Consider the following 57671-nt stretch of genomic DNA (forward strand, 5'->3'; position numbering starts at 1 on the left):
ATCGGTCACCGCGTTTTTTTCACCCCAAAACGTTGACCCGCGAATTCGCGTCAGGTTTTTGCGATTCGTTTGACAACTAGATTTTGCCTGGTCAGCATCAGGACGTCTGCAAACTATGCCGGTGGCTTCACCGGCATAGCACGCTCCCCTTCCCGAAATGGCGACGCTGTCATGAATCAATCCGCCCGCAAAGTACGTCCGCGATTTGTGGTTCACCGTTCGCCGGTGCACGGCCGGGGCCTCTTTGCGAACAACACCATTGCCGCAGGCGAATTCGTCTGCGAATACAAGGGTACTCGAGTCAGTTGGAAAGACGTTTTGGACCAGCTGCCAAATGACCGCTCACAGCCAGGACACACGTTCTTCTTCGACGTCGAGGAAGGAATCGTCATTGACGGCAGCAAAGGCGGGAACGGCGCTCGCTGGTTGAATCACGCATGTTCGCCGAATTGCGAGGCGGAGCTGTCGAATAACCGTATCTTCATTTACGCGCTGCGCGATATATCGCCTGGCGAGGAACTCACGCTTGACTATGCGCTGGTTGTAGACGGACGCCACAGCCACAAGATTCGGGAGGAATTCCGTTGCCACTGTTCATCGCCCGAATGCAGGGGGACGATGTTGGAGAAGCGCAAAAAAGGCGTGCGAACCAGTGCCCGCAGCTCGACTCAAGCAGCCGTAAGCTAACGAGAGGATTGCGAAAATCCCCCGCAAAAGCACAGTGAAACCTGCTGATCATGAAGACCGGGGGCGCCAGTCTGCATGTGTAGGTGGTGCGTCTTCAGGCCAGCAGCTGAAGTTTTCCGAATACTCGCCGTTATAGATACCAGAGCAGAGTTTGTGCAAGCTGTGCTGGGATAGCGCGGCGTCGCCCCGCCCAAACCGCTAACAACAAAGCCAATTTTTCTATCCACGGAGTCCAACCTCCCGGACGGTCCTCATACAAGTTGCTGACGTTAAGATTATCGAACCGGACGTCGCACAGTTTCGGGAACTCTATCCCCGCTACAGCTCTGTCGTCCGAGCAGAACTTCCGTTCGTGGACACGCAAGCAGCGCGCGAGGCTGCTGACTCTCATCCCGACTATGATCCCGCCGAAGCTACCCGCCTCGCCCGGCACCCAGCAAAGGCCGCGGTAATGCCGGTCATTGAACGCACCGAGAATGGCGATACCATGATCGCAGGCTGGACGACATGGGAGATGCTTAACGGCAAAGCGATGACGATTCCGGTTCTTCTGGTCGGCTATTGATTAGCCGCTGCAGCCGCTCCAGTTCATGGAGCAGGATGTCCATCTTATCTCCCTGAAGCATACCTGCTTGCACGTAGTTCGTGACTGCCGACGTCAACCCGTCGACGTCGGCGCGGAGCGTGTCAGCAGTAGCATTTGGTCGACAGAGCGGACTACAGAACCGATACACAAGGTTGATAAGCAGTCGGGTCGCATGAATCTCCTCTCGGCTAATTGCGATGGAGGGCTGTCCCCGATGATGGGGCAGCGCTTCATGCGCCAACGCTCCGATTGTGTGTAAAACTCGAAAAACTTGTACGTCGACAGTTGACATTGTTGCGGACACAGGACCTCCGTTGATTGAGATTCGTGTAGCGCGCATTTTTATCCGTGGCGTGACGTGGCCTGACAAAGCAAGCGTCCACGCCGTGCCCGACGGCGAAAACATGGTGATGAGCCTCGACGGAACCAGTCGTCACGTCACAGTTCGGGAAGCTGCGCAACTTCAAGGATTGTCGGACACATTCGAACTCCCGGGCTCGTGGTCCCAGGCCATGCGTCAACTGGGCAATGCTGTGCCGGTACAACTTGCTGCCGTCGCCGGGCTCTGGATCGCGTCGGCTCTAGGGTAGGCACGGCGCCGCGAAGCGCCGACTGTCCCGATCTCGATACGAACTGACAGAGCTACCTAGGCAACAGATCCGTTACTGAATTGCTGCTGGTCGACTGGCTCGACTCGGAGAAAAGGTATTGCTCCAGGTTTCGCGGCCACCATCTTGATTTCCGGTGCCTGCTTCGCGTTCGGACCAGGTGCGTGCATTCCGTTGCTCAGCCACGCAAGGACCTCTGCCTTGTCCACGTCTGGGACCGACACGAGTACCCGGCATGGCTCTGATCGTGACGCGGCCAGCTGGCCACTCAACTCCACGCTCTTCTGCAAATCAGGGCTCTTAGCGGCGAGCATGCTCTTGGGCAATCCGACTGTTGTCCCTTTCCAGGCGGTGACAGTCTGCGCGTTGCCCGAGCCATCAGCTTTGTTGAGGTTAGCCGTGTCGGTAACCACGGGTACGCCTGCACTGTGCAACGACTGCTCGAGAGCTTTGGCCTGAGCAAGGTCTTGCTCCTTACCATGGCGCCAGCCGATATAAGCACCTGCGGCACCGGCAAGCACCGCCGCATTTCTGCACGCCACGTCAGACCCACCCACCGCCTTGCAGAGTACGAGGCCAGCAATGGCTCCGACACCTGCGCCGACCACCCCTTGGGTAGCTGCATTCGACGGTCCATTTCCATCTGGCGCCGCGCAGCCGACCAACGAGGCCACAATGGTCCCAACAAGGATAGATTTCCCGAAAAGAATACGATTCTTCATTTTGATTGGCCGAGATCTTTAAGCTGTTGTTCGAGTTGCTGGTTCATGCTTCGTACATAAGCCGCGTCGCCCTGCGACGACTGCTCCCGAACGGCCGGACGCACCACTTGGGCGCTCTGCCTCACCTGCATATTGACGGCCGTGGGTCCGGCAACAGGAATGTTCAATGCCTGCTGGGATACCGCCGCGCTCACCTGCCGGATTGCGTCTGAGCGTCCCGTTGCGGCCTGCTCTTGCAGGAACGCCAATGTGCGGTCACGATTGCCCGTATAGTGGACCGCAACGCTCAGGGCCGCCTTTGCCTCCGGCAAATGGCCGCTTTCTGCCAGACTGCTCGCAAGATTGGCCCATGCCGCAGTGCGACGCGGAACGCGGTTCAGCACATTCGAAATCGTATCTATCGCATCCTGCTGCTGCCCTGCCTCTTCGAACGCATAGCCGAGGTTATTCAGTAACTCGATATCGGCTGGGTCGGCGGCAGTCCCGCGACGAAACGCGTCTATCGCCCCGGCATAGTTGTTCGCCTGTAGAGCCGCCTTTCCTTCGATGTTGGCTGCCCGCGCAGCGGCGCGATCTCGGTGCACGGCGCCTTGCATTCCGCCTTGCCCCAGTTTGTCGGCACTAGCATCGACAGACGTCCAGTCGTTTTGCGCGGCAGCGCTCAGCACCGCAAGCACCGGTTGCGAAAGATTCACCTGTGCCGACGTCGAAGCAACCTGAGCCGTTTGCGGCACCGCCTGCTCCTGATTTGTGTTGGCCTGCTGAACTGCTGGCGGCGTTTGCGCCTCATTCGTCGTAGAGGCAGCTGCATCGGTTAGTTGAGCCGATTCAGAAGCCGCAGCGGGCTGTTGAGTCTGCTGCTGAGGTGTAGCATCGGCGACCTGGGTTGCGTTCTGAACCTGTGCGGCGGACGGTTGGCTCAACGCCTCGTTTTGCGTCGCAGCAGTCTGATCGACGGGTGACTCTACCGATGCGTACGGTCGCTCGCGACGCTCGTTCAGCTTCTCGTGCAACAGGGGCGTGACAACCGCCGAAAGCGCGATAACCGAGGCGAGTGGGAGAATCACAGCGTCTTTTGCCGTGCCCGCAAACCACGAGCGGTCGGGGCGTTTGCATGCTTCGACCATCTTCAGGCGCTCGCTCTCTTCCAGGTTGGACGTATTTGCGGTGTCGAGCTTGCGCTGGGCAAGGATCGCCTTTCGCAGCTTGAGCGAGTAAGAGAGAATAGCTTGGCGGCGAAGTGCACCGTAAAGCAATGAACCAGCGAGGCCGACCCACAACAGTGAACTTTCCGGCATGTTGCCGATGCCGCCGCTCGCGCAGCTGACAGCAACCACGGCCCCGATAGCTGCCGCAGCCGACGGTACGAAACCGATGCGCACCGCGTGCTTGCGTGAGTGATCTTCAGGGGCAGCGTCTGCCACGAGATTCTGGGTAGAAGTGCCGTCAGTCCACACGTTATAGGCTTGGCCTTGAAACTCGTACACAACGTGGCACACAGGAATCAGTACGCGAGACGACTGCTTGCGCGTAGTCGCCTTCCAATGCCAATCTTTCTGACGGTCGCCCTGTGCGTGGCGCATGACGCCTGCTTCAATGACGTTGTTGACCAGGGCTTCGCCCCGCCCCGTGTAAGCGTCATTCGGCCGAATTCCGTAAGCTTCCACCTCAAATCCGCTGGTGAACGAGGCGCTGTAGTCCACAACCTCCCCGCCCATACGGCAGCGCTCGACAAGTCGAGTGGTGAGATTCAATGCTGAATCATTCAAGCGCGCTCCGCCGTATGTGAGAACGCTGAAATCGCCTGTATCCGCACCATTCACGGGACGCCAGTCCGTTACCGTCTTGGTCCTCGCTACAGGCCGTGAATTGCCTTTACTGTCGCGCACATAGTCTGTGTAGTGCTCGGTACGGTCGTATCCAAAACTCGCAGTCCACTGAGCCTCGTAGCTACCCGCGAAAGCGTACGCCGGCACAAAGAACTGCTCGATCTTCGTGAAGGTTGCATGCTCAAGAAGATTGTCCGGGGTGTATTTGCCTTCAGCCAGATGCTGAAAAACGGCGTCTTCAAGTTGATTCCGACTGACCGTTAAGGTGACAACCTGGTCCGGCGCCGCGTCGACCTCTTCGTCGTCCGCACGCGGAATTTCCGTAACCGCCGCGCAATACACGCACTTCAATGCACGCGCGCCAGCTGAATATTCTAGACTGGCGCCACAACCGCTACAAACTAGCTTCAATTCCCCGCCTTCCATACTTTCCCCGCAATTGGTCTGTTTGTTCTTTCTGACGAAACAATGACTGAGCCCTTGTTCGACTCAATTCAAGCGTGTGAACGAAGCGCAATCAGGGCTGACGTGTGCGCCGCGACCTTTGCTTGTAACCAGTTCAGCTTCGACGCAATCTCAGCGGCATCGCCCTGTCCGGCGCTCGCCTGTAAGGCGGAAATGGCGGTAACCACGTGCGACGCTTCGCCCTTGGCATCGATCGCGCGCGCCGAAGGCGCATAGCGGAATTCCTCCACAATCTGCTTGCAACGGATCTTTAGTGCCTCATCGCTCATTACGAGTGCCACCTCGTTGAGCGCGCTGGTCCAGACGCGGTACCGATCATCCTTCTCCTGGGTGATCTGCACATCATCTACGACCTTGCGCGTGACGTTGGTCAACAAAATGCCAACAATCAGCGACGCCAGGGCGAGAACCAGCAATGCCAATGCGATGGTCGGGAGGTTTGAGAGGCCTGCCGCCAGCGCCGCCAGAGACAAGATGAGCGTGAACACCGTGGTTACGCCCATCGGGCCGACGCCAGCAAGGCGTGCCGCTTGCGTCTTCACCGCAGGCGCGAATGCACTCGGCAGGTAAATGAGTGAACCCAAGGACAAAGCAACGGCCAGGATACTTGCGATGGTCGCCGTCGATTGTTTATCTGCCGGCACGAGGAGGTAAAGAATAGCGAGCGACGCCAGCACCACCACGACCGCCGCTGCGGCAAGATGATTTCGAATATTCATGTTGATATCAGGAGGCGAGAATTTTTTGTTTTTCAGACTCGATCTCCGAGTCGCTAAGGATCCCAGCGGCCTTCAGTTCAGCGAGTTCCTTCAACAGACGGATCCGCTCCGCCGCACCGATTCCCGCAGAAGGCGCAGCGCCACTCGGCGCCGACGTAGCTGGCGGCGGCGACTGAGGGGCTGGGGGCGGCGAGACCGGCTGCTGAATATTTTGCGCCATCTGCGCGAAGCCTTGACCGATCGCCGGCGCCATACCGAATCCGGCACCCACGCCAATGCCCGCTCCCATTAGCGTTCCAGCGGAGCCCTCATTTCCGGCCGCTGTTTCCATCACATTGAAGCTTCGCTCCTGCTGATACGTGAAGCCGATGATGCCCATTTCAGCGCGCTTCGCCAGGGCCGCCTTCAGCGTCTTGACCGCAGGGTCGTCCTCTGGAACATTGATTGAATGGATGTTGAACTGCGCAAGTCCCACGCCGTATTCAGCCATCTCGGCCGACAGCGACGTCTTCAGCGCCTCAGACAACATATCGAGCTGAGTGTTGATCTCCAGGATCGACACGCCTGCCCGGGTAATCGCATTCGCAATTTCGGTCTTGATGCGAGTAATGAACACGCCGCGAAAGTAATCTGCCAGTGTATCCGCATCGAATCCGGGCAGCGTACCGACGAGCTTCAGCAGGAACTTCTTCGGTTCGGTGATGCGCACGCCATATTGGCCAAACGCACGAACAGGAACCATGACCCCATACTTTGGGTCCTGAAGCTGGATCGAATCGGGTGTACCCCAGCGCACATCGAGGTTGGTGACACGATTTACATACCAGACTTCTGCGGTGAACGGCGATTTCCCGCCGAACGGTATTCCGATAAGAGTCCGCAGTCCCGGCAAGTTTTCTGTACTGAGGGTATGACGGCCGGCGCCAAACGGCCCCTCGTATACACCACCTCGTACGAGGTAGGCTTCCTGCGACTCGTTGACAACCAGCTGCGTCCACGTGGACAGCTCTTCTGACGGAAACTTCCAGGCAAGCAGGTTGGGACTTCCACTCCACTTGACTAAATCAATGATGGCCATTTCTATTTTTGTTCGCGCTGATACAGCTAATTTACCTACTGACTCTCAGTTTCCGCAGGTCTTCAATCGCGCCCCGTCGGTATTCACGGATGCCAGTGCTTTTGTGGAGGCTATTAAAACTTGTAGCTCGCCTGTCTAACGGCACAAAACGTCAAGACTTTAGCGATTTTGGGGATTTTTTTGCCTCTGAAACATCCCAAAAACCGAAGTCATTTCGCTCAGTAGCGTCGAATTTTCAGCGCGGATTCACGCGAAGCGCAGCATCTATCTCGATGAAGTTTTGTCGCGCAAACGTTTCACATACGATTTCCTGTGGATTTCGGAAATACCTTCCGTTCAAGCTCCAGGCACTTCGTCGCCGAGATCTCCCAGTGCCGCGCTCCTCGGGGCGACTCAACGCTGGACCATCCAGTAACAGTCAGACGCGAAAGCGAAGCACGATGGGGCAAAGTTCTCTCGAGCAGACTCGAAGGCGGGCAACCACGTCCGAGTTGAGCATCTTCGCCAAGATCTTGGGACTCGTCAGACTGTTGCTCCGAACAGCAAGCGCGATCCGCATCTCACAGGCAGTCATTTCCCAATGTACATATATTCCTGCCGACACTCATTCGCGACTACCACGGCGACACAAGGAACTACCGGACCTTCTGGCATTCTCTCTTGCCATTGTCAACTCTTCCGGCGGACAGGCAATCCTTCAAGCTCCCTGTCGTAGAGTCTCATGCGCTCAGAAGCCTCCACCATTCTATTAAGTCCCTTCTTCTGTGTAGTCTTGCTCTCTTCTTTGTACGCCAGTACAGCTGCTCGCAGTATCCGTCGATGTCCCACTTGGGTGTAACGGACCCCATCCAGCTTGCCTTCATCAATAAGCGTATTCAGGTGCGTGCGGGAAACGCGAAGAATTTTCGCGGCTTCAGAAATGGTCATCGCATCGTGATCTGAATCGGGATTTTGTTTGCGGCCCAAAGGAGCCTCCACTTAAAAAGACCGAATGTCTCAAAACTCAAACATCCCGCAGTCGTCGAGAGCGATGGCGCCTCGCGATCGGCATGACCGTGCAAACGAACATGAGTAATCGCCCGCGCACATTCATGAGCCTGCAATTCTCGGATACATCGCTCTGAGGAGTTTCAGCATGATTTCCCAGACTCCTTCGCCCTTGCCGCACGAAACGGGACCAACGTCCTGACGCGGCGCACCCTTCAGGAGGACTCCGGCTGAAGCAACATTGGTTTCGAAAACGATATCAAACCGGGCCACAGGTTCGCCCCGCGCGTGTTCCGAACAGGCTATCCGCTCGACGAAAACCGTCATCAGCCGTTCAGGTTCCGCTGCGGGGTCAATCGGAAAATGAAATCGAGACGACGCCCTCAAATCTTCAATCAGGCAGAGCAGACACTTGCCCGCGTCGTTAAACGGCAGCGCCTCGTGAGCGCACCACGCCCGACTTCCTGCTCTGGTAGAAAGTACCGGCAGATCAATCGACCCGCCAAGATACTCGCCGACATGCGCCCGCGCTGCCCATATCACTAATTCGCGTTTGTCGGCCGCATTCATACTGCAGCCTCCAGTGTCAGCCAAATATTGATACAAGGCCGCGCGAGGACAGCGACGATCGCGCCAGACACTCGCTGATTCGAGATGAGTCTACGTATCTGTGCCACGTCGAGCTCGCGACCGTTTTCTGCTCGCGTCCCGCCGCAGATCATAGAGTGCATCTCTGAGACAACGTTTGAAGATTCGCCCTATTTCGAAAGACGAACTGGTCATCAAGTCGACGAATTCTCGTGGACGCATCTCCTTGATCTCGGCGATAGCTCCTCCCCGCCGCAACGCATTGTCCAACTCGCGCGAAAGCCATCGCAAGTTCACATCACGAGGGCTCATGCGTTTGCGTTTACGTTCAGCCGTCATCGTCACCTCATACCCAAGAACATGGTTCAGCGCGCAGTTGGTCGGTCGACTCAGACCATACGAATTTCCGGCATGTGGCGTCAGAGAAGATGCGCTCCCGAACATATTGAAGCATGAAACCTACTAGCCTCCCTCTGCATCCGCAGGTGGTGTCAAGCATCCGTCGCTTCGGGACGAATCCATGGTCCGCTCCGCCTCCGGGACCGGATTTCGCCAGTCCGGGCATAGCTGCTCCGTAATGTCAGACCAGCTTGATATCTCGCAGATGCTCCGCACGCGGTTCCATACGTACTCGGCATCCTTCCTAAAACCGGCCCGACCCAATAGCCAATACTGTCGGCCACTGGACGTCATTCCCAATCTTGTGCGCGAGTCAAACGAGACGATGGGCGTACCTACACGACCATCGTAGTAAATAGTGTCGAACCCAACGAAATAGCGATTCCCACCGCTAACTTAATGGTGCACAAATCTGCACATGCAGATTGTTATCGCAGGGGTAACGGTAGTCCCTGCTGAGGGGGACAGCGTTGCCGCCGTCGCCCGTGGTACCTGTTGCACTCCGGGCGGCTTGCCGCCCCGGGTGACGAGCCACTGCCCGCGCACCACACCTCTGTACGCTGCATGAACACTGCGCCAGGCGGCCACACGCGAATCTCCCGCTATCCTTGCAGGTAGCTCGAGGGCGTGGTGACTTCCCCGCACCGGAACACGGACAGCCGTGCCGGCGCGTGGCAGACGTTCAGTCAACTTCTGTCCGCGACGGGCGATGACACCCGCAGCGGCAGCATGCACACTCCAGCCCCGTCGCGCTGCGTATTTCACCGCACCGATGGTCGACGTATAGGCCGGGTCAATCAGGATCAGCTCGACTCCCGTACGGAAGCACTTCGCCTCGAGCAGTTGCCGGTATTTTGCGTAGAGTAGCCCCGAGAGCATCCGCGCGCCCTTCGGGCTGAGCTGCGTCATCGCTTTCTTCTTCGCCGTGAAGTCGAGATCCTCAGCGACGATGGGTTTCAGTTCGTCCTTCGCCCATGCCACGGCCTTCTTCAACGCGTCGGAGAGCACCGCCTCACGCTGGCCCGACGTGGCGTCTTCGCGAAGCAGCGCAAAGCGCCGGGTCGATTTCAGGTTGCCAGATGGGTCGGTCTCCGTGACCGCCAGATGATCGACGTTAAAGTCGATCCCGACGACACCGTACTGCGCGCCCAGCGTGACGCGGTGCGCCCGCGCGTGGTTGAACGAGACGAATGCCCGCCAGTGCCGTCCGTCCCAGTGCAGACGCCAGCTCAGGGCAGTATTCGCATCCAACGCCTCATCCAGCGCTGCACGGTCGTGGTTGAATGTCACGCCGTTGATGACGAGATACTTCCGCTCGCCCCTGTTACGCAGGCAATCGGGCACGCGGACCTTGAGCTGGTAATGACCGTCTGCCGTTTGCCGGAGCTGGCAAAGCTGATTACCGGCCGTTTCGTCCTTCGAACCGACAAAATACACCTGATGCGAGCGGCTCTCCTGCCAGGCACGCAGCCACGCGTCGCGGTCCCTGAAACCTGCCAGCGCGAGGTGATGCTGCTGGGCGAACAGCTTGCGTGTTCCGAAGCAGATACCCGGTGCGTTCGCGGCAAGCCGGCGCTCAATCCGGGCGAGCTTCGCCTGCAGGCGCGACAGCGCCACCCCATTGCGATGCACCGTGTGACGCAGCTTCGCCTCGCGCCGCGGATTCATACGCAGTCGGTCTGCGGCGATATCGACGAGCCTGGCGCGTCGCGCCTCGAGCTGGCGCTTTTGCCGGCGTATCCCCTTCAGCAGGTCCTTGCGCTCCGCGTCCAGTAGTTCCCGTGTGCCATCGAGCATCCCCTGCAGTCCAATCGCAATTGCGTTGAACATCCGGGCGGAGATGCCGTGCTCCCGGCAGAACGCCGTCTTGTGGGACTTCGCCTTGCCGCCCTGGGCGGCAATGCGCGCGTAGAGCTTGCGCTTCATCGAACCGTGCAGCGCGGCCATCTGGTCGAGCGTCTGCGCATCATGCGATGACAGGTTCAGGCGGGCCTGGGTGGTCGACTGCATCAGGCGGTCAGCGCTCGAAGATTCTTTCGGCTGCGTGAGCCGTACAGCCGGGAGGAAAAGACCGTCAGGATTTCGACCAGGTCTTCGGTGAGCTGCTGCTCACGGCTGACGTCGGGTACCGCATCAAGGACGACGACCTCGACGTGAAAGAATTCACATATCCGGAACAGCAACTCACTGCCGAAGCGCAGAAGGCGGTCTTTCATGACCAGCACGAGACGTGCTACGCGTCCACGAAGAATGTCAGACATGAGGCGCTCGAGCCCTTTCTTGCGGTAGTTCAGGCGGCTGCCCAGGTCGGTAACGACCTCGATACCGGTGAAACCTGCGTCAATGCAGTGGCGCTCGAGCCGGGCCGCCTGCGTCTTCAGCTGTTCGGCCTGGTCGTGCGAGGAAACACGGGCGTAGCAGACGGTCCTGCCTGCGACAGCTGGCTCAGCGCCCAGAGCGGCGCGTACCGTGTCACGCTGGTATCGCCGATGGCCACCGACAGTGCGGCCGAAGGGCACCAGCAAGCCCTGTCGATGCCAGCGTCGCAGCGTGCCTACCCCTACGTCCAGTTCTGCCGCCGTCTCGCCAATTGATAGAAGTCGCATCCGATATCCCCACGAAGATACCTCGTGTAGAACCCGTTTTTAAACGCGATGGTCAGGTTTGTGCGGACTCAACGCTTACTGCTGCAAACCCTCTACTTCCCGAATCGACCAGCACTCGAGCGCGCTCTCGGGGCATTCATCAACATCAGCACCTAAATAGATTGACATCACTTCCTCCGAGGATTCGCTGTTTCACCGCTAGAGTTCTATGACGAGCGAGGGGTTGAAACTGGCGTTCTCATATGGCACGTCCGGGTTGTCGTGGTTCTTGCCCGGGCGCCCTCGCGGATTGCAGATCACGCGACAATCACCTATGTGGTAATCGCTCGACGCGAGAATATGCCCGTGTACCCAAAAGTTCGCCTTGATCACCAGAAGTTCGACGTTCGAGGCGTGCGCGGCGGCGAGATAGTGCTCACGTTTTCCTTGAGGGATCGACAGCCCAGATGGAGTGTGATGCGTAACAACGACCGTTTTTCCTGGAAAGTTCTCGTCAAGACGCTCGCTCAGCCAACGGAGAGTCCGATGCTGATGCTCACGCGCGTCTTCAGGCCTAAAAACCCGACTCCACTCTTGCCTGATTCGCTTGTGCTTTATCATCGCTGCGCCGGCGGCACGCATGGCGTCGTCAAGCCGCAATGGATAGAAGCTGTAGTCTGTCCAAAGGGTCGCACCGAGGAATCTTACGTTTCCAAGAACGAGCTCATCGTCCTGCAAAAAACGCACTGATGTTCTCTGCGAACGCTCGCGGAGTTCCGTCAACAGTCGCTGATAGTTGTGCCCATGCAGTTCCTGATTTCCGGTGACATAAACGACAGGGACACGACAGTCGCCGTACAGGTCGATAGCTCTGCAAGCCTCGTGGATGTCGCCAGCAAGGACGAGTACATCTGTTTCACGCGTTACTTGAAGTGGACCAGCCAGATCCGCACGATGTGCAATCTCATGATGAAGGTCAGACGCAATCTGGATTTTCACTTTTCCATCCTCCATGCACGCTGTGGCGCGAACACTTGCACGGTCCGACTCTGCGTCCCGTTTTCACTTTTCTCGATGCAGTGCCTTAACGCGAGTCAAATCCATCCCTCGCCGCAAAGGCGCGGCGCGCACCATGAGTTGCACCTCCTCATCTGTGATCCCCCACAGCTGGCAGCAACGGACGGCGTTCGCGACGGATTCGATCTGCGTCTTGCTTGAGCAACGTGGCCAGACGACGCAAACGACGACGCCTCCTCGAGACATGCCCTGCGGCTGCATCCGCAAACGCGCGACGTATCAATATCCGCCAATAGAATTTGTGCTCTGCGCGAAGACCTCGTTTCGGTTCACGACCTTCTCGACGGCATCGCATGATCGTTTGTCGATATGTGATTTCCGTTAGCAAACGGGCAGACCGGTCGAACGCCAGCGATACAGCCAGGATTGTATGGCGCAGATTCTTTGTGAACGAGGGCTCACGCAGTTTGACCCTGCGCCTCTTCGAAGACCTTTGACGCGGCGACTTCATGCGGGGCCTCTTTGACGTCACAAGCGTGCGCCGGATGCCGCCATGCGGCTCGAGGTCCTGTTTAACCACCGACCTATCAATTGCATCGACGCTGAGAGGCGTGCGTTCGTCGCTGGCCGCCTGCGCAGGAATCTTTCGAATCACGTTTCCCCCGAACATCGCTCGCCTGGCCGAAGCCACGGTAAAACGTCCGAGCGCCTCTGTTAAGCACAAACCGGCAGACGCCGCATGCGTTGCAGCAGGTTTTCCTCGCGCTGGTTAAGATCCAGAAATGACATGTTCATGCATCGCCGGTTGCGTCGGGGTCCGCCCAAATGCCGGGAGCAAAGCCCGCTGAAAGATGGAGATCAATCGGCTCGGGGAAATGCCGAAGCAATCTTCGAGACAGGGCCCGGAATTTCCCCAGATCAACGTTGTCTGGCGCTGCCGCCAGATCGGTGAGTAGTTGACGCGCGCCTATTACTGAACGCGTGCGCTCGTAGGGAAGAGTCATCTACGCTCCTTTCTGGTACCGGAAGAAGTTCCTTGTAAAAGCCATGTATGCCCTGCGGTGTACGAACGTGAGCCGGAGTCCTCAATCAGTGGAACCGCTTACTTCATTTGGACTGCCGCTGTCGTTGAGGTCGTCATTCGCAAGCGGACGTGCGTTCCTCCAATCTGGCACGAGGTCGCGAGTGACATCGGTCCACACTTCGATTCCCCAAGCCTTGGACGCGATGCGCCAAACGTACTCGCCGTCCGAATCCCGCCCCGCCCGCCCGACCAGGTGATACTTGCTTCCACTAGCCGTCGTTCCGGTGCGTGTCACTGGGTCGAAGAGCCTGATCGGGGTACTCACGCGCCCATCGCAGCGAAGAACGTCGTACCCGACAAAATGCCGCTCGCCCTTATCTGACCGGCGGATTGACCACCGTTCAAGCAGAACCATTTCAGCACTGGATGTCACGTAAATGGACACGTTCCGTCTCCTGGAAAAGCCGAGTCTGCATACACGGGTCGACAACGGAAAGGCAGGCCGACTCCATGTTCGCCTAGACGGCCTCCGTCACTGCTGCTTGGTTCCGGCCAACTCTGGGGTCAATCCAGCTTCAGACGCCTCACGATGGCCTTACAAAGAAATTCTTCGTCCGTGGAGAGAATGACTATGGACGCAGCTTCAGATTCTGTACTCGCTCGGGTGGCATCAGACCTGACAGCATGTTTGTCTGCATGATGAGTGTCAGCTTCGACCTTCTTATCTGACTTACTATGCTTCATCCAGAGCCGCTCAGGCGTTGCGACGGCAACAATCTCTTCCGCAACCTGCGTGTTGAGCCCTCCAGCAAGAAATGTGACCCTGGACTTTGGATCAACCTCGCTGAGTATCTCAATGAGCTCGAAAACTGTCATGGCATCAGTTCCAAAACGAACCATCAACATAATTCGTATACCTAATTATTTATTCGTCGAACAACCGATTCGAATCTCGCGATCATCGTCCCGCAGCTCGGCACCTCAATCGTCACTTCTCTCTGCAGGAACCTCGAATTGCAGTCACGATACCAACGGTTTGCCAATTTCTGGTTTGCCCAGCGCGTCATTCCCCGATGTCGGTCAGATCGATATGGACCGCTGGCCGGCGCAGCGCTTTCATGCACTGCAGGAAAAAAACGAACGTGAATGCGCCACGCGAAATCTTGTTCGCGATCGAGCGCTCGGTTTCCTCGACCCCAAGTCCCTCCAGCAACACAGCCAGTTGTTTATAGCCAATCTGTCTGCGCACGAGCTCAGCCCGAAGCAAACGCTTTGCTTCACGGTTCCAGTCAATCATTGACAACACACCGGACGAAAAACGCGAGTATCGCTCGCACTTTCGTCACGGCCATCCTATAATCTCACATGTGAGATTATTACGCCACATAAAAGATTTATGTTTTTTCGTATAACCATTTAAGTGGCTTACGAAATTCGTTGTCTACACAGCACTGAAGCCATGCGCCTTCTGCGCGGCAATGAAACGTACTGGAGTAGGAGAAATGGGGCGCGGTCCAAAAAAGATGACGGAGGCACTCATCAAGGAGTGGCAGATTGAAGGACGGGGCCAAGGGCAGGGTGCTAACTACAAACCGTGGCTGGAAACGTTTGACCTCTCATCAATAGGGCGCGTCAGCCGGCCATACAGTCCAAAGTGCGAACGCAGCGTACATCTGTTGTCAGATGTCGAAACGAATACTTTCTATGCTCTCGAGTGGTCCCAGCGCGTCACCGGCATCCGGGAGGAGTTCCCGCTCGACCGCGGACTTACGCTCGAAATCGCCGCCGCCCTTGGTATCGCTCACCCGTATTACCCCGGGACTAAAGTCCCCACGGTTATGACGGTCGATTTCCTGGTCGATTTCCTTGATAACGACCAGAATCGCCTTGAGGCGTGGGACTGCAAACGGACAGAAGACTCTGAAGATCCACGTAAGATCGAGAAGCTGCAGATCACGCGGACGTACTTCGCCGGGATGGACATCCCGCATCGCCTCGTCTTCCACTCCGAACTACCGATGCAAAAAATCCGTAACATCGAGTGGATTCGCGGAGGCATGCTAAAGACTGGCGAGGACGAGCGGTACGCGGGTGCCCTACGCGAGCAATCGCTCATCATGTCTCACGACCTGGCCGGATCAACCAGAAACCAGCCACTTCAGGAGTACTGCCGGGGATTTGAGATTCGGCAGGGACTGAATCCGGGGGAAGGCCTTCGCGTTGCAAAACTGTTGATGTACGAGCGCGTCCTGATTTGTGACTTGAGCAACCCTAACCTAGCCAGCGCTCCCCTAGCGACCTTCCGCTGTACCTTCACGCCGGAAAACCTCCGAGCGATGGGAGGTCGATAATGGTGCTCCTGAAGAACGACCTGTACCACAACGAAGCGGGGACTCGCTATCGGCTACTTCACATCACGCCTGAAACTGATGAAGCCTGGGTCATCAATGTGACTGACGAGGCTACTTGGCCGAGGCAGTGTTCCTATGCCGCCCTGCTCGACGACATGGACAAGCAGAAATCGGCTCTGGTGACGAGCACTGGCCAACGGAGTGTGTCTGAATACACGGACGCGGCGAAAAAGAGGCGCAAGGAGGCGTTGAACATCATTAACCCGCTTCTTGCTAGTCCCGCGATATTTGACCCGAAACTGCGAGGCCCACTGGTTTCAGCGCGCGCTGAAGCGACAGGCGCGTCGAAGACGACAATTAACAAATACTTGCGTGATTACTGGCGCGGCGGCCAGACTCAGGACGCCCTGATACCCAGATTTCCTGACATTGGCCTCAACCAGCCCCAGGCTACCAACGCCCGGGGACGTCGTCCGTCTGACGATCGCTACGAAATCTATCAGATGAGCCGTAGCGTTGACGACAAGCACGTCATCGCTGCCGTCAAAGAACACTTTCTGGACGGTGAAGTCCCTACGCTCCAGCACGCGTTCCAGGAAATGCTGAAAGAGCACTATTCCTATCAAGATGGGAACGGCGAGAGCTACATCAAACCGTCCGGCGAACGCCCTTCCTATCGACAGTTCTACACAGTCGTCAAACGCTGTTTCTCACTCGAGACAATCTTACGTCGAAAGAAAGGGAACAAGGACTTCGAGCGGGATCACGACCAGCGGATTGGCAGCGCGCTCTATGAGGCAATCGGTGTCGGGTATATCTACGAAATCGATGCAACCATCGCCGACGTGTTCTTAGTCGCGCAGGCGGATCGGGGGAAAATTATCGGCAAGCCGACTATGTATCTCATCTACGACAGGTACAGCCGTCTTTGCGCTGGCTTCTATGTCGGTTTGGAGCATCCTGGCTGGGAAACTGCGGTACAGGCAATCCTGAGCCTGGCTGAGGACAAGGCTGCGCTTTGCCACAAGTACGGCGTCCCCTACGACCCTCTCGACTGGCCGGCGGACAGAATTTTCCCGCAAAAATTCCTCGGCGACTGCGGCGAAATGATTTCCCGTAACAGCAACCGTATATGCGACGGGATGGAGAGCACGATTTCGAACGCGCCACCACTCTCCCCACAAAACAAGGGGACGGTGGAATGCGGATTCAAACTGATTCACGCTTCGATAGCTCCTGCGACACCTGGATACGAACCACCTTCGAACGTGATGCGGCGTCGTGGGAAGCACTACGACAGTGATGCATGTCTTACGCTTGATGAGTTTACCGCAATCATCCTGCGCGCGATTATTTCTCATAACCGACGTGAGATGAAGAAATATGCGCTAGACCCGACGGCCGCCCTCCGCGGAGTCAGCCCAGTTCCACGCGAAATCTGGGAGGACAACGTCATCTACAGCGCAGGCGTCATTTCACGCTACAGCGAAGAGTATCTGCGCCTTCAGTTGCTTCCCCGCGACAAAGCGACTGTCACCGACCAAGGCATCTTGTTCAAGGGCTGCTTTTATTCATGCGCCGACTTGGAGAAGAAGGGATGGTTCGTGAGCGCGGCGAACCGAGGAAGATCTGACGTTGACGTTTCCTACGACCGCCGACTTGTTGATTCCATAGTCGTCCACGACCCGCAGGACGCCCGCAAGTCATATTCGTGCGGGCTGACCACTACAAGTGAATCTTATCGCGGTTACTCGTACGCGGAGGTGAAATACGTGCAGACGACTGTGAAGCGGATTCTGCAAGAGGGTGAAGACAATGCGCTTCAGGAAAAAATCAATCTCAAAAAATTCATCTCCGACATCGCACAACCCGCACATGCTGCGATGAAACAGGCAACGAAAGGAAAGTCGCGCTCCTCCCGTAAGGCGGACATCGCCGCTGACCGTGAGGCTGAGAAACGAGTTCGCAGACAAAGTGAGGCAACCAGCCCCTCATCTCCGCAACCGGTAATGGCTGTTTACAGCCTGCCAGATAATGTCGTCCCGATGCCAGACCGTTCTGCAACCGTAGCCGTGTTGCCCCCCCCAATGAAAACGGGCGAAACGCAAGTCAGACCGCTTTCAATTCAGGAAAAGCTACGACTGAAGAAACAGGAGATGCTCGGTGATATCACAAAATAATGCAGTTTCAACAGCCGTAACCGCAGTTTATACGGAACAGCGAATTCCCCGGTATCGCAACAATCCACTCATTGCGGCGTTGCCCCCGGCTCTCGACGACGACGCGCTCGGAGAGTATTTGCACGCGCTGCCCTCTTTCGAAAAGGAGCAACGCGAGTGGCCGCCGTTCGAGAGACTGCATCTTGTCGCGGAACTTTCATCGTTCATGTCCCCCCTTCAGCGCCATGTCGTGCTCGGGTGGGCCCTGGATACTATGCTCCGGCAAGGATATGTCGGCCGAACACCAAGAACTGCGGCGCATGTCCAGGTGTTTCAAAAGCTTTATGAAGCCCAGCAAGCTGGCAAGGCGTTCAGTCCGGTCGACGACCTTAAGCATGTTACGTCCCAAAACTCGAGTGCGCTGATCGGTGTATCCGGCCAAGGCAAAACTACGACTCTGAGACGCCTGATGAGACGTTACCCTCAGGCGATTCACCACCCTGACCTCGATATAACGCAGATAACCTATATTCATATTGAAACGCCGGCTGACGGGGCATCAATCAAGGGTCTTGCTCATTCGATTCTTCGAAAAATTGACCAGTTGGTTCCAGATGGCAACTACTACCAGAAATACGGTAAAGGCACCATGTCTGTTGAGACAATCCTGAACCATGTTGCCCGGGTAATGCATATGCATTGCGTCGGACTTCTCATCGTTGACGAAGTGCAAAATCTCAGGCATGGCGGCAAAAACATGCAAAAGCTAATGGCTGTCCTCGTGTCAGCCTCCAATGAGCTTGGTGTTCCAATCCTGTTCGTAGGTACAAATAGGGCCATCAAGGTACTCGGCCTCGATTTCAGCCAGGGTCGGCGCTCCGTAGGCAGCGGCTTCCCCGAGTGGGGCCACCTTTCTGCTAGCCATGACCTTAAGGAGCCCCTCGAGTGGGAAGACTTCATTACGACGCTATGGACATTTCAATGGCTGAAGAATCCTGTCGAGCTCACCCAGGCGCTCGCCGACCTGCTGTTTTACTATAGCCAGGGAATCATCGACATCGCAATCAAGCTCTTCGCCTGCTGCCAGTGGCAAGCAATCATTGATGGGAGCGAAACAATCACGGCTCAAACGTTTGAGTTCGTCTGGAATCGCGACTTCACCCGGGTTCAACCGATGATCGACGCATATCGCTCGGGCGATGCCACTCTGCTTGACCAGTACGGCGACATTGCGCCCGTCAAGTTTTCCAACCTGCTCGACGGCGCTCTGAACAAATTCGAGGGCCTACGCAACCAGAAGGCATCAGTAAGGCCCGGCCACCAGGACTTCGCTCCGGCCATTGCCTCCGCGCTGGTAAGTATTGGCGTGGACAAGGACCGTGCGTTGAACATCGCAGACGCTGTCGAGGCACAAGGAAAGGCAGATACCGTCCTTGATGGGGCCAAAGCTGCAATTGAGCTGATAAAACCGCACAAGAGTACAAGGCGCGCGAAGGCTAAAACTGCAAGCAGTGTCGCCCAGGAGCTCGCTCCGGATGACTATCGCAAAGCAATTAACGACTCAATCGTCAAAGGCAATACGATTTTCGAAAATCTACGCAGCATGGCCGCTGTCTGCAATCTGGATTCTTTGCTCGAACTGGAGTAGAAAATGTACTTTCCGCGACCCTACCCCGACGAACTGACAAGCAGTCTATTGATCCGGGCATCGCGCCATCTCGGTATTCGATACGACCAGGTGGTTAAGGAGCTTACAGGCAAAGGTAGGAGGCGAGTTCACTTCACCAATCCGTTTGCTCTGACGCAAATCGCGGATGCCACTGGCATTACGTACGACGACATTCTGGTGAACCACACGCTGTACCCGTACGTAACGGCGTTTATGACGAGGCAACGCCGCGAACTGATACGCGCAAGCTTGGTCGCAATCGTCCCACAAATTCGATCCGATTTTAACTGGCTTGCTGGAGCGCCTTGGGCCACTTTGGCATGTCGTCGCTTTTGTCCTCAATGCATGCGTGAGGACTTGCAGCAACATGGCGAATCGTACTGGCACAGATCACACGTACTGCCGGGCGTCTATACCTGCACCAACCACAGTTCGCTGCTTCTTGGAACAGCTATCCCCCTTGGTTGGTGCGAGCCCGTTCGCGCCAGAGCATGCCCTGCGGATAATCCGGGGATCGAGATAAGTCCTCCCCTATCAAGGCATCTTCTCGACGCAGTGGCTTTGTACTCAAAAGAAGCGCTAGAGGGAGAACTTGCGGCGAATCTTGAGGGAATTCACGCACACGTGGAAAAGGTCGAAGAGCTAGGACTTAAATCTTCCAAAGGTCGTATTACACGTTGTCTGTCGCGGCAACTTGAGGATTTTTACGGGAATCCTTACCTTAATTCTGTAGGGGTTTCCTGGCTGAATTTCAGGATGTCCGTGGAACAGTGCCCAGCGTTGATGGCCCGTCACAGCGAGGCAATCACCTTTACCACATTGCAGCATCTGCTGCTGCAGACATTCTTTGAACATTTCCCGGCCAGAACTTCTCATCGTTGAAACGACGCCGCGCGACCGAGCCCCGGACCGCAGCTTGAATATCCGCTCCGGAAGCAGGTCGTACATCAGCGACGCGGCGTAGTGTTCCCCCGCGTTCTTGCATCGATAGCGAGCGAATTTACGCGTGGATTCGGCCAACGTGAGAAGCTCAGTTACACTGATCTGCGCAGGTAGCCGTAGCTCTCCGGACATTGAATGTCAGCTCACTGCACCGTCCTCGGCGCAGATACGATACTGGCTGCAAAGGATGCAGTATCGGAGGATTTCCGTACAAACATCCCACCCAAGGCCTCAGCCGCTGCTCTCACACGCCGCGTCGCGAGAATGTTGATTTGCAAATGTTCAACGGTTAGTCCGGGAATGATGCTCGAAGCCATCTGCTTCATTGATCCATCGGTGATGAGTGAGCCAGCAGCTTCGAGGAACTTGACATCCTTACGACCGAGCTGTCGACGATAGCGATCAATTGCGGTTCCTGGTTGCTCGATTTTGTATTGCATGAACCACGTGTCTTCGCCATTTATAAAAACGAATCCTGCCCGACCAGTCTTTCTCATGGTATCGAGAGCGGACCAGAAGTCCGGGTCAGTGGCATCAGCAAGCCAGACAAACTGGGCGCTCCCTTTCTGAATTCTGGCCGTCACCACGGCACATCCGTCGACCTCAATGCCGCCCATCCTGAACAACGCCAGGCCTTTCAGCCTATCGACAACCTCTGTCTCGATTGACGTGACGAAAACTGGTGTCGCTGAGCGCAGCTTCGCCGCGTCTTCGGAGAACGGTGCATATGTGCTCGCTCGGTCAAGCGCGCCGAACGGGAGCGCCACATGTTCAACCGGGCGGCTCGATTTCTGATTTTCTAAAGTCATTTTGAGGAGATGAAAAACTTAGGGACACGTGCATTCACACCGATTCGGCAATCATACTCAGCGGCCCACTCTTTTGGCAACATAGTATTTAAGCCATGTAAATTCTTGCGCACTCGCATATCAACGCAGCCATTGGGTACATGCATTTTTACAAGCCTTTGTTTTTTCAAACAAAATCGCATTCAACGCCAGCTCACGATACGGCCCGTATAAATACTTGGATATTTTCTACGGACTCTTGAATTCGCCGTCGATTGCGATTAATCTGACGCCAGTTCGACGTTCGCGTCATATCATCAACCTGTTTTTTATTCAAATGCAAACGCAAAACTTATTATCAAAATGGAACAAAGTTGACGCCACCGACGACGACCACGAAACACCGAACCAGCGTGAACAGCTCATCAGTGCAATGGTCTCTTTCATGCGCGATTGTGGCTTTTCCAATGAGCATGTGAATGTGCTGAATGTAATCATCGTCGCGGAGTCAGCGCACCGTCCGATTCGGGGATTCTGGCAGACCTTTGAGTTTTCGATGGTCCTCGAGGCGCTCGACCGATACCTGCCTGGCTGGCGGGACCTGCCTCAGGAAATGGGGATGGCAATGCCATTGGATGAGTTCATCATCGAAATCCGTCGCCAGACATGGCTGAACGCATTCGACGAAGAAAACGCCGAACGCTTTTTCGCACTTGCCGCGGCCGAGCACCCGACCAGTGCTAAGGCCGCGTTCATGCAGATCCGCGCCGACCTCCTTCATATCGGCGCATTCGCGAGTTTGGAAAAGCTGAAAGCAGACGGCATTTCAGCCGGCGCTCGCGCCTACGAACGCTATCAATGCATCGATGCCGCCGATAACGGAAAAACGCATCTGACATCACTTGGCCAGACTGTTAAGGATTGTCGGGATGCAGCGCGGAAGGAGCGCGAGAAGCGCGAGATGAAGCACCACAGGAAAGGCGGAAGGCGCTAATTGTGAAGCGTGTTCACGGTACCTATACAACACGCTGCAGTGAAGCGAACACGAAACAACAACTACTTCAGGCCAATCACATGAATTCAATCCGTGTAACTATTGAGAACCAGGACTCGCAAGTTTGCACCGAGGACGACCTTAACCCTGACCTCGTCGAGGTGATGCAGCGTCACGCTGAGGAGCAACCTGCGCACGCTACTTACGTTGTCGAACTGGCCCCTCTCCTCGGAGTCGCTTCTGCCATCCAGGAAAAGTGTCTGGTCATCGTTCTACCGGAAACATCATCACAGGACATTCCGTACCTCTGCGCGCCAGTTGGCGCGGAGGTCCGTGCCATGTCAGATGGACAGTCGACCGCGTGCCTGATGCTTGCCGACGGCAACGTTGCCGTCTCCGAACGCGCCGTCAGTGCGGCCCATCCGCTCGAGTTCTCACGACTCGTGACGCTTTGGTTGTTCAAGGACAGGAGGATACTGCGCGAATACCCGTACACGCCCGAGACAGATGACGACCTCTGGGTGGCGACACAAATCGCGCAAAGCCACGAAAATCCGCTTGATGACGTTCCGCCCAATTCAAGTCATATCATCGAGCTGTTCGACAATTTTGTAATGCAGGATGCTCCTATCGAGCGCACTGCCGCATAAGGGCATAGCCTCACCAACAGCGCCTTTCAAATCTGTGCTTCTCAAGCGGAGGGTTCATACCTCCGCTTTACTCTTCGCTCTTCACCGGCTCGGCGTCGCCTGTGGACCGCCCATGCTGCGGACGTCTGCGAAACCGGCCAGTTCTCTCGCTCAATCACGTCCTCGTGCCCACGAGTCGTCGCTCGCTGCTGTTCGCGCGATCCGGCTCCCCGCCATTTTTGTCGGAGTTGCCACAGATCACAACATCCAGGCTGCGCTGTCTTTACCCGCCTTTCATCCCCGGCCTGAAGGCCGAGGTTTTCAGGACAAGCCGTGGATAAGACCAAAACACAACACTCAGTAACAGCAACCTTCCGTCTTGGAAAAATTTCTACAACAACGATTCCTACATCTGTATCTACCGGCCAAATCCTGCCGAACCTGGAAACATAAGCCGTTAAGCCAAAAACGTCATCTGTGATGTGTCTGTTTTTATAACAACCTGAATCCAAACGATAATTTAATGCCCGACCGAATTATTGAATAAATATTTATCACATCGATTCGGCTAATTATTTATATTTCAAAAAACCCTTGATTTATCAATACAGCGTGAATTATTATTTGCCTCGTCGGCGATATACGGCCTGTCATTTAAACTGATTTCGACTATGTCAAACACCCTTATCACTAATCACGAGCAGTTCGTCGAGGACTTCGTCTCCTACATGGGCGATTGCGGATATACCGCAAAAGAAGCGCGGTCACATTTCAACGTCGTCAGCGCCCTTGAGGCTTGCTACCGGCCTGAAACAGGCTTCTGGCAACAACTCGACACCGCCGCGGTGCAGGAAGCGCTGGACGCCTACATTCGTCGAATCGGTGAGGCCGTGCTGCCCCAAGGCGCCGAGTTCACGAAGGAAATCAATCAATATCTGTACATGAATCGGCACGACGAGCGAAACGCAGAAATGCTTGCGCAGGTGCCTCGTGCGACTCGCCCCGATAGCGCCGAAGCCGCAACCAGATGGATCTGCGTAGAATTTGAGAATCGTGGGTTATTGGATGAGCTGGAATATGCCGAGCGCGATGGCGACGGATGTGGGGAGGCCGCGCTGGTTCATCTTGCAATCCTTGAAGCGGCCGCAGAAGGCAGGAAGTCCCGTCGTCTGGGCGCCCGATTGGCGGAGCATTTTCGAAAAGTGCAGATGGCTATCCGGGCAGGTCACGAGGCGCCGGCTTTCCGCGATTGCGAATAGCCGCGCGCGACCACATTAAGCTGATAAGGCGATTGCTGTACATGACGATGCAATCGACCTTCAGGCAATACGATCTCACTTAACAAACTTGGTAAAGAAGCTAATGAATCGGCAACAGGTCACCCTTGACCGTTATGGATACCTAATTTCAGACTGGACAAAAATCCCTTCGCCGCCGGAGAATCGGTGTGATGTACATGGAGAAATCGGTCCAGAAAGCATCACGGACGGACAAGGGAAAGACACCGGCTATGAGTTCGCCATTCTCGTTCAGTCAACGACTCCTGCTCAAGACGACGACGTTAGCAAACTAGCGCTGTCTGACTCGCTGGAGGTTGAGCTTACGCTGGCGGCACCGGACAGTGAATATGGAGTCTTGCGAATTGCAGGTAACGGGACCCGCTTAAATCTTCTCTTCCATCGTAAAACCTACTCATTCGCGCACTTTGCCCAGAGCTGCCTCGCAGCAAACAAGCTCACTCTTAAGATTCGTCCCTTATACGGTATGTTTATTCCACACACCATCGATCTGAACGACGGAAACGTCTCACTCGCAAACAGTCTGGCCGACGCGGCTCGATATATTGAAGAGAGCTCTCCGGAAGCGCCCGTTGATTGCTTTGGCGCGGTACGGAATTTCGACTTCTACTGCCGTTTTCTCCCTGCCTTGACTCAGCCAGGCGGTGGCCATCTTCTGAATGCGCTTGACACGATAAGAGCACTTGAGCTCGCGTGGCTCGCACGAAAAGCCGCAAAAATGGCGGCAGCATAGATAAAAGCACGAATGCATCCATGCACGACGACATAACCGTTGTATGGACGCAAACGGACTGATATCCACGAACATCCCATCGTCAACCAACATCATTAGCTTTCTAACTACGCAGATATACATGAACAACGACATGCACCCTTTAGTCGCCCATCCAGTCATCATCGCCGAGAGCAAACGCCTCGCGACCGACATTGGCCATTTTCTGGATAAATGTGGCCTGAAGCGAGACCGCATTACTCCAATCAGCATCGCCTACGCACTTGAGGCGGCATACCAACCGTTGCCGTGCTTCTGGCGTGATTTAACCTACGGAGCAGTGCTGATAGCCGTGGAAGTTCATGCACCCGGTTTTCTCGGAACAATTCTCCAGCCGGACGGGCAAGCCAGTGATTTCGCACACACGATTGAACTGGAGCTTAAATTGCGAACAAGCGACGAATTGAACGCAGAGCTCTTGCTATCCCTTTCGGACAAGCGAAGACCGACAGCCCTAAGAGCAGCGTACCGTTGGCTACTACAAGAACTGACGACGCGAGGTGAGCACGAGGAAGCCGGGCATTTGAAAACGGATGGATTGGCAGGTGCAAAATCTGCGCTCGATCTCGTTGCGGCGCGCGATGGGCGCAAATTTGAAACGGACGGAATGCGGCGGGCAATGAATTTCTCCCATGCGACAGCATTGGCCGAAGTGTTCCTGGACGTATGCGACGAATAGTTCGTCAATCCACATGAAGCCGGACAAACGATGCCCGACAGGCCTCTGCGACGCTGGAGTTTCCAAGAAGGAACAAGGAGCGCTCCTCAAGTGCCGCCGAAGCCATGTGCTTTCCGGTCTCGTAAAGTCAAATCAGAGGAGTGCCTTCGCTCGCCCTCTTCTGTCAAGGTGCCGGTCGAATGAACGAAGCATGTGTGGCGAAAATACACGCTGGATACCTGTCCCGAATTTCTACGTAAAACAATTACTTATACTCGGGAACCTCTTTCTCCGAGGCGCGACGTATGCGACCCGAATGGCTTGAACATCTCCAGCAATTTAGCTGGAACACTCCTGCAACGCTGGCGCTGATGTCAGCGACAGTTGGCTCGGTTGTATCGCTCGTCTGGATCTCGGTAAGGGACGCCAGCGTGCGCAAGCGGCAGCGGCATGACACTGCGCTGGAAGTTGCGCTATCGCTGGAAAGCTATGCTCGAACATGCCGCACGATGATGCATAAGGCCGCATGGGCGACTTCGACGCCGGCTGGTGCTGTGAGCGGTGAGGCGAGCAATAGCGTCTCCATCCCCACTTTCGCGTATCCAGACAAGCTGCATTGGCAAGTCTTGAGCCGGAGCGTTGTCTCCGAGATGCGCGAGTTTCCTGCTACGGTCCACGCTGCCCGAGAGCATGTGGAGACCTTTCGGGCGTTTGGTGAGCCGGTTAACCTTTGCGAGCATGTTGAATACGAATGCGCCAAAGCAGCGAGCTCTGCATTAATGCTGGCTCGAATCACGCGCCGTCGACACAGGGCCGCAAAGTGGAAGCCGGGCGCTAAAGATTCTGCAATGGAACGCGAGCTGTCCGATTTCATCGCGACAGCCGAAGAAAAGCGCAAAGCATCACTAGAACGACGAACGGACTTCGCGACAGGCCCTCAAGCCAAAGCGCGGCCGTTTGAACAGTCACTAAGCGCCTAAAGCTTTGACCCAAACCTTTTGCTGCCAAAATCCTTTCATCTGCGGCCAAACGCAGCGCGACCAGCATCAAACATCGACCGCCTGCTGTTAGCGCTCATCCGGCCCAAGGTCGGACAGCATGTCCTCAGGCCGTACAAATCGTAGATTCGTCAGCCCAGTCGATAACACCACGACTCGTCTCGTCTCATATCTGACCGACGTGTAGGCGCTCCCCCGTTGCTCAGGTCGATATGGATACCATGACTGGTATTCACGCCCCCCATAATTGCCTAATTCGTGCGTCCAGGGATGAGGTGCCAGGTAGACTTCGCAAACCTCGTCGGCGTCGTCGGCGTCTGCCTGTTCGGCGAGGAACAACACGGTACTGTCTTCGTCCACATTACGCAGAGCGTTCAGTAGCTCCTGTACTTTCATTGGCCGCCCCCTCAGTTCGGTGCACCTCACCGATATTCGAGCCGAATTCCTGCATTCCCATCGAACCGGCGTTTGCCGCTGTAGGCATACCTACCTGCAGCCCCACAAATCTCACATATGGGATTATAGTAGCATATACAAGACTTGGTTTGATCACCCACCGAGTCGGTTTTTTCAGCTCAGCTGTCGACAGATCGGCTGGTCCCGGAGCGACAGCAAGCTGGAGCATGCGCGAGCGCGGCTTCAGGGGGCGTGAAGAGATTTCACGGCTTCCGGACAATCCTCAAGTGGGAAGGCGCCGACGTGGTCCAGGAATAAAACCCGGATCAATACTGTGTTTTGTTCAGGGGCACACACGCATGAGCATCAATCACAATAGTCTGCAACCGAGCACTTCCGAAGTTAGCGCAAAGGAGAACGACTCTCGCTCGCTCGTCGAAAAAGCGATGAGCGCCGCCGCATATCTTCTCAATAAGTTCGGCAATACCCCCGATTTCTATCGGGACGTCAGGACGCCCGTGGTCGAAAGGTGGATGAACGAAAGCTTTCCTGAGGTTGTTCAAAAGCTGCAGGCAGAAAATTCATACGAAGACTTCAGAAATCGGCTAGACGCGTACCTTGAAGTTTTGTTTTGTGCAGCATGCAGGGCCGAACAAATTCTTGAACATGGCTCATGCGACGCCTTGGAGGATGACTCTCTCGGCCACCGCATATTTTCCGGCTTAGCGTCACGCATTGCCACGAGCAATATTGAGGTAGCCGACGAGGAAGCGCTACTGGTGGCACTATTAATTGACCGATTCCGTTTGCCGGGCGAAGGCCACGATTACTCCGTGCGTTCAGTCGCCCGTCATACCGAAATCTGGAAACCTGAAAATTTGTGGTCGCAGTGCGACATAATTAAATTCAAGGCCGCGAGCATCGACGTTGCACATGTGCTATCTCGAGAGCACTTTCCGCGTGGAATGCTCAGTTATACGAGCGAAGAGTTCGCCCTGGTCATCGACGTGCCGACGACGGTATCCCCATCGTCGCTCGTCGCACCTCGTCATATCAAGGCGGCCAATCTCTCAACGCCGCACTCGCAGTACGAGCTCTTCGTTAGACTCGCGAGCTGCCCATTTCTTATACCACTATTCGCAAACAAGGACGTACTCTCACTGTTCCGAAATTACCTGGCGGTGCTGTATCTACATGGGGATGACGCAATTCTCGTTGAATACCCTTGGACGCCAGTAACAGACTTTACGGCTTTCATGGACGAAAATGCTTATGTGGACACCCCTCCTGACGAAGACATCGTAGGCTGTGACCCAGCAGATTTCAAAGCAATGCATCCAGACGCCATCTGGATATCAGAAGTTCGCCCGATGCCCTTGCTTGTGGGGTCCCAGCTTCCACGGCGAAGCCGTCTTCCCTTCTCCCACCCGGATGATGAACCAATTCCGTTCTGAGGGGCATTCCTTCGAGCAGTACGCATCGCGACGCGGCTGAAGTGTGCATGCTGCCGCGGCGGGCGTTGTCGCACATCGCGGGCAGAAGTTGACTGAACGTCTGGTCGCCCGAAAACGGTTGCCCTCCAGCCGCGCAAACAATCCAGACGAAGGCTAAAACGTGAATCTATAGGTCTTCAATACGTACGACCTAGCCGGAGAACTAATAGATGAACGTTACCGAACTTGACGACCACGAAGCGGCCCTCAAAGCCGCAATGATTTCAGCAATCTCGTTGATTGCTGAGATGGACCAAGCCCTTGACTACGGTTGCGCGGAAGTCACAGCGGAGGAAATTGTGACGAAGCTGGAGCAGTTCGCTCCACTGTTGATTGCCGACGTCACTCAAAGCGGTCTTCGTGAACAATTCCTGGCACACATCGGCACGTACAGTCACGCGCGAACAATCGCGCCAGAGTGGCTAGACCTTGAAACATACCTTGAGTCACACAGGAAAGTATTCTTTGAGGACGTTCTTCACATACTGGACGCCGACGAGTGGAGCGAGTCGCATCCGGCGTTCTACTCGCTGATTATGTCTATCGCGCCTGCGGTAGAACGCGTTCTGGACGACCGATTCAGTATTCCGTTCTAAGGTAAACGTCGCGTCAATTGCGGTAGAAAGCACACCACGGTTGCGAAGCGACTACCGCGTGTGGCAATGCTATCGCGTTGCACAAGAGGCAAACACTTTCCCGGGACAAAAGCGCCATGGCCTGCGGCGCGAGGATTGCATCCTCACGTCGGGCCATGGGCGCCAGCCCTCAACGATTAACCGCGTCCTTGAAGCCCTTGCCTGCGGTGAATTTCACGGTTTTCGCGGCCGCAATCTGGATTTCCTGACCGGTTGCAGGATTGCGCCCGGCCCGCGCTGCGCGCGTGCCCTGGCTAAACGAGCCAAATCCGATCAGCTGCACAGTGTCCCCTGCGGCCACAGCTTTGCTCACAGCCTCCAGCACCGCATCAATCGTCTCACCAGTTGATACCTTGCTTGCGCCGGTTGCAGATGAGACTGCGTCGATGAGTTCCTGTTTGTTCATTCGAAAATCCTATTTTGAGAAAAAAATATGTACCCCAATCGGTACTGTACATCACCGCATTGCAGTTCGGCCATCACGCTGAGGCAGGGAAGATCTCTCCGTTCCGATTACGGGCCAAACACGGCCAGGAGCTCCGCAACCTTGCCTCTCGCACCACTGGAGGCGCTCACTGAACGGCGCACCGAAAAATCCACTATTTTCGCGCCTGAGTAAATTTCACGGGCCGCCGCACAATCATGGTTCGATATTGCTACGGGGATACCTCTGTCCGCTAGCTCCCTCGCGAGATTGGCGAGTTCGCGCTGCCGGTCGAAGCTGAACTCTCCTGGACTGTAGGCTCGAAAGCTCGCGACGCCATCGCGGTCAAGATACGGGGGATCACAATAGACGACATCGCCGGGTCTCGCCATTCGCATCACTGAAGCAAAGTCAGCAAGTACGAACGTCGCTCGCTGCGCCTTTTTCGCGAAGCTCAGGATTTCCTCTCGTGGGAATCTCGGGAGGCGGACATGATGCCCATATGGAACGTTGAATTGACCTGACCGGTTGTATCTGCACAGTCCATTGAACCCGAATCTGTTCAGGTAAAGAAACTGTGCGGCCCGAAGAAGACCGTCGCTCGCATCGTTGAACGCTCTCCGTATCTGGAGGAATCGCTCCTGGCAGCGATAGCTCTCGTCAAAGAACGGCGACGCTATCTCGATGAACTGCTCAGGCTGCTCGGCAACCATGCGATACAGCTCAATCAAATGTGAATTGCTATCGCCAAGCAGATAGTCAGAGAAATCCGTTCCAAGAAACACGGCACCACCTCCGACGAAAGGTTCGACGAGCCTGTTCCCATGCGGTAACACGGGAAGGAGTTGCGCCAGAAGCCGAGACTTACCCCCCAACCACTTCAGGGGGGGCTTGGCTGGTCTGGCGGACTTTGCTGTTTGTGACGCTGGATGGATTTGCATCCAACGTCAAGAAACCAGGGTTTAGCCTTTTCCCATTTCGCGCTTCAAAAGCAGCTCCCCCCCTGTGCGCGTTGACATGTCGCACAAGTCAGCCGTACCCAATGGATTGTTGAAGACGCCTTAGCTCCTCGATCCAGATAAAACCCTTTTTCTACACCTGTTTCCATCATCAACAGGAAACAGGATGTCAACGCAGAACAATATCGACCCGAAGGCCGGGCTTCGCGTTATCGAGCTATTCGCAGGTGTAGGTGGATTTCGTCTGGGACTGGAGGCTGTACACGGCGCCCCTTATAAGGTCACTCTAAGCAACCAATTTGAGCCATCAAAGAAAAAGCAGCACGCGAGCGAAATCTATACTGCTCATTGGCCGCACGGCGCGCACATTAACGAAGACATCGCTAAATTGCTCGAGTCGGCGACGGGACAGCAAGCTATTCGTGACGCGAAGCCAGACGTGGTCGTCGGCGGGTTCCCGTGTCAAGACTACAGCGTCGCTCGTCCTCTATCGCAGTCGCACGGACTCGAGGGTAAAAAGGGGGGCCTGTTCTGGTCAATTACGAAATTGCTGGAGCAGCGATTGGCTGACGACGAACCGGTGCCGTACCTAATCCTTGAGAATGTCGACCGTTTGCTCTCGTCGCCAGTGTCATCTCGCGGAAGGGATTTCGCCGTCGTTCTAGCGGCGCTTAGCGCCCTCGGATACGCAGTGGAATGGCGCGTGATTAATGCCGCCGATTTCGGCTACCCTCAACGGCGCCGTCGCGTGTTCATAGTTGCCTATCACGTCGCCACCGCTCTCCACGGTCGGATTAAAGCGGCAGCAAACAGGTTGCACGGTGAGTGGCACTCCGAGGGGGTCCTGAACGCCGCCCTGCCCAGCGTACTCTCCAGTGAACTCGACGGGTACGCGCCGGCGCTTACAGTTGTTACGTCCCGGCCTAAATTAGGGTTGTCGTCGCGAGCTATGTGGCGTGAGATTGCGAGGGGCGTCGCGCACTAAATGAGGAATGGAATGGGCCTCGTTTAGTGCGCGACGGCGGCGCTAGATTGGAGGGTCGGTTTTACGGCGCCAAGGTTGATCGGGATCCATTGTCTCGCGATAGCGTTTGTCGGAGTCGCGACGCAGTTCGTGCTCGTATCGTTGTTCGCATACAAGGGCGAGGCGGTAGAGGAAGTCGGTCAGAGCACGAGCACAAGAATCAGGGATACCGTCGGGGAATAGCGTGTCAAACTCGGGCGTCATTTCAACTCCTCGATCGCCTGTTGTAGCAGTTCGTCGGGTAGATGGTTCAGTCCTTTGGGCACGGCCATCTGCATAGCGGTGCGCAGAATCCGCCCCGCTTGCCGGGGCAAGCCGCGAGAGGCCTGGCGAAGTAACTCCAGGCCAGATTCGGCCAGCAACGTATGACTGCAGCCGGCGCTCTTCAATGCGTGTTGGATGAACAGGGCGAAGCGCTCGCGTTCGATCACGGGTTTGAGTTGAACGCGTGCCTGGATACGTCCATATAAAGCTGCGTACGGCGCACGCTCGAGCGTTTGGCCCAGACTCGGATGGCCTGCGAGCCAGACAGTGAGCAGGTCGCGCGAATCGAAGGCGAAGTTCAGGAAGGCCGGGAAGTCGCGGAAGAATTCGAGGGGCAGGTTCTGCGCTTCGTCGATAATCCACACGGGCAACAACTGTTTGCTCTCGACGAGCTCCAGGATGCGCAGCTTCAGATCCCGCCACAGGTCGGCACGCCGATAGGCGGGCTCCAGACCCAGCGCCCGAGCTAGGCTGCGGTACAGATCGATGCGCCCGAACTCGGTTTCAGCCAGATAGATGACCTGGTAGCGATGGGGATTCAAGGCCAGTGCTGCGTGGCGTAACGCGGCAGTCTTGCCCACACCGGGCTCGCCCGTGAGCAAGCCAATACCGGGACTATGCAGTAGCCACTGGAAGCGCTCGTTGAATTGCGCCAAGGCGCCGTCGTCCCACAACTCACTATGTTCTTTGGAAAGCGGCGCGCAACGTAGACCGAAGTGTTGTCGATACATGTCACAGCTCCCGGGCGTAGTGACGTTGATAGGCAAGCTCGATAAGATTGGGACCGTGCGCCGCGTTCTCGATCGGCGCGTCGTGTCCTGTCACGGCCGGCTCGACGGTCTCAGGCTGAGATTTGCGCCGCTTGCGTGTGCGATTGCCGACAGCGTCGAGCAGGGTTGCGGCGCCCAAGGGCTCGCCCGCCTCACTTTCTACGCCCTTGACGGTTCCCGTATGGGGATCCACCACGAGCAACACGGTCTTGCCGACCAGCTCGTATGGCACTTCGAAGCGCTTGCCCTGAAATGACACGGTGCCGTCGCGGCGCACGTAGCGCTCGATACGGTGCAGGAACAGTTCGTCCAGTTGTGCGGCGCGTGCGCCGAGTGTGCCGATACGGGGTAGGTCCTGCTGATAGCGAGCGAGCGGCGTCTGGTTACACAGGCCGCTGTGTTCGGTGCGATGGTAAATCTGTTCGACCCAAGCCCACAGGCGCGCGTTGAGGTCCGCCAGATCATGGATGTGCGTGGTGTCGAGCTCGCTCAGGAATTGAGCCCGTAAGCTGCGATGCCAGCGCTCCAACTTGCCCTTGCCCTCGGGAGCATACGGTCTACAATAAACCAGCCTGATCGACAGCCGTGCACAAATGCCCTGCAATGTCGCCGCCCGATAAGCGGCGCCGTTATCGACGATCAACATCTTGGGCACACCGCGTTTGAGCAAGGCCTGCTTGAGTACGCCCTCGATGTCGATCGCGCTCTCCGAGAAGCAGAACGCGCTATGGGCGATGAGCCGCGAGGCGTCGTCCATCAACGAGACCAGGTAGGTCTTGCGGCGCCCCCGGCCAAGCGACAAGTGCGGGCCATGCAGGACATCGCCGTACCAGATGGAGCCGGCGTGTTCGGCCACGAAGCTGCGTTTCTCCTCGGGCAAGCTGGCCGAGCCAACGATGCGCGAGAGCCCGTGGGCTTGCAGCAGCCGATGAACGGCGCAGCGCGAGAGTGTGTCGTGCGCCACGATACCCGCAGATTCGAGCAGCAAACGGATCTGGCGGATCGAGCGTCGCGGATTCTCGCGCTTAGCTGCAAGGATCGCAGCTTGCACGGCCGATGGCAGCTTCGATTGCCCGCGATCCATACGGGGCTTGCTGCACAGGCCCTCCAGCCCGTGCTGTTTCCAGGCGTAATACCAGGACTGAAGCGTCTTCTCGCCGATATGGCGACGACGAGAACCGGGAATTGCGTACTCCTGCTGAGCCAGTTGGCGGATGATCTGCTGCAAGTCGCCGCGATCAAGCCGTTCGCGACTGACAAGTGGTCCGAGTACGGACAGGCGAAACAGGGCCTTCGGGTCGATGTCCTTCATGCTCACTCCTATGGTTAAAAAGGGAGTGCCATGAGAACCGCGAACCGAATTCGGCGCGAGTGGGCAAAGTGTGTGGAGAGCCCGGAATGACGAAAATTACGTCGTCGCGTACCCAATCAGGATAAACGGATCACGGGACGCAAACGCCGTCGCCGTCGAGCCAGGCCATGGCTTCGCACAACGGCATGCGCTGCAGGCAGCGCAGCCAGAATTCAGTGATATCGACTGATCGCCCGAGTTCGGCGAAACGGCTTCGCAAATGAAATTCGAACGAGAGGCTACGCTCGCCAAGCCGCTGCCACCAGCGCCGTACCGTATGTCTGCCGAGCGCGAAGATCGCACTGGCGCGGCGCTGCGAGCAGCCGGCCAACAGAAGGAGTAAGACACGCTGTTGGTCCGCCCAGTTGTACCAACGGTGGGGAGCTATGCACAGCGGCAGGCGCGAACACGTGCGGCTGCAGGTTCGACAGCGAAAGCGCAAAACGGGAATCGGATTGAGAGCGCCAGCGGCGCTGCGGTCGGCCTTGCGATGGTAACGACCGTGACACCACACACCCGAGCAGCCGCAATGTACGCAAGCGACAGGTCGATACACTTGCGGCGTGCGATCGACCGCATTGAGATGTTGTTCAAGAACAGGAAACGCGAATACAATTCGATGCATAGGCCGGTCTACTTTGTTGTTCGTGTGGGGCTTCGTAACTTCCCACGATAACAGAGCAGTACTGGCCTTCTTTACGTCCGTCTCATCTCATGATGTTCAGGGTTAAGTTCCAAACTTCATCCTATTTGATACCGAGATAAACACCTCCGCTGGAACCCAAATATAGCGGGACGTAACAACAGTTCAAAGCGACCCATTCAACGAGCAGCTTAGCTATCGTCCACTCTCGAATGGGAAAACTCGCTTTGCTAACTCTGGTTTCATGTGCGAAGGTCACGTGTGGACGTGCGCAGCACGCGCAGGAGACATCGGCGATTTCACTCAGTTCACGGGCAGCGCTGCGCCTCTCACATTGGGGGACGTCATCGATAAAACTGGCCCTGTCCCGACGGATTTCTACGTCAAACCAGAATCAGAGGCAGCCTGGCGTGCAGCGAAAGGGGCGAAGAGTGTCGCTCGTGAGAAAAACGGGTTTAGCTATGACTATTCGGAAGGCGCCATGGCCTTTCCAGACCCATTGAGCAAACCTGCACGAACCATCATCACCTCAGAAGGTGGCAGCACGCCATCTCGCACAAAGCATTGCATTCGTGAGAAGTCTGGCCTCTTGCGCAGACTCACGCCAGAAGAATTGGAGCAGCTGATGGGCTTTCCTCGCGGATTCACAGACTTGCCGAAGGTCTCTGCGACCACTCGTGCGATGTTGATAGGCAACGCGCTCATAGTCGGCATCGTTACTCGAATCGGCACGGCCCTATACAAGGCTATCCAGGACTAGCAACAGGGACGCAGCATAGGCAACTGCCGTTCGGATCGTCGTCGCGAACTCATTCGAATCGCGACGACACGCCAACTCTGTGCCCGCGTTTGTTTTTCGCTACCTCGTATGGCCCAAGACCTGCGGACGCTGGAAGGCTCCTCATGTCATCCGTGACCGCAAACCTTGAAAATCGACCGAACGGATAAAAACGATCGATATACAGATTTTCTTCTTGCCCGGCATGCCCGTGCCGAAACCTATAGGTCAATACAATGTCGTCACCCGAATACACAATCAAGCTGTACACCAACCGGTCCTCCGAATTAAGCGTTGTCGAGCGAGCCTTCTATTACGCGGTGCGCCTGCTTGCAAAAATGGACGAGTCATGTGCGCCCGGCAAACCTATCGTCGCCCCTGACGCCATCGTCTGGGCAGTCGAACAACTGAAACCGTCTCTCGTTACGCCCTTGCGCGAAGCAGGGCAGACAGAAGAGTTGGCTGGACTTCTGCGCCACTACGGCTCTCTACGCCAAATCGCGGAAAAGTTGCGTATCGAAGAGTACCTTTCATATTGTGAGGAATGCGGAGTCCCAGCGGATGGCGGAGGCTACCTTACTATAGAAGACGTGCTGTACGCCATCGCCAAGGGAAACTGGAAGTGCGATGACATGGCGGCCAGCGATAGTATCAGTCTCGTACTGCATACCTTGCATGACCGTCTCAAAGACGACGCGAACGACAGACATCCTGAACAAACATTGTACGCACCGTCCCGCTTTGACGTGCCGCGCCTTGGCGACTCTGAGTTCGCCGCGTCCGATGGCTTGGACCCCGACATGTCACCGCCCCTTTCCACAGCATTGCTGCATGCGCGACAGCAATTGCTAGCCTTGGACATCGGCTATGACCCGGACATCTGGTGCGACATCTACACCTCAGTTATCGGAGACTGGCTCGAAGAAGACTATCCGAATGTCGCAGCCGAGATAATAGCAACCGGGGCAGTATCGACGTACTTTAATAACATCCAGACGTACGTAAACCAGATGCAGGAGGTGGAACGGCTATGGATTAGTCTTGGCCATCCTATTCGTACCTTGCTCCGTGGTGTGAACGACGAAGCCGAAGCACTCCAGGTCATTGAGCAATTCGTCCGAGAAGATGGAACTGACGAGGTTGACGTAGCTGCATGGGCTAGACGCGTCTGGGACATGGTCAAACGGCGCGAGGCTGCTGCACGCTCACACCCAGTCAGTTCGGTGACACGCTGTGGCGACTGGAATATTGAAATTGAGAAAATCCGCATGGCGTTACGGACCGGAAGCACCTGCTTTGTTATCAACGCTGATGCGCTGCCTCATGGCATTCGTTCCTTGACGGATGAAAAGTACGTTTTGACCGTACGGCTTCCGGAGCGATGGTTGGAAGCGGAAGACGTGCTGGGTGCACCAACTGAGCTGGACCGCTTTTACTGGACAAACAAGCGCACGGAAGATGCAGACTTGACAATGAGTATAAATCGCAGTTTCTGGTGCAGTGACGCGTACCTGTGGCCTCAACTCTTCCGCTTCCGGCGTTCTGTACCGGTGCTCTACGTATTCAACGAAACGTGTATGTTTGCACGCTACCAGTTCAGCCACTTTTCTGACCTTTGCGCAGTTTCCAGCAAACCGCGCAAACATTTGCCATCGTTCGAAATTTCAGACGGTGCCCAACAGGACAGATACTCTGCTGAGCGATACATGACTGTTCTTCCTGATGGAAGTCAAACCGAACCCGCTATCCTCACGAATCTTGACGACCGCTCCACACCTTCCGCAGGAAAAAGTCTCCAGGAAGTGTACCGGAGCGAAAATCCTGACGCGAATGAAAGCTTCATAGAACGATTCATTCGCGGACTGTTCAATTGACGAAATTCGGGGGCGCGAGGCGACAAACATAGACGAAATTGCGATGGCCGCCGGTTCGACTCGACGGCCGTGAAGCTCGCTCGTGGGACGCGGCCGCGAAGAATCTTGCAATTGCAAACGGCGCCTCGGAGGCGCCGCGTTTCAGAAATTATAGGAGCAGCTTTGCGAAGGCGACGCTCGTAGCGTGAGCGCCCGTAACCGTCGGACTGTTGCCATCGACATCGAAATGTAGGTCGGATCGGATATTGCAATCATGTTGACCAGTGGATCCTCAATCAGCAACATTTTTTTGGGGACCTGGATAAAACAAATTCGGCGATTCGCTATAGGTCGCATCCAACCACGCGAAGTCGTCTGATGCCCTCAAATTCTACTTACCATCAAGCACGCAAAAGAACTTTTGGTCAGATTGTTTTTCCGATAAGCTGGATTTTGAATTCAATTTTACTGCCTTGCACTCTACTAATTTATTTTCTTCAACATGTGCAATGGAGATTGCTATCTTAAAGCACAGGCATATTGTGCCAAGCAGTATTATGAACATCCCCTCATTAAATTTGTAGGATGCTTTCTCCAGCATTGCCGGTACGTAATCGCGAACCGGCTCTTTCCCGGACTTGACAAGCCTGAGCGCTCTTAGTTCGTCCCGATCCAATGCCACGCCAAGGCCGATGTAGGTCGTGTCGACCAGAATTACTATTAAACCTACCATCTCGGTAATTTCACCGGCATATGCAGCAGGAAGTGCTTTTGGCCTGAACCAAGCGAGAAGGAACCCGAACGCGCCAACGTGGTAGTCTCGGCCGCGCCAACATCTCGCCAACTCCCTATCGTGCGGCCGGTCGTGACAGAAGAGGTATTGCCGGAACCGAACGACGTGTATATCTCGGCTGCCGCTAACGGCGATGTCGTGTTCGTTGGCGGCAGCACATACATCTGGATAACGGGCCCGGACGGGCAACGTCATCGTCATTTCTACGCCCACGGCGACAGGCGTCGTGAAGTGTTCCGCCGGCGCGAAAATTTGCGTTCGGTAAGGATGCAAGGTCCTGCACACCTAACGCCCCGCAAGCCCGGTCGCGAATATAGCCACCCGCGTCAAGATATTCACCGGGCGCAGGCGACGCACACCGCGCATACTCACAACCACGACTTTCCCCCAAAGCGCCTTGCCGACAGTATGCATCCAGGCAAAACCAGTCACGTCATGAAGCGATTGCCAACCACTCCCAACTGCAACGCCCAGGCGCCAATCTCCATGCGACGAATACCCAAATTCCCCATAAGTCGTAGCTCGATTGACATGGAGTCAACGATTTGTCGCGTCTGACGTTGCTTCAACCATTGGGTGCGTCAGGAACGCGTTGCGCAACAATGCTGTCATCGAGGTAACCTGCGATTCCATGGCGACTATCAGTATGGTTGACCATTGCATCAATCCTGCCCCCACGGAATCTGGATCTCGCTTCTCAGTCACAAAGGTCTTCAGCAACGCGGTGCTTGCCCTCAATCGACCAGTTCCGCATCCTTTCTCTTGAGGTCATGCAGCGTCTGACCGCCAGCGTCCTTCCAGTCCAACCAGCCATTGCACGCCGCGCCACAGATTACTGCTGATGCACCGCTTGGCGATGAAAAAAGAACGTCCTCCTTGAAAACCAAAAGGCCCTCTTCGAGCATAATTTTTCCCTGACGTAAAAGCTCGCTTCGAAGCCTCGCAAACGCGTGCCCCTGGAATCCCTTCCCGATTTCTGCCTTACCCATCGAGCCCTTGAAAACTACAAGGCCTTCGTCCGTGTACGCTCCTTGCGCTGAGGTTCCGGAGCGCCTGCAAAACAGGATGTCTTTCGAAGATGTGTCAGATGTGAGCTTGGTCAGTGGCTCAAACGCGAGATGGCCAAGGCATGCAAGTAGCGCGCGACCGGTTTCGAAGATTTCAAGGCAGTCGGCGACCAGCGGAGGCGGAGTGTGTGAACGCATTCCCTCGTTGGCGTTTTCGGCCTCGTATCGACCAACCCTTTTTGCCTCCTGTATAAACAGAGACTCAAGGTAAAGCGCGTGAGTGGAGGTGAGGCTTTCTGTTCGTGTCGTCAGTACGAGTACCTTCACCCAGAAGTCCTTCTCTTTGTTATGCGCCGCAAGGCGCTTGCGGATGTCTCCGCTTTGGCCAACATAGAGACGTTTGCCTAACCCATCGTCCCGTTCGCCTACCAGGAAATAGAGCGCAAGTTGTTCGCTTTCCCTCATAGCGAGAAAGTCCGACAACCGGCTACGGGGGACTTCGATTACCTGGACGATGCGCGTTGTAATTTCTGCGATGCGGATGCCTCGCGGGTCGCCCCCGGGGAGAAATATCTGGATGGTCTGCGGTCGATGGGTCATAGCGATGATTAGACTGATTAGCCAGGGCGGTCCCAGCACAGGCACCGAAGCAATGCTTCGATGCCAACACAGTCGAATAGCCACTGTTTTTATCTTCACGACCTGTCGCGCGCCGGGGACCCATTGCCCATCGCGGCCCGATTCTGCCGATCACTACTTTGCCGACCGCATCATCCCCAACAACGCTTCTTTGGGAGGGGTATTTGTTGTCGCCGGAACAAGCCGCTGTTGCCGAATCGGACCCAAGCGTTCGGGTAGCGCGACGTCAATATCATGCTTTCCTGGCGTTCCCTGTGTAATGCCATATGCCGCAAACGTCGATTCGCCATACGGCCACGCTCTTGCACGTGGCTTTGAGCGGTCTGCTAGCTTGAAATGAGGGGCCTTCTTGAATTTTTCGCCGTAGGTGGCCGCTGCACTTGCTTCGGTATCGCAATATGCGCACGCAAACCATCAAAACATCGTTCAGCTACGAAGATATTCGTCCTTCACCATGAATGCGGTCCATTCTTCCCCGTGTTCGTTCTTTGCGAGTTCGCTCATATGAAATTGATATCTAAATACCTAGAATTTTGCGTTGCAATACTCTGGGTGAAAGTGGTCACGATTTTACGACTGCTTGCCGTCTAGCATCGTTATAGCTCAAGAATGAGCATTAGATTGGTCTCAAATTTATTGTCACGTAGTTCGGCGATACCATGTGCTCGGAGCTTTCAGTGGCCATAAGGCTTGTATCTGTCGTGCGAGGGTGGATCTCTTTATTCTCCGAGCTAGCGACGGGCACGTCAAAGACGCATCCGTCGCGGCTGATGCTTCGATTAGTCGTTATTTTTTCTTGGGATCGTGGGTTGGGAGCGATGGATGCTTCGGTTTGATTGGCGGATTCACGTGATGCCTTCTGTCATCTTTACCATCCTCGCGTTTCGGCTTCGGTCCAGGATTAATGTGATTTGACATGATTGCTACCCTGTACTAGGTTAGTTAACGTTCGAACTTACAAATCTACCTCTCAGGTCGGCCTATCGTGCAGGGCGGCACCTTCATCTAGCCCACCATTACCTTCTCTGCCAAACAGGCATCTGCGCAACAGTACTACCACTGCAGCACAAGATTAGCATTACTGTGTCCGGTATGCTTTCCACAAAAAAGCACCGACCGAGCGCTGTAGGGGCTACCGTTTCCACCGACGACTCTTGAGTCGTCGACAAGCAATAGACCGGAAATCAACTTCTGCGAAGGAGTAGCCGTTGTGTCGGCGCGATAACGTGATCACGCGACAGGTTTTCGCGGAGATAGACGAACCGTTGCACGTACCTCATCCTCGAGAAGGTCGACCGTAAGCGCGCGATTTCGCACACCTAGCTTCCATTAGCGAGAAGGGCCACGATCGCGTCCGCAACCCTACTTTGCGGACGCAATCCATGACAGAAGATGACCTGAGCTTTTTGCCCTTGCGGGTGACCCGTGTTGGCGTCGGTGGTAAGCGAAGCTTTGACCCGATGGACAAGCGACGACTGGTTGAAGCCTGTCTGCGTCCGGAGTTCGCTATAGGGCCTCGCCCTTAAGGCCGGTGTGAATGCCAACCAGCTGCATAAGTGGGTTCGGGCGCGTGAACAGGGCGGCGCCCCGGTCAGGCACGACGCGCCGGTAGCACTGTCAGCGTTTGTGCCGGTCGTCGCGATTGACGAGCCGACGCCGGGCATGGCGTGTGCGTCCGCGTCGCACAGGGCCACCAGTGGAGAATCATCCTACGCTGCGCCACCTTCAACACGACTGGTACGGCTGGCGACTCACCTGCCCAACGGCGTGAACCTTGAGCTCGAATGTTCAGCAGGCAACGTCGCAATCGTCAATGCCGTGGTCGTTGCATTGGGAGCACGTTGATGTTCCGCTTCGAAGCGGACCTGGCGGTCTTCCTGCATCGCGAACCGATCGACTCTTCCGGGCCGGCATCAATAGGCTCGTGACGCTCGTCGAGCAGTCCATGCAGCTCGATCCGTTTGCTCGCGCCGTCTTCTCCTTCCACAACCGCCAACGCAATCAGGTCAGACTGTTGTTCTACGATCGCAACGGCTTCTGGATGATGTTGAGGTGCCTCGAGGAAGACCACGTCGTAAGGCCGCGCCAGCCAGCAGAGCGTCGTCAAGCTGACGAGCGAGCAGTTAAACTGGCTCCTGGAGGGCATTGACATTGACGCTGTACGCCGCCAGCCGGTACGGTCTTACCATCACGCCAGTTGAGCATCGGGCGTCGCCGTCAGCAATGGCCGACAAATCCCCGTAACCCCATCGCGGGCGACACTTCGCTATCGTGGATAGCATGAATGAGGACGACTTCTCCCGATTGCCGCCAGCCGCCCAGGCCTATATCCGTGAGCTAGGGATACGGAACCGGCAACTGGCAACTGGCAACTGGCAACTGGCAACTGGCAACTGGCATTGAAACCATTATCAATAGGCGGATTTGTTTTACGACTTGATTTCCTCGGAATTGGGCCCTTTGGGAACGAGAGTGGAAAATGCTTATTTGACACCCCACGTCACGTTCCTCACTCCTGTGCGCTGCACGACGGTCCGGTAAGAACTGAGCGCACAGATCCGGCGAGTTGGCCGTCGTGAGCCATCTCACCGACGCACAATCACGTCCACATAGTCGAGAATGAAAGACGTTCGGCCCGAGAGGAGTGGACCTTCAGGAGTACGCCTGACCACGCGCCGCAAGGTTGGGAAGACAATACCGTCGACGGTTACAGGATCGTAGCAGTAGTGCGCAGCCACGCCGCCCAACACGTCGGTAACATAGTCGAGCCGCTTGAGCATGAATTGATCGTCAAAGTACAGTTTTTGCAATTTGGTATGGGCGGGAACATCGTCCGGGTAGGTCACTTCAAGGACTCGCCAACGCTCGTTACCTTCGACGTGCTCTTCCAGTTCGCGGGTTGTGAATCCATCACGGGTGAAAAGAAACGGCACGGTCAGGTAATTCCAGATTGCATAGCCGAGGAAGTAGGTCAGATGCAGCCGGTCCCACGGAGTGGAGCGTTCATGCCCGGCGAATGCAGCGCGCGGATTCGATCGCTCTTCGACAATTTCTCCGTCCCGGCGCTCGACCCAAACACGGTCTGGTGTGAATATCCAGCGATCGTCAGAGTCTCCTCCGAGCCGCTGGAACACGGCGCGAGGCTTCGCAGTATCTATCGATACGACTGGACGGTGGTGCCCAGGGAATCCTTTCAGGTCAAGAAGGCCGCCCGAAAAGTTGAACACGACATCTATGGCACATATGCCATGCCATTTTTCCGTTCCACCATGTGCTTCGATCACGCGTTCAAGTAATTCGTTCATGTTTAAAAATTCTCCTAACTTCATTAGGCACGAAGCGTGCCGCTGACTTTAAGCAAGGGAGTCGTTCCCCGCGACATTCGGGCGTGAGCCACGTGTCAAATCGATTGATAATCGCCCGAGGGCGCATTGCCGAGAGTCGACCTGTCTTCCCGAAAGAGTACCTCCACAATGTCGCTGCCTTGCTCACCGCACTTTAAAGCGATAACTGCGGCCGCATCCTGTTGGTCAAGTCACGCTGTTTCTGTAGTTGGTCGCTTTTCATTGCGCTAATATTTCCGTTCGAGCTATATGAGCTCGCGCTGTGGAGCAACCGCATCACGACGGAGAGGCCTCCCGACGCACGTACTCATTGAATCAACCTATTGCTAATTTACTAGCTTGCTCGAAATTCCCAAGATAGAAATCGAAATGGCCTCGGGGTATTGTGATCGGTTTCTTGAGCCCGATTGGGACAAGGGGTCCTTCCATGTCATCTCAATTTGACATGCGAAAATTCAACTTCCCCGACGACGCGCTTTACGCAGAAAGAAATGCCAAAACCTCTTGCGTGAAGTCCTCAATGTGTTGAAACAGAAAGCCGTGCCCAGAGTCCGGATACAACACCAGCTTGGCGTTTGGTGCCTCTTGCGAAATGACGAACGAACCGTACGTCGGCACCATGACATCCGTAACTCCATTTGCCACCAGGATGGGCATGGAAAGTTCTTTGAGTCGAGGCCGCGCAGCGTCGCCACCATTTGTCCAGTTCACAATCGCCTTGAGTTGATTCATAACTGAGGGCATCTTCGTGGCAGGACCGTCGTTTTCCGCTGCAACACGCGCCAGGTAAGCGCGGCCGGCAGCTCTACTCGTCTCAGAGTCCGCGAAGAACAAAAAAAGATAATCCTCGTCATCGATAGATTCTTTGACCGCGATCTCGTTGACACGAGGGTGACGCTTTGCCCCATCCGCAACCGCACCGGGACCGGAGCCCGCGATCACCAGCCGGCGCACGCGCGCGGGCGAACGCAGGGCCATTGCCTGTGCAACATACCCACCCAACGACCAACCGAATACGTCAATGACATCGATTTTGAGTGCGTCCAAGAATTCAAGCGCAATCTCGGCAGTCGCGGTAACTGTGGGCGGAGCATCGCCTTCTGAACGCCCAACTCCCGCGCTGTCGAACCGGATAACCCTGCGATGAGCCGCAAGTTTTTCAATGAACTCAGGATCCCACTGATCGATCACACCGCGAAATCTCTGGATCAGCACTAAGGGTTCAGCATCCGGACTTCCGTCAACTCGATAGGCGAGTCGACCGCTCGGAGTTTCAATGTATTGGATCTGTTTGTCGCTCATTTTCTGTGTCTTCATGTTCAGAAGCATGCATTTCCGTTCGCATGCGAGTTGACTAGCGTGTGGCATGCTGATTCATGTTGTGATATGAATAGAATTCCTTATTAAAACAAGAATGACATATTTTCAATGTGCATTATCTTTGACGTCGCGCTCTGAGTCGATCTAGGTGCGTGTCACGTTGCATCCAGCATGCATAGCTACGACGCACCAGTCATTCGCATTGGTCAACACGGTTAATGTTGATCCAACCTGGCAATCATTTCAGGAAACCGTCAAAAATCATCGTCATAAACTGTTTGAATGGAACATCTCCGCGCTCGACCTTTGCTCTGAGGACCGTCCCTTGCCAGGCATTCAGGATAAAGGCCGCGACTACCGAAGCAGGCAAATCCGTTTGCACCAGCTCAGAATCCTGGGCTTCTCTTACACAGACTTCCAGCAATTTAGTCCAATCTCGGAAAGCGATTTCAATGCGTTCGCGCATCATTTCGCTTTGGTCAGAGATCTCAGACGAGAAATTTCCAATCAGACAACCAGATCTGTATTTCGCCTTTTTTCGAGCCGATATGAGTGTCTCGAAATAGTGCCTCAGCCGCACCAAAGGATCACCTAGCGAGGCGTCGTTCAATATGCGAAGTGCTCTACTACCACGATCCCAGTAGCGTTCAACCACTTCGACCGCAAATGCATCTTTGCTATCAAAATGATTGTAGAACGATCCTTTGGGAACATTCGCGCCGTTAGCTATCTCCTGGACACCCGTAGCATTAAAGCCTCTGGCATAGAAAGCATCCATGCCCGAATCAAGGAGTTTTTCGCGTACATCGGTAGTTGCCATCGCCCAACTCGTCTAGTAAAAGCACAGAATAAGATGACCAGTCGGTTTATGCAAGCAATTTCTTCGACCTGAGTTGGAAGCATCCGTTACGCCAACGCATTTGCGCCCGCGATGAGCCTGAAATCACGATGTACAGGCCTTCGCCAACGACGCGTAGCGTACGTGACAATTAACAGTAAGCGATGCTCCGTCGATCGGGCGGACGGTCTCGAAAAGATGGGAGAATTCGCCGTCTTTGCGACGAAAAGAGAAGAAAAGCCGACTAAACGACTATCTCGCGGTCCGCGTTCTCGACGGTGGCCGTATTACCCCTTCTTTTTCTCGTCGTACAGTTCTCTTTTGTTGCATTGATTGGTGCACCGACATGCCTGAACGCACTGATGATGTGCGCAGCCCGTCTGATTCCCACCGTCGCATATCGATGTTTACGCCGACCGAAAATTGAGCCACTTGTAGGGATCGCGCCGACTGAAAATTGAGCCGGGCGATCAACCTATCCTGCCAGTTTTTCAGGCAGGGTGTTTTGGGGGTGATCCCGATGACAATGATTGGCAAGGTGCGGCGGATGTTCTGGACTTTTTAGATGGAATGGTTGCCTCCCGCCTTAACGGTCGTCTGAACGCAGCCGTCCGACGGCTGATATGGCCGGTGCCAGCACTGTGCCAGAGTGTCGTTTCCGCTTGCACACGCGGTAAGGAGAAACCAGATGGAACCCACGACCATTGCCATCGACCTGGCCAAACGCGTCTTCCAGGTTCATTTCGCTGAACCGGAAACCGGAGTGATTCACAGCAAGGTACTGAAGCGCGCCCAGCTCAAGCCGTTCTTCGCCAATCGCGCCCGATGCCGGGTTGTCATGGAAGCCTGCGGGAGCGCCCATCACTGGGCCCGGCAACTGTACGCGCTCGGTCACGATGTCCGGCTGATTGCGGCGCAATTCGTCCGTCCGTACGTCAAGAACGATGCTGCAGACGCAGCAGCGATCTGTGAGGCTGCCCAGCGGCCCGCATGCGGTTCGTCGCCGTCAAGACGGAAACTCAGCAGGCAATGCCCACTGCACCGGATGCGCCAGCAACTGGTGAGAATCCGGGTCATGCAGGTGAACCAGTTGCGCGGGCTGCTGTACGAGTTCGGCGTGGTCCTGCCGCAGGGTCGCCGTGCCTCGATCGAGGCCGCCAGAGCTGCACTCGCAACGCTGGCAGACCAGTTGCCGACGACGCTGACAGACAGTCTCCAGGACCAGCTATCGCGGCTGTTAGCCCTGGACGAGCAGATCCTGCGCATTGAACAGCGCGTTACCGAATGGCGTCGGGGCGACGAAGCCTGCCGGCGCATCTCGGAGATTCCGGGCGTCGGTCTATTAGCAGCGACGGCTGCAGTTGCCGTCATCGGTAACGTGCAGACGTTCAGGTCGGGCGCGAATTTGCCGCCTACTTCGCGGCTGGTACCGCGACAGAACGGTTCTGGTGGCAAGGTGAAGCTGGGCGGTTTGATCAAACGGGGCGACGTGTATTTACGCACCCTGCTGATTCGCGGCGCCCGATTGGTCATCGCCAGTTCGAAACATCTGCCTGAGCGAATGCGTAACATGCTTGCGCGGCGCCCCACAAACGTTGTCGCCGTTGCACTGGCTAACAAGGTTGCATGAACGATCTGGGCGCTGCTCGCGTGCGGTCGAACATATCAGAGTCCGACGTCGACGCCAGTCTGAAACAGCTTTGCAGTCCGATCCAAACCCACTCATGGTTGCATAGGTAATATTGATTGATGGCAAGACAGATTGGACCGTCGGCGACAAAACCTGCGCGGTCTTAGGGCTCACGAAGCCGAGGATATATGAAGGAGTCGCCGAGCGAAATCCATTGGGGCAGGCACATCTGTGCCACAAACAGGCCGATTGTATATATTCAATCCAGCACCTGCATGCAGCGGATCAGACCATTTGGCAAACTGGACGAGGCCGTGTATAAGTCCGCAACCACCCTCCTCGTCAAACACAATATCTCCTTGCAAATGGGAGGCGACCATATAAGAAATGTCCGGTTTTCAGGTGCAGAAATCTCTACATTTACGAGCTTTAAAGCACCGAGCCAACCCGAGTTCCGGCAGTTCGCAAGATCGCCTCGTTCAGCTCTTCACGCGTCAGTTCCCGTTGCTTGCGGGTGCCCACCTTACGTTCCTTCGGTCGCGGCGCTTCGCCCTGATTGGTCCTCGATGGCGAGCCCGACGCCCGCCGGTCATCGCGCCCCGCCTGGATCACCTGCGCCATCTGCAACTTGTGTCCCAGCCGCTTGTTGTCGACCACCGCCGCCCGGTCAATCTCCAATAGCCGGTCGTAGCGGACACAGGGCAGCCCCATCGACCCGGATCTCGATGCGCCCGTCCGGATACTCAAACACGCCCAGATAGTTGTGAATCTGGCTGCGGTTTACCACCGTGTCTTCAAGCAGATAGATCTCCGGGTCGTACTGCACCGTCAGCACCTTCGACACGCGCCGCGGAACACGAACTGTCAGGATCAGATCAAGATCGTCGTCGGCACGCAGCTGCCGGTGCGCGTCGAACCCGCTCCTGGGCGCCTTGCCGACCCGGCCGTTAAAGTCAGCGATGAAGTGGGGCGCATAACCGTTGGCCGCCTCCTTCGTGCTGATTCCGCGCAGCCGCAGTTCCTTCACGAGTCGATACTGCAACGTCAGGTTGACGCGTCCGTCGACAGCTATTATCAGGCTGGCCGCGACGGCTTCTGGCTGCATCGCTGGCTGGCTCAGCAGGGCATTGTCCATCTCGTGGTGGATTTCGCCCACGACGTATACCGGCGCTCCCCTCGCGCGAAGACGGATCGCCTTGACAGCGACAAGCTACTCTCGATGCTTAAGCGTTATTACACGGGCGAGCACCTTGCATGGGCCGTCGCGCGCATCCCGACCGATGCCTGAGCAGGAAAACGACCGGCGCCTGCGTCGAAAACTGGAGCGCGGTAGGCAGGAGTGTACCGCGCACGCCAACCGGATTCGCTCCTTGCTCGTGCTGCACAACCTCCGGGTGACGTATGTAGGTGGCCAGATCTGGACTCACTGGTGGCCCCAACAGCACGAGCCACTGCCACCCGGTCTCTGCGCCGAGGTTGAACGCCAATGTGAGCCGCTCGCGCTTGTGCCCAAACAGATCAGCCTGCTCGAAGCACAGTAGGGTCAGCAGGTGCGCAGCAGCTTGCGCCCTGGCATGGCGTTGCTGGCAAAGCTTGAGGGAATCGGCGCAGGTAGCGCGTGGACCCTGATAAGGGGAATATTTGGATGGCGACAGTTTCACAGCCGTCGGGAAGTGGCCGGCTGCTGGGCCTGACGCCTACGCTATGTGCCAGCGGTATCAGTGAGGCCGCACTCGGTATTAGCAAGGCAGACAACCGGCGATGCCGGTGGTTGATGGTCGAGCTTGCATGGAGCTGGTTGCGCTTCCAGCCTGGTAGCCGCTGGTTCAACCAGCGGTCTGCCGGCAACGGCACGCAACTGCGACGCCATCGATATTGCGGCGCTCGCGCGGCGTCTGGCGGTTGCCTTGTTGCGCTATGAGATGACAAGTTGCAAAGGTGCATGCCGTCGGCCCGACAACTGCGCTTTCAAGGTTGCCTACCAAGCGGCCTTTCCGGTCGTAGCAGGCGCCCCCCCGCAGGCCGACCGGTAGACAACCAGTCCCAAGAGATTTGCGCCCCTAACAGAATTCTTCCATCAACAGTGCATGACTTTCGAGTGCGGGGCCTCAGCTCCCAATACTTACATGCGCGATACGACTTCTTGAATTCGTCCAACATCCGTGCGTCAACTGAGCAAATTCGCGAGCTCGCCGCTGTTGCGCGTCTCACACTTCAACGTTACCGCACACTGTCATGAAGTCTTCGCCAGCCCCTCGCTAACCACAGCCTCAGAAAACGCGAGCTTGCTCCGCATTGCTTCGTTTGCGGCAGGGCCTGGAACAAACACAAATTCAGGCCACGACACTTCCCTACCCGTCCTACGATCGACTACCTGGAGGTCTGCCGGGATCCCCGTTTCTCGGGCCACCAAGACCGACGCCAGCCCGTCATCGGCAAAATGTCGATTGCCGAAAGAATTTAGGCACATCAAGATCGGTCCGAAAGCATGTCCTCTTGGAGTCAAACAATACTCCATCCGGGGAGGGGACTCGCTGTACATCCTCCGCTCTAAAAATCCGTTTTCCACCAGTCCTTTCAACCGCCTGCTCAAGATGTTTGGTGAAATTCCCAGACTATCCTGGAATTGATCAAAACGCGTGAGCCCCGTCATTGCATCCCGCAAGATTAATATGCTCCACCACTCACCGACACATTCGAGAGTGCGCGCAATCGGACACTGCATTGATTGATAGCTTTTCCGCTTCATTGGACAAGTATAGTTCGCCCACTATCATGATGCAAGCATCCTCAATGCTTGCGGTATGTTCTAACGAACTAGCGCCAACGTGACGGACCTGCCACTTCTTGCTCATTGACGAATTCGGCCGAAAGTCGTGCGTCGTAGTGGTGACACCCATTGACACACTCGCCGATGTGGCTACACTACCAGAAACTACCATCATGCAAGTAACACGAAGAATCTGCGATTTGGCTCTGTCCGCGGACGTCGCTGGGGTCGCATCTGGAGCGTGTTAAGCACTGCTGTTAAGGGCTACAAAGTGAAAAAGCATAAGCACGGAGAATACGGCGAAGTGCAAACCAGCCAAGGTTTCGGGCAATCGCTCGTAGTCCCTAGCCAGTCGGCGGAAGCGGTTGAGCCAGCCGAAGCTGCGCTCGACCACCAAGCGGCTCGGCAGCAGCGCGAAGCCCCTTGTCGCCTCCGGCAGCTTGAGTACCTGAAGCTCGAACCCTTCGTCGAGTGCTGCCTGTGCAAGCTCTTCGACGGTATAGCCCTGATCGGCGAACGCCACATTGACCGTCTGGCCCGTGGCCTGCTGAACCTGACGCACCAGTTCTCCGACCTGCGCACGTTGCTGTTCGTTGGCCGGCGTAACATGCACGGCAAGCAACCGCCCCCACGCATCAACCGCCATGCGGACCTTGCTGCCGCGTTTGCGTTTGTAGCTGTCGTAACCGGCGCGAGGTCCGCTCTCGCGGGTCGACTGCAGGGTCCGCCCGTCGAGAATGACCACGGTGGGTTGACCATGGCGCTCCAGCGCGATCCGGATGATCGAATGCAGGTCATTCACCATGGCATCAAAACAGCGTGTCTGAATCCAGCGTTACGTCTGCTGGTAGACCAGTTCCCACGGCGGGAAGTCATTCGGCAACAAACGCTACGGTGCACCCGCGCGTACGATCCCGCGCAGCGCATTGAGCATCTCGCGCAGTTCGTAGCGGCTCTGCGGTGCGTCTTTGTTTATCAAGATCAGGTACGGAGCGGCGAGGCGCCACTCTTCATCCGATACATCCGTCGGGTATGGCCTGCGTTTTTTCATTCCCCCAGGACGCCAGGTCTAACTCAAAGTTTCCAACACGCTCTAAGCGACCTCAACGTGCCGCAGGCGCGAGGGCCTATTTGTTCAATTGCGCGTGTTTAACGTTGATGGCGCCTTCGCGTCGCAGGAAAATGCAAGAAGCGTCGTTACATAGCACACGAAACTGCCGACTGCTCACGCTCTGAATGCAAAGTCTTTGCCCGCATTTTTCGTAGGTGTAACGTGTCCCCGGCTATTTTTTGATTCACCGCTGCGACAGCACGTTCTGTCTTTAGATCAATTTTTATTAAATTAGGAGTCCAAATGCAATATCCGTTTCCAAATTTTCGCCTTGATGACCAGGTAGCCGTGGTGACTGGTGGTGGAGGTGGCATCGGACGTGCGGTCGCGCATACCTTTGCCGAAGCTGGAGCTCATGTCGTCGTTCTTGACATGAATTCGTCCGCTGCGGAGTCCGTGGCTCGTGAACTCGGTGCTAGAGGACAGCACGTCGTCGTGGACGTGACAAATGAAGATGACGTGGAAAGGGTGATGAGCGAAATCGCGAGGCAACATGGCCGTATCAACGTCTTATTCAACAACGCAGGTATCAATCGGCGTAGCACATCGCTCGACCTTTCAGTGGACGATTGGAATGCCGTCATCGCTGTAAATATGACAGGTATGTTCCTGTGTGCAAGAGCTGCCGCTCGGCACCTGAAAGTAAGTGGTGGCGGAACAATTGTTAACACGGCGTCAATACTGGGCCTTTCCGGTGGCTGGTATCCGAACATCGCTTATCAGGCCACTAAGGGTGCGGTTGTCAACATGACACGGTCGTGGGCAGTGGAATGGGCCCCGTATCACATCCGCGTGAACGCCGTTGCGCCAAGCATCGTTCGGACTGCGATGACCGAGGGGCTGACAAGCCAACCCGAGCTGGTCGCGAAATTCGAAGCGTTGGTACCGCTGGCACGGCTCGGAGAGCCCTGCGATATGACAGGACCAGTGTTGTTCCTAGCAAGCGCTGCCTCTGCTTTTGTGACGGGTCACATCCTTCCCGTGGACGGCGGCATGATGGCGCAATAGCGACGAACTGTTGGATAAGCCTAGCGCCATCGGACTCGCAGTCGGTGCCGATATGTGGGAACGTGGGTCCACCCGATACACGCGCAATAGCCAGTCGAATGATGATTACCGCAACGCTCAGCGCCCGATTGTTTTCCAATCCGAACAAGCTTGTCCTACTTGTTGTCTCGGGCTAACAGCAATTCATTCCTCCACGCTCCGAGTCGGAGCAGCGAAGTCAGCCGCTGGCAACGACGGCAGGCCGAGGGAAATCTCGACTGATGGAAAACATCGCCGGCCCTGATCCCATACGGTCTTACCGCACTGTCGCGTCACGCTCGTCGAAACGGAGGCTACCACCATTCACTAATGCGATCGGCAGCTGAAGAATTTCGCAACTGTTGCGCCTAATGCTTGACATGCGTGCGCCATGACTTCTATAGTAGAAGTTACTTTCATTATAGAAGTTAAGATCCGGCTGATGCCAGAACCTTTCAACTTCGAGGCCACGACAAAACGACCTTCGACATCAAACCGCGAGGACCCTGTCCATTGACGCGACGGCATCCGCCAAGCGTACCGATGACCGGATTCGGTTCAGTCGCCCCGTTCCTTCCATGTTCGCGCGCCGGGGCTTCTTCGCTTACCTTCAGTTTAGAAATTTAGGGAACCTAATGACATATACGGGATTTGATCTTTCCGGCAGAGTTGCGGTGCTAACCGGCTCTACGTCTGGAATGGGACTGGCGATGGCCCGCGGATTCGCTCAGTGTGGCGCGAAGGTCGTCGTGTCAAGCAACATTCAAACTGACACGGACAGAGCGGCTCAGTTGCTGCGCGACGAAGGCTTCGAAGCAAAGGGCGCGCGTTGTGATGTCACAAACGTGGAAGACATCAATTCCTTTTGCGATACATCCAAGCGGGCTTTCGGCCGAGTGGACATCGTCGTTTGTCAGGCGGCCGGGCCGGCGCCTGTCGGAGCAATCGCCGATATTCATGTCGACGAGCTTGATGCCTGGTTGCTCACAACCATTAGAAACAACTTGATCCTGATTCGACAGTTTCTCCCTGAAATGAAAGAGCAGCGATACGGCAGCGTCCTTGTCATGTCGAGCATCGCTTCTCTACGAGCGAGTTCGGCTCTCGGCGCTTATGGAGCTGCCAAGGCCGCCATGAACAGTGTCGTACGGAGCATCGCAGCTGAATGGGGTCAATGGAACATTCGCGCGAATGCGTTGGCGCCCTCAATGGTCCGGACAGGTTTCTCACAGGCATTTTGGACCAACCCTGATTCCGAGAAAGCGATCGCCGCCAAATCCCCCGCAAATCGGCTCGCGGAGCCAGAAGACGTCGTCGGTGCTGCGATTCTTCTTGCCTCACCGGCTGGGTCGTATATCTCCGGCCAAACGTTACTTATCGATGGTGGCCGTTCAATCATCTAACACATCCTTTAGCCAAGAAGCCAGAAACGAAGTCCTATAAGAGGAGACAAACATGTCGCAAATTCAAAGGATCAACGTGCGGTCGTTCATCGATGAACGACCGCTGAGCCGATACCAGTTCATCATCATAACGTTCATCTTCCTAGTGATTGCTTTCGACGGCATGGATGTTGGAATCATGGGCTTTGCAGCGCCGGAGATTATGCGTAACTGGGGAATTTCAAAACAGGAAATGGGATCTGTGCTGAGTGTGGTGTTCTTGGGGGTAACTGCCGGAGCGCTTATCGCTGGTCCTTTCGGCGACCGATACGGGCGCAAACTCGTTTTAGTCTGCAGCGTCTTCGTGTTTGGGTCGTTGACGCTTTTTGCCGCGCGTTCAGCCGATGTTTCAAGTTTGCTAGTTCTCCGGGGAATGGCGGGACTTGGTTTGGGCGCGGCGCTGCCGAACGCAGTTGCGCTGATGGTTGAGTACGCGCCACACCGCAAACGCTCTATCATCGTGACAATTGTGTACAGTGGCTTCACGGCTGGTGCTGCCGCGTCAGGCCTTGTAGCAGCATGGCTTATGCCGACGTATGGCTGGCAGGCAACCCTTGCAACGGCAGGGATATTGCCCATCGCGTTGGCAATCGTCCTTGCCTTTGCCCTTCCAGAGTCGGTCGTATTTTTGACTCTCAGAAAGCAAAACCTCAAGTCAATTCCCAGCATTCTGAAAAAGATCGATCGTGCAGCCACGATCGCGCCCAATTCCGAATTTTGGGCCCCGACTTTGGTGAAGCAATCGGCCAGACCACTGACTATTCTTTTGACGAAACGGTACGCGTTTGTTACCGCATTGCTTTGTCTCGCGTACTTCATGGGCGTGATGGCAACGTACATAATGGTGAATTGGCTTCCTGTCATCGCAAAAGAGGCTGGATTCAGCTTACGACAAGGTGCAATTATCACCGCCACAATCACGCTTGGGGGTCCGGTCGGGTCCATTTGCATTGGCGCAGTAATGGACCGGATGCGCCCGCATTGGGTACTGGTACTCGCCTTACTGGTAGCCGCTACGTTCTCGGCTTCGACTAGTGTCGCCCTAAACAATTTCGGATTCCTATGCATCATTATGTTTGCGCTCGGCTGCTTCTTCCACGGCTCGATGACTGGTCTACAGGCACTTTCCGCGACGTCATTCCCAACGGCGGCCAGAGCCACCGGCGTTAGTTGTATGCACGGCATAGGGAGGGTCGGGGCAATTTGTAGTGGTTCGATCGGCGCAACGATGATGAACCGCGGATGGGTCCTCCCCGAGATCTTTTTGGCTTTGGCCGTACCGATGGTGATCAGCGCACTTGCGATCGGCCTGTTGGGCGTAAGAGGCAGACATGTGCGCGATTGGACTGAAGACAATTCAGCCGGTCATCCAACAACCACAGCAATGACGTCGTATGAGTCGTAAGTTGAAGCTGCAGGCGGAGGCAGAAGTAAAGTCTCGTGCCGGGCGCATCCGCTGCGCGGAACCTGCCCCAGTCCTGTCGCTGCCTTCGTGCTTTGCTCACAAATCAATTATCCCGAGAATCAAGTAGAAAGGGGGCATCAGTGATGCGATTCGCTTGATCTAGCAGTTTCTGCACGCAGTCACATTCCGGCTTCTACCGAACAGATTTCTTTGCTCCGGATAGGGTCGCAATTGTATTCAGCAGGGACGGATACGTAGCCAGTAGGAGCGCTGCTTCATGTCAGTTCACGGCTCACCGCGAGCCGACGAGCGCCGAAGCATCCGGGTCTTGGCACGGATACTCAACCTATGCGGATGCAGATGTGCAATGGCCAGACGTTCTTCCGATTGAAGTTGTTGGTACCAAGTTCTTCCGCGCATTGCAACATCTTATACGAGACAAGTCTTGCCCTTCACATTTCAAGCCGCCCCAAAATACAAAAAAGGTGGCTTGCTAAAGCACAGGAGATCAAAAATGAAACACTACCAAAAATGCAAAGCAATTGTCGTCACAGCGACCATTCTACCAGCCGTGACATCCTACGCGCAAAGCAGCGTGACGGTGTATGGGTTGGTCGACGATGTGATTGTTTATCAAAATAGTCAAGCGCCGATTGGCTCGACAAGCGGCGGTCATTCAAACGTAAAACTCGTATCCGGTGTCAGTCGTTTCGGCATCAAAGGTGAAGAAGACCTCGGGAGCGGAACAAAATCCGTTTTTCAACTTGAGTCAGGTTTTAATACAAATACTGGCAGTCAACAATTCACCAATGCTATGTTTGGTCGACAAGCTTGGGTGGGCATAGAGAACTCATCGTTCGGCATGGTGACAATGGGTCGCCAATATACATCTTACTTTACGCTTTTGCAGCCCTATAGTCCGATGGTCTGGATGACTGGATTCTTCGGTGCTCATCCTGGCGACCTGGATTCTCTAGACACAGTCTATCGAGCAAACAATTCGATCGTGTACAGATCTCCAAGTCTCTCCGGCTTTAGTTTCAGCGGATCATATTCGCTTGGCGGCGTGCCGGGTAGTATCAACCGAGGCTTTACATGGAGTGGAGCAGTTCAGTATGCGACCGCCAGCTTTGGGATTGCAGCCGGAATTCAACGAATCGGCAACTCGACACCCGGCGGCGGCATTTGGGGCACAGATTCAACGACGAATTCCAATGGGCAACCAGGCGTATCCGCCGTAACGAACGGCTATCAAACCGCGCAGGCACAGCAGCGCATCGCGGTAACCGGCGACTATGCGTTGACTAATGCGTTGGATCTTTCTGCGTCATACTCGAACGTTCAATACATCCCAGGCGTCAATTCGAAGTTTTCCAATACAGCAACTTTCAACACAGGAGGGACAGTTCTGCATTGGAAGGCGACACCAGCGTGGGACCTCGCCGCAAGCTACAGCTACACGCGGGCCACCAAGGCGAACGGAATCACCAACGCGGCACAATATCACGAGTTTAATCTAGCCCAATACTACTCGTTATCAAAGCGCACTACGCTTTTCGCAGTACAGGCGTTTGAGCGTGCGCAGGGGAAGACGCTCGGGACAGAAGGTGGAAGTAGAATCATCGACGCAACTGCTGTCGTAGGCGACGGCTTTCAGGGCGCGCCTTCATCGTCAAGGAATCAAATCGCCCTTGGTGCCGGCATATTTGTTAGGTTCTAGCTGGATGGTCACTGCGCGCGAATTCTATATATCGAGACTGGCTTGCGCTGATGCCCTATTCGCACGACGAACGGACTTTTTTAGAGAATGAAAGGGATTTCCCCGTCCCGAGGCTGCGGCGGAAGCCGCGAGTCGGCATCAATCTGCCAAAAAGAAGTAGCGAACGTTCATCGACACCAGCGAGAGAAGGAATCCATGCCATTTGTCACTATAGCAATCGATCTTGCCAAGAATGCATTCGCCGTTCATGGTGTGGACGAGACCGGCATACGTCCACGCACTCAGTGAGCTGCACGCCGTGGTCTATGACTTCGCCGACAGCGGTGCAGGCGAACATGCCCGCACCGTCCTCGCCGGCTAGCAGGGCAAGCTCGTGTGCGACGATTACAGCGGCCACAAGGCTGGCTTTCAGCAGGGCATCACTGAAATCGGATGGGCGACGCACGCAATGCGCAAGTTCTTCGACCTGCACGCCAGTCACACCCGCACGCATGTCGCTGAGGGCGGAGTTTCAGGCCTATCTATTTGCGTTGGCCGTCGATGTCACGGACGTGAGATTCAAACTCCGACAGCCTGTCGAAACGCCTCATGACATTGCCCTCGATGTCATGAATTATGAAGGCACCTCCACGTGCGAGTGTATCGGCTACTGTAGATTTGATGCTCGAGAACGTGACCTCATTGCCTTTTTTCAACTCGGTCCAAACGTCCTCGGCAACCATCAAATTCTTCTCGTCGAAATAAAACTGTTCACGCATGTTAATTAACGCCCATAGCGGTTGATCGGATCGGAGACGGTAGCATACTTTACGCTCGAGCGTCATGCCCTCCGTGAGTCCAGGAGACCACTTTGCGATCGTGCGACACAAGCGACTCCCAATGAGCGGAGTCCGCTGCCTGTCGCACTGCCTTTACCAAAGGAAGGCTGTTGACCGGTTTGATTGTCGGGCTATTTGAGTCGCCATGGGCATCCAAGCCTTATATCGGTATTTACGTCGCGATCGACGTCCGGGATCGCGCGATCCTCATCCTGCATCGGACGAAAAAATAGCGAGACGTCATCGTACTATCCCCCTTCCGTCATCTAAGTGCACCAACGCCCATCGCGGTCCGATTCTGCCGATCACTACTTTGCCGACCGCATCATCCGCAGCAACGCTACCACGCCACCTCGATCAATCAACGCATCGTCGAGAAACTCCGCTAACTGAGCCGCAAGCGCCGGCACGCTGTCGATCGCCTGCATGTGTCGATCCGCCAGCGCATGCCCAATGCCCTGTAACGCTGCACAAACACGGCGTAAATCCGTCGCCAGATCGCGCAACCGGCACCCTTGCGGCCGATCCACGTGACGCAGTCCTTCCGCGCCACGTGCCCATTCGTCGAATGCCGCCAGTGCTAGCACGCCCGCCGCCCAGATTCGGCCGTGTTCCAGAAACAACTCGCCAGCGGTCACGAAATCCAGTTGCGCAGGCTGCAGAAAG

The 57671-nt window shown here is 55.8% G+C and carries 55 protein-coding genes and 1 pseudogene (1 of these 56 cut by a window edge); 27 read left to right on the forward strand and 29 right to left on the reverse strand.

Annotated elements, in window-relative coordinates; all coding sequences use genetic code 11:
- Positions 1-171: 171 nt before the first annotated feature.
- The 3 genes from ACUN0E_RS17520 to ACUN0E_RS17530 all read left to right on the forward strand — a co-directional run bounded on the left by ACUN0E_RS17520 (position 172) and on the right by ACUN0E_RS17530 (position 1863).
- Positions 172-687 carry an SET domain-containing protein gene (locus tag ACUN0E_RS17520; protein WP_445567407.1) on the forward strand — a complete coding sequence of 172 codons (516 nt, stop codon included), beginning with the start codon at positions 172-174 and terminating at the stop codon, positions 685-687.
- Positions 688-1039: 352 nt separating this feature from the next.
- Complete coding sequence (locus ACUN0E_RS17525; RefSeq protein ID WP_445567408.1) at positions 1040-1252, forward strand: hypothetical protein; 213 nt, start codon at positions 1040-1042, stop codon at positions 1250-1252.
- Positions 1253-1587: 335 nt separating this feature from the next.
- Entirely contained in the window at positions 1588-1863 is a 276-nt protein-coding gene (locus ACUN0E_RS17530; RefSeq protein WP_445567409.1) for a DNA cytosine methyltransferase, read from the forward strand.
- 56 nt (positions 1864-1919) lie between these two features.
- On the opposite strand, the gene ACUN0E_RS17535 is transcribed toward ACUN0E_RS17530, so the two are convergent.
- The 12 genes from ACUN0E_RS17535 to ACUN0E_RS17590 all read right to left on the reverse strand — a co-directional run bounded on the left by ACUN0E_RS17535 (position 1920) and on the right by ACUN0E_RS17590 (position 14591).
- Positions 1920-2603: a hypothetical protein gene (locus ACUN0E_RS17535; protein WP_445567410.1), complete on the reverse strand. Its 684-nt coding sequence runs from the start codon at positions 2601-2603 to the stop codon at positions 1920-1922.
- Positions 2600-4774: a tetratricopeptide repeat protein gene (locus ACUN0E_RS17540; RefSeq protein ID WP_445570466.1), complete on the reverse strand. Its 2175-nt coding sequence runs from the start codon at positions 4772-4774 to the stop codon at positions 2600-2602. The genes ACUN0E_RS17535 and ACUN0E_RS17540 overlap by 4 nt, the downstream gene beginning before the upstream one ends.
- A gap of 152 nt (positions 4775-4926) precedes the next feature.
- Entirely contained in the window at positions 4927-5616 is a 690-nt protein-coding gene (locus ACUN0E_RS17545; protein ID WP_445567411.1) for a hypothetical protein, read from the reverse strand.
- Positions 5617-5623: 7 nt separating this feature from the next.
- Entirely contained in the window at positions 5624-6694 is a 1071-nt protein-coding gene (locus tag ACUN0E_RS17550) for an SPFH domain-containing protein (RefSeq protein WP_445567412.1), read from the reverse strand.
- 669 nt (positions 6695-7363) lie between these two features.
- Positions 7364-7660 (reverse strand): helix-turn-helix domain-containing protein, encoded by a 297-nt coding sequence (locus tag ACUN0E_RS17555; protein ID WP_445567413.1) that lies wholly within the window; start codon positions 7658-7660, stop codon positions 7364-7366.
- 123 nt (positions 7661-7783) lie between these two features.
- Positions 7784-8251, reverse strand: coding sequence for a hypothetical protein (locus ACUN0E_RS17560; RefSeq protein WP_445567414.1), 468 nt, complete (start codon positions 8249-8251; stop codon positions 7784-7786).
- Between the two features lie 813 nt (positions 8252-9064).
- Positions 9065-10615, reverse strand: a complete 1551-nt coding sequence (locus ACUN0E_RS17565; protein WP_445567415.1) for a transposase — start codon at positions 10613-10615, stop codon at positions 9065-9067.
- 62 nt (positions 10616-10677) lie between these two features.
- Positions 10678-11274 carry an IS607 family transposase gene (locus tag ACUN0E_RS17570; RefSeq protein WP_445567416.1) on the reverse strand — a complete coding sequence of 199 codons (597 nt, stop codon included), beginning with the start codon at positions 11272-11274 and terminating at the stop codon, positions 10678-10680.
- 198 nt (positions 11275-11472) lie between these two features.
- Positions 11473-12252, reverse strand: a complete 780-nt coding sequence (locus tag ACUN0E_RS17575; protein WP_445567417.1) for a metallophosphoesterase — start codon at positions 12250-12252, stop codon at positions 11473-11475.
- Between the two features lie 809 nt (positions 12253-13061).
- Positions 13062-13274, reverse strand: a complete 213-nt coding sequence (locus tag ACUN0E_RS17580) for a BPSL0761 family protein (protein WP_445567418.1) — start codon at positions 13272-13274, stop codon at positions 13062-13064.
- Positions 13275-13858: 584 nt separating this feature from the next.
- Complete coding sequence (locus tag ACUN0E_RS17585; protein WP_445567419.1) at positions 13859-14170, reverse strand: hypothetical protein; 312 nt, start codon at positions 14168-14170, stop codon at positions 13859-13861.
- 187 nt (positions 14171-14357) lie between these two features.
- On the reverse strand, positions 14358-14591 hold the full coding sequence (locus tag ACUN0E_RS17590; protein ID WP_144140741.1) for a DUF6471 domain-containing protein: 234 nt from the start codon (positions 14589-14591) through the stop codon (positions 14358-14360).
- Between the two features lie 181 nt (positions 14592-14772).
- Here ACUN0E_RS17590 and ACUN0E_RS17595 point away from each other — a divergent pair, with 181 nt between their 5' ends.
- Genes ACUN0E_RS17595 through ACUN0E_RS17610 form a run of 4 tightly spaced genes read left to right on the forward strand, consistent with a single transcriptional unit; the run spans position 14773 to position 20355 of the window.
- A complete protein-coding gene (locus tag ACUN0E_RS17595; protein ID WP_445567420.1) occupies positions 14773-15645 on the forward strand; it encodes a TnsA endonuclease N-terminal domain-containing protein in 873 nt (290 codons plus the stop codon).
- On the forward strand, positions 15645-17825 hold the full coding sequence (locus ACUN0E_RS17600; RefSeq protein WP_445567421.1) for a Mu transposase C-terminal domain-containing protein: 2181 nt from the start codon (positions 15645-15647) through the stop codon (positions 17823-17825). The genes ACUN0E_RS17595 and ACUN0E_RS17600 overlap by 1 nt, the downstream gene beginning before the upstream one ends.
- Positions 17809-19452, forward strand: a complete 1644-nt coding sequence (locus ACUN0E_RS17605; RefSeq protein WP_445567422.1) for an AAA family ATPase — start codon at positions 17809-17811, stop codon at positions 19450-19452. Before ACUN0E_RS17600 ends, ACUN0E_RS17605 begins: the two co-directional genes overlap by 17 nt.
- 3 nt (positions 19453-19455) lie before the next feature.
- Positions 19456-20355 (forward strand): TniQ family protein, encoded by a 900-nt coding sequence (locus ACUN0E_RS17610; RefSeq protein ID WP_445567423.1) that lies wholly within the window; start codon positions 19456-19458, stop codon positions 20353-20355.
- A 203-nt stretch (positions 20356-20558) separates the two neighbouring features.
- Here ACUN0E_RS17610 and ACUN0E_RS17615 read toward each other — a convergent pair whose 3' ends face one another.
- On the reverse strand, positions 20559-21224 hold the full coding sequence (locus ACUN0E_RS17615; RefSeq protein WP_445567424.1) for a hypothetical protein: 666 nt from the start codon (positions 21222-21224) through the stop codon (positions 20559-20561).
- A 217-nt stretch (positions 21225-21441) separates the two neighbouring features.
- Between ACUN0E_RS17615 and ACUN0E_RS17620 the strand changes: the two genes are divergently transcribed.
- From ACUN0E_RS17620 to ACUN0E_RS17655, 8 genes are all read left to right on the forward strand, one after another.
- Entirely contained in the window at positions 21442-22197 is a 756-nt protein-coding gene (locus ACUN0E_RS17620) for a hypothetical protein (protein WP_445567425.1), read from the forward strand.
- An 80-nt stretch (positions 22198-22277) separates the two neighbouring features.
- Positions 22278-22847, forward strand: coding sequence for a hypothetical protein (locus ACUN0E_RS17625; protein WP_445567426.1), 570 nt, complete (start codon positions 22278-22280; stop codon positions 22845-22847).
- A gap of 650 nt (positions 22848-23497) precedes the next feature.
- Positions 23498-24085, forward strand: a complete 588-nt coding sequence (locus ACUN0E_RS17630) for a hypothetical protein (RefSeq protein WP_445567427.1) — start codon at positions 23498-23500, stop codon at positions 24083-24085.
- Between the two features lie 103 nt (positions 24086-24188).
- Complete coding sequence (locus ACUN0E_RS17635) at positions 24189-24857, forward strand: hypothetical protein (RefSeq protein WP_445567428.1); 669 nt, start codon at positions 24189-24191, stop codon at positions 24855-24857.
- A gap of 121 nt (positions 24858-24978) precedes the next feature.
- Positions 24979-25575 (forward strand): hypothetical protein, encoded by a 597-nt coding sequence (locus tag ACUN0E_RS17640; protein ID WP_445567429.1) that lies wholly within the window; start codon positions 24979-24981, stop codon positions 25573-25575.
- A 284-nt stretch (positions 25576-25859) separates the two neighbouring features.
- Complete coding sequence (locus tag ACUN0E_RS17645; RefSeq protein ID WP_445567430.1) at positions 25860-26534, forward strand: hypothetical protein; 675 nt, start codon at positions 25860-25862, stop codon at positions 26532-26534.
- A gap of 773 nt (positions 26535-27307) precedes the next feature.
- The gene (locus tag ACUN0E_RS17650; protein WP_445567431.1) at positions 27308-28402 is read left to right on the forward strand and encodes a hypothetical protein; all 1095 of its coding nucleotides are present in this window, start codon (positions 27308-27310) and stop codon (positions 28400-28402) included.
- Positions 28403-28611: 209 nt separating this feature from the next.
- Complete coding sequence (locus ACUN0E_RS17655) at positions 28612-29037, forward strand: hypothetical protein (protein ID WP_445567432.1); 426 nt, start codon at positions 28612-28614, stop codon at positions 29035-29037.
- Between the two features lie 169 nt (positions 29038-29206).
- On the opposite strand, the gene ACUN0E_RS17660 is transcribed toward ACUN0E_RS17655, so the two are convergent.
- A complete protein-coding gene (locus ACUN0E_RS17660; RefSeq protein WP_445567433.1) occupies positions 29207-29482 on the reverse strand; it encodes an HU family DNA-binding protein in 276 nt (91 codons plus the stop codon).
- Positions 29483-29589: 107 nt separating this feature from the next.
- Complete coding sequence (locus tag ACUN0E_RS17665; RefSeq protein WP_445567434.1) at positions 29590-30441, reverse strand: DNA adenine methylase; 852 nt, start codon at positions 30439-30441, stop codon at positions 29590-29592.
- A 184-nt stretch (positions 30442-30625) separates the two neighbouring features.
- Between ACUN0E_RS17665 and ACUN0E_RS17670 the strand changes: the two genes are divergently transcribed.
- Positions 30626-31444 carry a DNA cytosine methyltransferase gene (locus ACUN0E_RS17670; protein WP_445567435.1) on the forward strand — a complete coding sequence of 273 codons (819 nt, stop codon included), beginning with the start codon at positions 30626-30628 and terminating at the stop codon, positions 31442-31444.
- A 239-nt stretch (positions 31445-31683) separates the two neighbouring features.
- On the opposite strand, the gene ACUN0E_RS17675 is transcribed toward ACUN0E_RS17670, so the two are convergent.
- From ACUN0E_RS17675 to ACUN0E_RS17685, 3 genes are all read right to left on the reverse strand, one after another.
- Positions 31684-32478: an ExeA family protein gene (locus tag ACUN0E_RS17675; protein WP_200568535.1), complete on the reverse strand. Its 795-nt coding sequence runs from the start codon at positions 32476-32478 to the stop codon at positions 31684-31686.
- Position 32479: 1 nt separating this feature from the next.
- Positions 32480-33829: a DDE-type integrase/transposase/recombinase gene (locus ACUN0E_RS17680; RefSeq protein ID WP_445567356.1), complete on the reverse strand. Its 1350-nt coding sequence runs from the start codon at positions 33827-33829 to the stop codon at positions 32480-32482.
- Between the two features lie 130 nt (positions 33830-33959).
- Positions 33960-34424 (reverse strand): DUF6431 domain-containing protein, encoded by a 465-nt coding sequence (locus ACUN0E_RS17685; RefSeq protein ID WP_445567436.1) that lies wholly within the window; start codon positions 34422-34424, stop codon positions 33960-33962.
- 568 nt (positions 34425-34992) lie between these two features.
- On the opposite strand from ACUN0E_RS17685, the gene ACUN0E_RS17690 reads away from it, so the two are divergent.
- The gene (locus ACUN0E_RS17690) at positions 34993-35271 is read left to right on the forward strand and encodes a DNA cytosine methyltransferase (RefSeq protein ID WP_445570467.1); all 279 of its coding nucleotides are present in this window, start codon (positions 34993-34995) and stop codon (positions 35269-35271) included.
- A 254-nt stretch (positions 35272-35525) separates the two neighbouring features.
- The gene (locus ACUN0E_RS17695; RefSeq protein WP_445567437.1) at positions 35526-37163 is read left to right on the forward strand and encodes a hypothetical protein; all 1638 of its coding nucleotides are present in this window, start codon (positions 35526-35528) and stop codon (positions 37161-37163) included.
- Between the two features lie 370 nt (positions 37164-37533).
- On the opposite strand, the gene ACUN0E_RS17700 is transcribed toward ACUN0E_RS17695, so the two are convergent.
- Together ACUN0E_RS17700 and ACUN0E_RS17705 are read right to left on the reverse strand one after the other, a co-directional pair.
- Complete coding sequence (locus tag ACUN0E_RS17700) at positions 37534-38130, reverse strand: hypothetical protein (protein ID WP_445567438.1); 597 nt, start codon at positions 38128-38130, stop codon at positions 37534-37536.
- Positions 38131-38669: 539 nt separating this feature from the next.
- On the reverse strand, positions 38670-39407 hold the full coding sequence (locus ACUN0E_RS17705; protein WP_445567439.1) for a GIY-YIG nuclease family protein: 738 nt from the start codon (positions 39405-39407) through the stop codon (positions 38670-38672).
- 2119 nt (positions 39408-41526) lie between these two features.
- Here ACUN0E_RS17705 and tnpB point away from each other — a divergent pair.
- Positions 41527-41730, forward strand: coding sequence for an IS66 family insertion sequence element accessory protein TnpB (gene tnpB / locus ACUN0E_RS17710; protein WP_445567440.1), 204 nt, complete (start codon positions 41527-41529; stop codon positions 41728-41730).
- A 436-nt stretch (positions 41731-42166) separates the two neighbouring features.
- Here the strand turns inward: tnpB and ACUN0E_RS17715 are convergent, their stop codons facing one another.
- From ACUN0E_RS17715 to ACUN0E_RS17725, 3 genes are all read right to left on the reverse strand, one after another.
- Positions 42167-42886: a hypothetical protein gene (locus ACUN0E_RS17715; protein WP_445567441.1), complete on the reverse strand. Its 720-nt coding sequence runs from the start codon at positions 42884-42886 to the stop codon at positions 42167-42169.
- Between the two features lie 516 nt (positions 42887-43402).
- The gene (locus ACUN0E_RS17720) at positions 43403-44227 is read right to left on the reverse strand and encodes an alpha/beta fold hydrolase (RefSeq protein WP_445567442.1); all 825 of its coding nucleotides are present in this window, start codon (positions 44225-44227) and stop codon (positions 43403-43405) included.
- 256 nt (positions 44228-44483) lie between these two features.
- Positions 44484-45065, reverse strand: a complete 582-nt coding sequence (locus tag ACUN0E_RS17725) for a TetR family transcriptional regulator C-terminal domain-containing protein (RefSeq protein WP_445567443.1) — start codon at positions 45063-45065, stop codon at positions 44484-44486.
- Between the two features lie 706 nt (positions 45066-45771).
- Between ACUN0E_RS17725 and ACUN0E_RS17730 the strand changes: the two genes are divergently transcribed.
- Positions 45772-46713 carry an IS110 family transposase gene (locus ACUN0E_RS17730; RefSeq protein ID WP_445567444.1) on the forward strand — a complete coding sequence of 314 codons (942 nt, stop codon included), beginning with the start codon at positions 45772-45774 and terminating at the stop codon, positions 46711-46713.
- Positions 46714-47142: 429 nt separating this feature from the next.
- Here ACUN0E_RS17730 and ACUN0E_RS17735 read toward each other — a convergent pair whose 3' ends face one another.
- Positions 47143-47391 carry a hypothetical protein gene (locus ACUN0E_RS17735; protein WP_445567445.1) on the reverse strand — a complete coding sequence of 83 codons (249 nt, stop codon included), beginning with the start codon at positions 47389-47391 and terminating at the stop codon, positions 47143-47145.
- Complete coding sequence (locus ACUN0E_RS17740; RefSeq protein ID WP_445567446.1) at positions 47381-47869, reverse strand: hypothetical protein; 489 nt, start codon at positions 47867-47869, stop codon at positions 47381-47383. The genes ACUN0E_RS17735 and ACUN0E_RS17740 overlap by 11 nt, the downstream gene beginning before the upstream one ends.
- A gap of 124 nt (positions 47870-47993) precedes the next feature.
- Here ACUN0E_RS17740 and ACUN0E_RS17745 point away from each other — a divergent pair, with 124 nt between their 5' ends.
- Together ACUN0E_RS17745 and ACUN0E_RS17750 are read left to right on the forward strand one after the other, a co-directional pair.
- The gene (locus ACUN0E_RS17745) at positions 47994-48254 is read left to right on the forward strand and encodes a hypothetical protein (RefSeq protein WP_445567447.1); all 261 of its coding nucleotides are present in this window, start codon (positions 47994-47996) and stop codon (positions 48252-48254) included.
- A 104-nt stretch (positions 48255-48358) separates the two neighbouring features.
- Complete coding sequence (locus ACUN0E_RS17750; protein WP_445567448.1) at positions 48359-48634, forward strand: transposase; 276 nt, start codon at positions 48359-48361, stop codon at positions 48632-48634.
- Between the two features lie 312 nt (positions 48635-48946).
- On the opposite strand, the gene ACUN0E_RS17755 is transcribed toward ACUN0E_RS17750, so the two are convergent.
- Positions 48947-49462, reverse strand: coding sequence for a winged helix-turn-helix transcriptional regulator (locus ACUN0E_RS17755; protein ID WP_445567449.1), 516 nt, complete (start codon positions 49460-49462; stop codon positions 48947-48949).
- Positions 49463-49727: 265 nt separating this feature from the next.
- Positions 49728-50534 (reverse strand): annotated as a pseudogene (locus ACUN0E_RS17760) (IS5 family transposase).
- A gap of 303 nt (positions 50535-50837) precedes the next feature.
- On the opposite strand from ACUN0E_RS17760, the gene ACUN0E_RS17765 reads away from it, so the two are divergent.
- From ACUN0E_RS17765 to ACUN0E_RS17785, 5 genes are all read left to right on the forward strand, one after another.
- Entirely contained in the window at positions 50838-51602 is a 765-nt protein-coding gene (locus ACUN0E_RS17765; protein ID WP_445567450.1) for an SDR family NAD(P)-dependent oxidoreductase, read from the forward strand.
- Between the two features lie 653 nt (positions 51603-52255).
- On the forward strand, positions 52256-53023 hold the full coding sequence (locus ACUN0E_RS17770) for an SDR family NAD(P)-dependent oxidoreductase (RefSeq protein ID WP_445567451.1): 768 nt from the start codon (positions 52256-52258) through the stop codon (positions 53021-53023).
- Positions 53024-53075: 52 nt separating this feature from the next.
- On the forward strand, positions 53076-54467 hold the full coding sequence (locus tag ACUN0E_RS17775; protein ID WP_445567452.1) for an MFS transporter: 1392 nt from the start codon (positions 53076-53078) through the stop codon (positions 54465-54467).
- 514 nt (positions 54468-54981) lie between these two features.
- Positions 54982-56187 carry a porin gene (locus ACUN0E_RS17780; RefSeq protein WP_445567453.1) on the forward strand — a complete coding sequence of 402 codons (1206 nt, stop codon included), beginning with the start codon at positions 54982-54984 and terminating at the stop codon, positions 56185-56187.
- 373 nt (positions 56188-56560) lie between these two features.
- Entirely contained in the window at positions 56561-56779 is a 219-nt protein-coding gene (locus ACUN0E_RS17785; protein WP_445567454.1) for a hypothetical protein, read from the forward strand.
- Here the strand turns inward: ACUN0E_RS17785 and ACUN0E_RS17790 are convergent.
- Positions 56709-56945: a hypothetical protein gene (locus ACUN0E_RS17790; RefSeq protein ID WP_445570616.1), complete on the reverse strand. Its 237-nt coding sequence runs from the start codon at positions 56943-56945 to the stop codon at positions 56709-56711. The genes ACUN0E_RS17785 and ACUN0E_RS17790 overlap by 71 nt on opposite strands.
- A 368-nt stretch (positions 56946-57313) precedes the next feature.
- On the reverse strand, positions 57314-57671 hold the end of the coding sequence (locus ACUN0E_RS17795) for a cupin-like domain-containing protein (protein ID WP_445567455.1). 821 nt of this gene lie beyond the right edge of the window; 358 of the gene's 1179 nt are visible here — the last part of the coding sequence; its start codon lies off the right edge, out of view — the gene reads right to left on this strand; its stop codon occupies positions 57314-57316.

The organism is Paraburkholderia sp. D1E (genome assembly GCF_052682275.1).

Bases quoted from the DNA above. Each gene is read 5' to 3' on its own strand.
- ACUN0E_RS17780 (WP_445567453.1), top strand. From the start codon at position 54,982: ATGAAACACTACCAAAAATGCAAAGCAATTGTCGTCACAGCGACCATT.
- ACUN0E_RS17590 (WP_144140741.1), bottom strand. From the start codon at position 14,591: ATGATTGACTGGAACCGTGAAGCAAAGCGTTTGCTTCGGGCTGAGCTC.
- ACUN0E_RS17790 (WP_445570616.1), bottom strand. From the start codon at position 56,945: ATGCGTGAACAGTTTTATTTCGACGAGAAGAATTTGATGGTTGCCGAG.
- ACUN0E_RS17640 (WP_445567429.1), top strand. From the start codon at position 24,979: ATGAACAACGACATGCACCCTTTAGTCGCCCATCCAGTCATCATCGCC.
- ACUN0E_RS17610 (WP_445567423.1), top strand. From the start codon at position 19,456: ATGTACTTTCCGCGACCCTACCCCGACGAACTGACAAGCAGTCTATTG.
- ACUN0E_RS17660 (WP_445567433.1), bottom strand. From the start codon at position 29,482: ATGAACAAACAGGAACTCATCGACGCAGTCTCATCTGCAACCGGCGCA.
- ACUN0E_RS17770 (WP_445567451.1), top strand. From the start codon at position 52,256: ATGACATATACGGGATTTGATCTTTCCGGCAGAGTTGCGGTGCTAACC.
- ACUN0E_RS17765 (WP_445567450.1), top strand. From the start codon at position 50,838: ATGCAATATCCGTTTCCAAATTTTCGCCTTGATGACCAGGTAGCCGTG.
- ACUN0E_RS17745 (WP_445567447.1), top strand. From the start codon at position 47,994: ATGCCTGAGCAGGAAAACGACCGGCGCCTGCGTCGAAAACTGGAGCGC.
- ACUN0E_RS17675 (WP_200568535.1), bottom strand. From the start codon at position 32,478: ATGTATCGACAACACTTCGGTCTACGTTGCGCGCCGCTTTCCAAAGAA.
- ACUN0E_RS17635 (WP_445567428.1), top strand. From the start codon at position 24,189: ATGAATCGGCAACAGGTCACCCTTGACCGTTATGGATACCTAATTTCA.
- ACUN0E_RS17725 (WP_445567443.1), bottom strand. From the start codon at position 45,065: ATGGCAACTACCGATGTACGCGAAAAACTCCTTGATTCGGGCATGGAT.
- ACUN0E_RS17580 (WP_445567418.1), bottom strand. From the start codon at position 13,274: ATGACTCTTCCCTACGAGCGCACGCGTTCAGTAATAGGCGCGCGTCAA.
- ACUN0E_RS17750 (WP_445567448.1), top strand. From the start codon at position 48,359: ATGGCGACAGTTTCACAGCCGTCGGGAAGTGGCCGGCTGCTGGGCCTG.
- ACUN0E_RS17550 (WP_445567412.1), bottom strand. From the start codon at position 6,694: ATGGCCATCATTGATTTAGTCAAGTGGAGTGGAAGTCCCAACCTGCTT.
- ACUN0E_RS17670 (WP_445567435.1), top strand. From the start codon at position 30,626: ATGTCAACGCAGAACAATATCGACCCGAAGGCCGGGCTTCGCGTTATC.
- ACUN0E_RS17695 (WP_445567437.1), top strand. From the start codon at position 35,526: ATGTCGTCACCCGAATACACAATCAAGCTGTACACCAACCGGTCCTCC.
- ACUN0E_RS17645 (WP_445567430.1), top strand. From the start codon at position 25,860: ATGCGACCCGAATGGCTTGAACATCTCCAGCAATTTAGCTGGAACACT.
- ACUN0E_RS17705 (WP_445567439.1), bottom strand. From the start codon at position 39,407: ATGAGGGAAAGCGAACAACTTGCGCTCTATTTCCTGGTAGGCGAACGG.
- ACUN0E_RS17585 (WP_445567419.1), bottom strand. From the start codon at position 14,170: ATGACAGTTTTCGAGCTCATTGAGATACTCAGCGAGGTTGATCCAAAG.
- ACUN0E_RS17520 (WP_445567407.1), top strand. From the start codon at position 172: ATGAATCAATCCGCCCGCAAAGTACGTCCGCGATTTGTGGTTCACCGT.
- ACUN0E_RS17680 (WP_445567356.1), bottom strand. From the start codon at position 33,829: ATGAAGGACATCGACCCGAAGGCCCTGTTTCGCCTGTCCGTACTCGGA.
- ACUN0E_RS17720 (WP_445567442.1), bottom strand. From the start codon at position 44,227: ATGAGCGACAAACAGATCCAATACATTGAAACTCCGAGCGGTCGACTC.
- ACUN0E_RS17560 (WP_445567414.1), bottom strand. From the start codon at position 8,251: ATGAATGCGGCCGACAAACGCGAATTAGTGATATGGGCAGCGCGGGCG.
- ACUN0E_RS17615 (WP_445567424.1), bottom strand. From the start codon at position 21,224: ATGACTTTAGAAAATCAGAAATCGAGCCGCCCGGTTGAACATGTGGCG.
- ACUN0E_RS17690 (WP_445570467.1), top strand. From the start codon at position 34,993: ATGGCCTTTCCAGACCCATTGAGCAAACCTGCACGAACCATCATCACC.
- tnpB (WP_445567440.1), top strand. From the start codon at position 41,527: ATGCAGCTCGATCCGTTTGCTCGCGCCGTCTTCTCCTTCCACAACCGC.
- ACUN0E_RS17600 (WP_445567421.1), top strand. From the start codon at position 15,645: ATGGTGCTCCTGAAGAACGACCTGTACCACAACGAAGCGGGGACTCGC.
- ACUN0E_RS17625 (WP_445567426.1), top strand. From the start codon at position 22,278: ATGAATTCAATCCGTGTAACTATTGAGAACCAGGACTCGCAAGTTTGC.
- ACUN0E_RS17535 (WP_445567410.1), bottom strand. From the start codon at position 2,603: ATGAAGAATCGTATTCTTTTCGGGAAATCTATCCTTGTTGGGACCATT.
- ACUN0E_RS17570 (WP_445567416.1), bottom strand. From the start codon at position 11,274: ATGCGACTTCTATCAATTGGCGAGACGGCGGCAGAACTGGACGTAGGG.
- ACUN0E_RS17665 (WP_445567434.1), bottom strand. From the start codon at position 30,441: ATGCAAATCCATCCAGCGTCACAAACAGCAAAGTCCGCCAGACCAGCC.
- ACUN0E_RS17630 (WP_445567427.1), top strand. From the start codon at position 23,498: ATGTCAAACACCCTTATCACTAATCACGAGCAGTTCGTCGAGGACTTC.
- ACUN0E_RS17655 (WP_445567432.1), top strand. From the start codon at position 28,612: ATGAACGTTACCGAACTTGACGACCACGAAGCGGCCCTCAAAGCCGCA.
- ACUN0E_RS17775 (WP_445567452.1), top strand. From the start codon at position 53,076: ATGTCGCAAATTCAAAGGATCAACGTGCGGTCGTTCATCGATGAACGA.
- ACUN0E_RS17715 (WP_445567441.1), bottom strand. From the start codon at position 42,886: ATGAACGAATTACTTGAACGCGTGATCGAAGCACATGGTGGAACGGAA.
- ACUN0E_RS17650 (WP_445567431.1), top strand. From the start codon at position 27,308: ATGAGCATCAATCACAATAGTCTGCAACCGAGCACTTCCGAAGTTAGC.
- ACUN0E_RS17595 (WP_445567420.1), top strand. From the start codon at position 14,773: ATGAAACGTACTGGAGTAGGAGAAATGGGGCGCGGTCCAAAAAAGATG.
- ACUN0E_RS17565 (WP_445567415.1), bottom strand. From the start codon at position 10,615: ATGGCCGCGCTGCACGGTTCGATGAAGCGCAAGCTCTACGCGCGCATT.
- ACUN0E_RS17700 (WP_445567438.1), bottom strand. From the start codon at position 38,130: ATGACGTTGCCCGTCCGGGCCCGTTATCCAGATGTATGTGCTGCCGCC.
- ACUN0E_RS17730 (WP_445567444.1), top strand. From the start codon at position 45,772: ATGGAACCCACGACCATTGCCATCGACCTGGCCAAACGCGTCTTCCAG.
- ACUN0E_RS17545 (WP_445567411.1), bottom strand. From the start codon at position 5,616: ATGAATATTCGAAATCATCTTGCCGCAGCGGCGGTCGTGGTGGTGCTG.
- ACUN0E_RS17755 (WP_445567449.1), bottom strand. From the start codon at position 49,462: ATGAAGCGGAAAAGCTATCAATCAATGCAGTGTCCGATTGCGCGCACT.